The following is a 56,957-nucleotide window of genomic DNA, read 5'->3' on the forward strand; positions in this document are numbered from 1 at the left end:
ACCGCGACCTGGGACGTCAGCGCCGTCCTCTCAACGGTCGCCGACACGGCCGGCGATGACCTGCTGGGCCAGATCCTGCTCCAGCTCCCCACCGGCTACGACCTCCTCTTCGGCCGCCCACAACCCACCTGACCAAGACCTGGGGTGGCGCCACACGCTCCGGGCGCCACCCCATCCCGGCTCCGATGAAAGGCATGCACCGCAGTGATCACCGACGTACGCGCACCGCAAGGGCACCAGCAGCCGTACAGGACGGCGTACGAGCAGATGCTGGAGAAAGTCCGCTACGAGGGCGCCTACCCCACCCGCGAGAAGGCCGACGAAGCCGTCCGCCTCGTCCTGGGAGGGCTCGGGCGTCAGCTGACCGGCGACGAACGCGCCGACCTGGCCGCCTGCCTGCCACTGGAGGCCGCACGCGTCCTCACCACGCAGATCCCCGACACCCAGTCGCTGACCGGCTGGGCCTTCGTCAAGGACCTCGCCGCCCGCTCCGGCGCCTCTCTGGCCACCACCCGCTGGGACACCGGCTCCGTATTCGCCGCCGTCGCAGCCCACGCCGGCCCCGACCTGACCACCCGCATCCTGCACCAGCTTCCCACCGGCTACGCCCTACTGTTCGGCCGCGCCGAACTCACCCCCGCCGCGTAAGCGGCGACGGCGACCCTCGGGGCAGGCGCGACGCCCGCTGCCGCTGCCCGCCCCTGCGCCGGGCGCGCGCTCCTGGCCGGTCGCAAGAACGAAGTGATGACGTATCACGCAGAAAGGACTGGCTGACCGGCAGCATCAGGCCTGCGGGGGGGGCAGCCTGTCAGGAGGTGAACATAACGGAGCACGGTCTGGAGGACTCTTCACCGTTCAACGCCGACGCCCCTGGGCCGGAAGAGCTTGCTCGCAGAATCGGCCAGTTGCAGCGGGAAATCGGCCAGCTTGAGGAAGCCGTGGTCTCACACGCGGTGATCGACCAGGCCATCGGGGTAGTCATATCCCTCGGTGGCCTCCCTCCCGACCAGGGCTTTGGCGTTCTGCGGATGGTCTCCCAGAAGACGAACATCAAACTGCGGGAAGTCGCGGAACAGATTGTCGGCTGGCCCGCCGACAAGAAGCTGTCCGAGGACATCCGGCAAGCCCTGGAGGCCGCTCTGTCCCAGGCAGGCTGCGCCTGAATACGTACACGATCCAGGGTTCGTCGGCGGATCTTCAGGACCAGAGATCTCTCAGGCTGCACCGAGAGTTGCGCCCCGAGCATCACGCAGCCCTGTTCCCGTTCGCCGTAGCCGTATGGGAACAGAGCCAGCCAGGTAGTGCCGTACCTGGGCGGGCCGCGCACCGAGCCGACCGGTCTCAGACTTGAAGAAGGGGCCGAGACGGTGAGAGGACCGGTGAGCGATGGTGGAGGAACCGGGGGCCGCGTTGGCCCTGTTTCTGGAGCGGTCGCACACCGCCTCCCCGCTGCAGGTACCGCAGCTGGTCGACGAGACGGCCCGTCGGCTGGGGATGGTCTCGGCGACCGTGTACCTGGCGGATGTGCAGGAGAATCAGCTGGTGCCCCGCCCGACACCGGGGGCCAGGACAACGCCACCCTGGCGATCGAGGGGACGGTGGCCGGGTGGGCCTACCGCACCATGTCGCTGCGGCTGTCACACCGTCGGCCGCTGACGGTGTGGCTGCCCTTGGTCGACGGCATCGCCCGGATCGGCGTACTGCGCGTCAGCGCCGACCAGATCACGCCCCCGATGCTGGACGGCGCCGTACAGTTGGCGGCGGTGACCGCGCTGACCATCGTGTCCAAGAGCGGGTTCAGCGACCTGTTCAGGCGCACCGCCCGCCAGCGCCCGATGACCACCGCCTCAGAGATGGTCTGGGCGTTCCTGCCGCCCCGCACGCTGGGCACCGACACTGTCACCTCCACCGCCGCGCTGGAACCCGCCTACGAGATCGGCGGGGACGCCTTCGACCACGGCCTGGACGACGGACGCCTGCACCTGACCGTGGTCGACGCCATGGGCCACGACCTGGCAGCCGGGCTGGCCTCTGCCGTCGCGCTGGCCGGCTGCCGGTCCACCCGCCGCGCGGGCGGAACGCTCACCGACATCGCCGGCCGGATCGACGAAGACCTGCACCGCTGGCAGCCTGGCGGCCTGCTGACCGGCGTCTTCGCGCACCTGGACCTCGACACCGGGCAGCTGGACTGGATCAACGCCGGCCATCCGCCGCCGCTGTTGATCCGCGCCCATCACGTCGTGCCGGGGGCCCTGGAGGCGCCGGGCGAGCTGCCACTCGGGCTGGGCCCGGGCTACGAGCACCCCCTGACCGTGCACCACGCCCAGCTGGAGCCCGGCGACCGGGTCCTGATCCACACCGACGGCGTCACCGAAGCCCGTTCCGCAGTCGGTCAGCAGTTCGGCGAGGACAGGCTCGTCGACTTCGTCACCCGCGCCCTCGCCGCGGGCGAACCCTCCCCCGAAGCCCTGCGCCGCCTCATCCACGCCATCCTCGACCACCACCACGGCCAACTGCAGGACGACGCCACCATCGTCCTGGCCGAATGGCACCCCGACAGCGGCGACGCCGGTTCATAACGGTTCACGCAGGTCATGGGCCACCCAAAACTCAAGAACGCCGGTGGAGCCTGTTTGAACGGCCCATCCCCACCGGCGCCCGGCAGGGGCTGGCCACCAGGAACAGAGCGAGGCAGGATCTGCGCTCGAGCACATGGACTCCGAGTGCGGACGCGGGGTGCGTAAGTGCGGCGGACCTGAGGCAGTAGAGAAACACCTGATTCGTCGAGGACCACGATCCAGGCACGTTTCTTCACCGCCCCCTTTGATGCGCGGCCACTCATGCGCAACCCAACGGGCGATCTCCGACTCGTCCCGCTCCCCCGCGCGACGCTCGGGCCGTTGCAGACTCCAGCCGAGTCGGCCGGTCAGCAGGCGCCAGACCGTCGCCCGCGACAACGACACCCCTGTCACCCGCTCCACCACCACGCCGACCCGCTCCAACACGGCCCGCACCTGCTCCACCTGGGCGTCGTCCAACTTCGGCCAGCGACCGGTTGCCGGCTTCCCCGTAGTGTCTGAGTTCCACCGTTCTCCCAAGCACGTCTCCAGCGCCGCACGCTCTCCGCGTGCACCCCCACCATCTGCGCGATCTCGGCATTCGAGCGGTCCTGCCCGAACAACTTGACCGCACAAACACGCCGAGCCTCCGCCAACTGCGGCCGCTCAGCAGTTGTGACCAGGATCAGTGGTTGGCACCAGGCAACGTTCGCAACCTGCTCTGATGCCAACTGGCTTCGGCAACCGGAGGCCCGGAATCAGCGAGATAGTCGGCACTTGGGTACAGCGCAGGCCACAAAGGATGCCGCTGTCTACCCATGAGGCCGGGCGTAGGTACGTCCGCACCGCAGGTGGTCGAGGACGAGCGCACCGGTTCCACCACCGGCCCCGTTCAGTGACCGGCGGTTATCCACTCATCCAGCTGGGGAGCTTCCGCCCGGACGCTCGTATCGCTGCCGTGCCCGGTGCGGACCTGCGTGCCGGGCGGCAGGGTGAGGAGTCGGTCGCGGATCGAGCGGATGATGGTAGGAAAGTCCGAGTACGAGCGTCCGGTTGCTCCGGGGCCGCCCGCGAACAGAGTGTCACCGGTGAATACGGTGCCGAGCGTCGATGCGTACAGGCAGATCGATCCCGGTGTGTGTCCGGGGGTGTGTATCACCCGCAATTCTGTTCCCGCGACGTCGATGCGCTGGTCATGGGATAGGTAGCCCTCAGGGCTGTGTTCGGGATGGGTGTGCTTCCACAGCAGTCGGTCGTCCAGGTGTAGGAGGATGGGAGCTCCGGTGGCTTCGGCGAGCGCCGGGGCCGCGTTGATGTGGTCGTTGTGGGCGTGGGTGCACACGATGGCGGTCAGGCGCCGGTCGCCTACGGCTGCCGCGATGGCATCGGCGTCGTGGGCAGCGTCGATCACGATCGCCTCGTGGTCGTCACCGACGATCCAGACGTTGTTCTCGACGTCCCAGAGGCCGCCGTCCAGGCTGAAGGCGCCTGAGGTTGTGAGGTGTTCGATGCGGACCTCGGTCATCAGAAGATCACCACCGAGCGGAGGACATCGCCCTTGTGCATGCGGGCGAAGGCGTCTTCGACCTCGTCCAAAGTGATCGTCTCGGTGACGAAGGAGTCGAGGTCCAGGCGGCCTTGGAGGTAGAGGTCGGTGAGCATGGGGAAGTCGCGGGACGGCAGGCAGTCGCCGTACCAGGAGGACTTGAGCGCGCCGCCTCGTCCGAAGACGTCCAACAGCGGTAGGTCGAGTTGCATGTCGGGGGTCGGGACGCCCACGAGGACGACGGTGCCGGCCAGGTCACGGGCGTAGAACGCCTGTCGGTAGGTTTCCGGCCGCCCGACGGCTTCGATGACGATGTCGGCGCCGAATCCGTTGGTGAGCCGGCGGATGGCCTCCACCGGATCGGTGTCGCGCGCGTTCACGGTGTCCGTGGCGCCCATCGTCCGAGCTGTCTCGAGCTTGCGCTCGTCGATGTCCACGGCGATGATCTTCGCGGCGCCGGCCAGTCGGGCACCGACGACGGCTGCGTTGCCGACGCCGCCGCAGCCGATGACAGCGACGGTGTCGCCTCGGCCCACTCCTCCTGTGTTGATTGCCGCGCCGATGCCTGCCATGACCCCGCAGCCGAGCAGCCCGGCGGCGGCCGGTGAGACGGCCGGATCGACCTTCGTGCACTGGCCGGCAGCTACAAGGGTCTTTTCGGCGAAAGCACCGATGCCGAGGGCAGGTGACAGTTCGGTGCCGTCGCTGAGGGTCATCCTCTGGCGCGCGTTGTGCGTATCGAAGCAGTACTGCGGGCGTCCGCGTCGGCATGCGCGACAACGGCCGCAGACCGCCCGCCAGTTCAGGACGACGAAGTCGCCCGGCGCCACGTCGGTGACTCCGGTGCCGACCGCCTCCACGATGCCCGCCGCCTCGTGTCCGAGAAGGAACGGGAAGTCATCGTTGATGCCGCCTTCGCGGTAGTGCAGGTCGGTGTGGCAGACGCCGCAGGCCTGCACTCTTACCACCGCCTCGTCCGGCCCTGGATCGGGCACGACGATCGTCTCGACGCGCACCGGCTCGCCTTTGACGCGGGCGACGACGCCGCGTACGTGCTGAGGCATGGATGGATCCTCTCGACTGTCTGTCTGTGTGGGAGGTGATGCTCGGGTTCACGAGGGACGGTGGTCAGCTCACGGGGCGCACGTGTACGGGGAGCGCTGCGAAGGAGCGCAGGGTGTTGTTGAGGTGCCGGCGCGGTTCGCCTGCGAGCTCGATGCGTTCCACCCGTCGAGCCAGGGCCGTGAGGAGTGCTTCGGCTTCCAGGCGTGCTACGTGCTGGCCTACGCATTGGTGGATGCCCATGCCGAAGCCGACGTGTCCGGATGGATCGCGGGTGAGGTCGAAGCGGTCCGGGCCGTTCCAGCGGGCCGGGTCACGGTTCGCCGCGCCGAGGAACATGAGGATCTTGGATCCCTCGGGGATGAGGGATCCCGCGATCTCGACGTCGGTCGTGGCGGTGCGGAAGAAGGTCTGGACGGGTGACTGCCAGCGCACCGCCTCATCGAATGCCACGCGGGCCAGTTCGGGGCGTTCGCGGAAGCGCTGCCATTCGTCAGGGTGGCCGGCGAGGGCGTAGAGGGTGGCGGCCAGGCCGTGCACTGTCGTGTCGACGCCGGCGGTGAGGAGTGAGCGTACGACCAGCGGTGCCTGCTCGTGGGTGAGGTCGCCGCGGTCGGCGGCGGCCCAGATGCGGGCGCCGAATCCGTCATCGGTGAGGGCTCGGCGGGCGCACTGGGCATTGACCCAGGCAGACAGGTCGGCGGCCCTGTGCGCATCTGCCTGCACGAGGGCGTTGGCGGGGCCGAAGGCGTTGAATGCCATGTTGCCGTAGGGCAGGAGGTTGTCGCGGCCGTCGGGTCCCAGCCCCACCGCGTCGGGGAAGACGCGCAGGGGGAAGGCTTTGGCGAGGGATTCGAATGCGTCGAAATCGGTTCCTTGTGTGGCCAGGACGGTGTCGACGAGGTCGTCGGCCATCGGCTGCCAGGCCGCGCGCAGTCGGCGCAGTGCTGGTGGGGCGAGTATCTCGCGCAGGACGCGGCGCGGTGCGTCGTGGTGCGGCGGATCGGCCTCCAGCAGCAGGCTCGGAGGCCGCCAGGGCTTCGAATGGCGGAAGTTGGCCAGTCCCACGCCGGCGGCGGACTGGAACGTCTGCCAGTCGACGAGGGCCGCGTGCACTTCGCGGTATCGGGCGAGCGCGTAGACGTCGTGGCGGGACAGCCGCACGACGGGCCCGGCTTCCCGGAGGGCGTTGTGCAGGGGTTCGGGGGTTGTGAGGTGTTCGGGGGCGAAAGGGTCGACGTCGTTCACCGGCGGTTCGACAACAGCGGCGGGTGCTTCGGTCATGGCGGCTCCAGCGAGGTGCGGCTCGGGAAGGGGCGGGTCGTGGCTCAGAGGTCCAGGACCAGGCGGGCTGAGCGGGAACGCGAGACGCAGGGCAGCATGCAGTCGTTGGCGGCGCGTTCGTGTTCGGTCAGTACCGAGTCCCGGTGGTCCGGGGTCCCTTCCACGACCGGAGTGAGGCAGGTGCCGCAGGTGCCGTGCTCGCAGGAGGACAGCACATCCGCACCTGCCTGCCGTAGGGCTTGGAGGACGGTGGCATCGGGGGTGATGGTCACTGTCCTGCCGCTGCGGCACAGCTCAACCTCGAAGGGCCCGCGGTGCACCGGCTCTGTCAGGGCCTTGGCTGTGAATCGCTCGGTCCGCAGGTTGTACGGGGGCCACCGGGAACACGCTGCCTCAACCGCAGTGAGCAAGGGCCCCGGTCCGCAGCAGTACACCTTGGTTCCCGTGTCCGGTTGGCTCAGCCAGGCTTCCAGGTCGAGCAGGCCGCACTCGTCCTGGGGGCTGATCTGTACGCGGTCGCCGTAGGAAGCTGCGAGTTCGTCGAGGAACGCCATGGAGGCTCGATTGCGGCCCCCGTACAGCAGCTGCCAGTCGGCTCCGGTCACGTCGGCTTGGTGGATCATCGGCAGCAGCGGGGTGATGCCGATGCCGCCCGCGATGAACAGGTACCGCTCGGCAGGCGCCAGGGGAAAGTGGTTGCGCGGCCCTCCGACCTCCACGAGGTTCCCAGGCATGAGCTGATCATGAACGTAGGCGGAGCCGCCCCTGCCGGAGTCTTCGCGGAGGACCGCGATGCGGTAGGTGTACGGGTCCCATCGGTCTCCGCACAAGGAGTACTGGCGGGTCACTCCGCTCGGCAGGATGAGATCGATGTGCGAGCCGGGTGTCCAATCCGGCAGCCGTGTGCCGTCCGGGTGCACGAGGGCGAGTGACACGACACCGTCGGCGACAGGAGTCTTGTCCTGTACCTGCAACGTCACGGTGGAGGGATGCTGCTGCAGCGGAGCAGTGGGCAGCAGGTTGTGTACGACCACGTTGTCGCCTCCCGTCTGTGGAATGCAGGAAGCATGCGCGCGGGCGTCGTCGGGTCGCGACGGCATTCTCATTCAGTGAGAGACCGACTTCGTGGAGATGTCATGCGGCTGTCGCACAGCCGTCACATGCCTACGGAACATCCTGTGCCCCGCGCGCGGCCAATGAACGGGAGATGCCCCGGGCAGCGGTCCGTACGACAGGCACCACAGCCTGGGCACCGACGTCATTGGGGACGATGACCGACAGCGCCGCGATCACCGTGCCGTCCGCGCCGCGCACGGGCGCGGCTACGCCGAGTGCCTCCGCGTGGACGTAGCCGGGGCAGTACGCGTAACCCTGCTGCCGGATCTCGGCCAGGGTCACACGCAGCTGCGCAGGCGTGGCGGGCGTGCTCGGCGTGTACGCGGTCATGGGACCGCTCAGGATCCTTTGCTTGAGATCACTGGGGCCGTGGGCGAGGAGCACCAGGCCGCTGGAGGAGGCGTACAGAGGAAGCCGCCCCGCGATCCGGGTGTAGTTGATCACCGCACGCGGTGCCGAGAGCCGTTCCAGGAAGAGCGCCTCGTCGCCGTCGAGGACACCGAGCTGCACATGGTGGCCCACAACGTCGTGGACGCCCTCCATGAACGGCATAGCGTGATCACGCAGGGAGAGTGTGGGGGAAGCACGCGTGACCAGCTCCCACAGCCGCACGCCGATGCGTACTTTGCGGTCGGCGTCCCGGCTCAGGAAACCGAGAGCCACGAGCTCGGCCACGAGGCGCGAGACCGTGGCCACGTGCAGGCCCGTTCGACGGGCGATCTCGGAGACCGTCAGCGCCGGCTCGTCCTGGCTGAACGCTTCGAGAATGCGGGCTGCCCTGGACAGCACCGATTCCTGATGAGGTGTGTGCATGGCGAACCGTTCTGACGATCTCCCGGCCGGGGGCGGCGTCCGTCTCCGCCTCTACTTGTACGCCCTGTCCATGGCAGCCAGCGCGTGCGCGATGTCCGTGGTGCCCGCGAAGAGGGCACTTATCTGCTTGAAGTGTGCCTGCTGCACCTCTGAGTTGGGCCACCGCTGATCCATGAACGGCACCGTCGTCCCGTCCTTTTGCCGTCGTGCCACCTCCGCGACGGCGGGATCGACGGAGAAGGATTTGTTGGGCAGAGCGGGCAGCGTTGCGCCGGAGCGGTTGTACAGGTTCTGGCCCCGTTCCGACCCGAGGAAGTCCACGAACGTCAGTGCCGCTTTGCGGTGGGGGGCCTTGGCGTTGAGCCCGTACGCGGCGGAGACGGCGCCGGGAATCCGGGTTTCGTTCGGCTGATCGGTGGCCGGCAGGGCTGTCATCCGGAAGTGCATCTCCGGTGCCACGGAACGCAGAGCGGCGAGTGTGCTGGCGACCTGGACGACTCCCACTGCTCGTCCGTCGGCCACTTGGTCGAGTGCGTCCTCGTAGCTGGTCTTGAGCGGGGCGGTGCTGAAGCAACCGCGGTCGCGCATTTCCAGGTACTTGGTCATGGCTTGACGCCATCCGGACCGGGCGAAGGTCTCCCGGCCGGACTCCATCTGTGTGTCGAAGTCGGGGTCGTGGGCGTACACCGTAGTGGCTACCAGTGCGTAGTCGACGAGCTGGGTGACCCACGGGGTCTGGTTGCCCAGTGCGAACAGCACTTTTCCGTGCTGGCGGGCGGTGTCGCACAGGGCGAGGAGGCCGCTGTAGGTGGTGGGCCGGGTTCCTCCGATGGCCTTGAGTGTCTCTGCGGAGTAGATCGCGCCGATGGCGCTGAAGGTGACGGGCACCAGATACGTGCCGATGCCGCCGTCGGTGACCGGGCGCATGCTGTCGGGTATCCGGCCGGCGAAGAAGCGCAGACTGAGTGCTTCCAGGAAGTCGTCCTCCTTCAGGGCCAGGACGGAGGCGGGGTTGCCGTTGCCGGGCCAGACGGTGAAGACGTCCGGTGCCTTGTCCGCCCGGAGCTGCTGCGGAATTTCCTTCTGCAGGGTGTTGGTGTCGGCGTAGCTGACGCTGATGTGGATGTCGGGATGGGCCCGGTGGAAGGCCGCGACGACTGCCTGCATCGAAGCCTTGTCGGTGATGTTTGCTCTGACGGTCACCTCGGTGTCGGAGGTGTCGCCGTCGGCTCCTATGACAGAGCAGCTGGTCAGAAGCGTCATGCTCAGCGTGAGGGATGCGGCGAAGCGAAGGGGTCTGGGTCTGCGGGACATGGGCGGGCTCCATGCAGTAGTGGAGGCGAAGGTTCAACGAGCTGGACAGGAACGGCGGAGGCGCGTCACGCCGCGGCGGGGAGGCGGGTGGCGTGACGCGCCGGTTGGGATTGCGGTCAGCTGATGGGAACAGCGCGCTGCGCGGTCAGATCACGGGAGCTGTGCGCCGTGGCGAAGGTGTACGTGCCGGGGACGAGTGCCCAGGCTCCTGCCTTCCAGATGGTGAGGTCGTCCACGGGAACGGTCACCGTGAGCCGCTGGGAGCCCGCAGGGGCCAGTGTGATTTTGCGGAAGGCGACGAGCCGCTGCGGTTCGGCGGCAGCGGCGCTCGGCAGCGTGGCGTAGACCTGCACGAGTTCGGTGCCCTTGCGCGAGCTGGTGTTGGTGACGGTCACACTCACCGTCACTGTCTTGGCACTCTTGTTGTATGTCGCCTCGAGGGAGCCGTGAGCGAAGGTGGCGTACGACAGGCCGTGGCCGAAGGGGAATCGGGGCTGCTGTCCCTTGCTGTCGTAGTAGCGGTAGCCGATGGAGATGCCCTCGTCGTAGGAGACGGCTCCGTTGCTGCCGGGGTAGGTCGCGGGTGTGGTACCCGGCCCTTGGGTGGCGTCGGCGGGGAAGGTGACGGGCAGTCGGCCGGAGGGGTCGCTGTCTCCGAAGAGGACGGCGGCCAGCGCCGTGCCCATGCCGCGGCCTCCGTACCAGGCTTGGAGCACGGCCTCGACATCGCCGAGCCATGGCATGGCCACGGGACCGTCGGTGTTGAGGACGACGATGGTGCGCGAGTTCACCGCTGACACAGCCGCGATGAGCTGTTCCTGATCGCCGGGCAGACCGAGTGCCAGGTGGTCCATGTCCTCTCCGGCGACCCGGTTGACGAAAACGATCGCGGCATCCGCGGCGCGGGCCGCGTCGACGGCGGCGGGGATCAGGGATTCGGGCTGCCAGCCCAGCGTGAGCCCGCAGGTGCCGGGATCGGTGCCGGCGTTGGTGTAGGTCACCTCGATGGCGACGGCCTTTCCGGCGGTCAGCGCAGCAGTGCCCTGCAGGGGGTAGTCGTAGGGGCCGAGGAAGAATCGACGGCTGTGCCGGGTGCCGGTGGCGATCGTGGTGCCGTTGATCTTCACGGTGGCGGTTCCGGCGGCGAGCAGAGAGAAGCGGTGCAAGCCGGTGGCTGTCGGCACCAGGGTTCCGGTCCATTTCGCCGACCACACGTCGGGCAGGCTGTCCACGGGCGCAGCTGTGAAGTCGATGCCGGCGTCGGTGCGGGTGGCGAGCGGGGTGCCGGAGGCGTCTGCACCGGCGTAGTAACCGGCGGACAGGCCAGGAGCCCCGGCGTCGCTGCGCAGCACGGTGGAGGGAACCGCGGTCAGCGGAAGATCTCCCTTGGTGCCCTGAGCGTGGGTAACGGTGAGGCCGCTGCCGGCGCGAGCACGGATGGCGTCCAGGGGGGTCGTCCATGATCCCGGATCGACGTAGGTGGAGCCGCCCACGCCGGTGAAGACGTCGCTGCCGGCCGGGCCGATGACGGCCAGGGACTTCAGAGTGGTCGGCAGAGGCAGTGCTGCGGAGCGGTTGGCCAGAAGTACCAGGGAGGCGACGGCGGCCTCGTGGGCCAGGTCCTGGTGGGCCTGGGTGCTGACGTCGGCCGCCGGAGTGGGCACAGGGTGGTCGAAGAGACCGTTCGCGTACATCGTGACGAGGATCCGCCGGGCGGCGTCGTCGAGCCGGGAGCTGGGTATCACACCGCCGGTGAGTCCTCCGGCGGGAATCTTGACTGCGTAGGGACCGAGCCCGGCGAGGTCCATGCCGGCCCGCGCGGCCGCGACTTGGTCGTCGCCGGCCCAGAAGTCCGGCACGGTGTAACCCTGCAGTCCGATGGTCTTCTTCACGTCGTCGAAGAGAACCGGGCTCTGCGTCGCGAAGGTCCCGTTGATCTTGGGATAGGCCATCATGACCGACGTGGTCGGGGCGGCTGTGACAACGCGGCGGAACGGTGCTTCGTACAGTTCGTGCAGCGCGCGGTCGGAGACCTTGGTGTCCGTGTAGAAGCGGTTGGTCTCCTGGGTGTAGGCGGCGAAGTGCTTGACCGTGGCCACAACGTTCTGGCTCTGCATGCCGGTCGTGAGGGCCGCGCCCAGTTGGCCGGCGAGCAATGGGTCCTCACCCATACCTTCGGACTGTCGGCCGGAGTGCCAGGTCCGGGTGAGATCGATGGTGGGGCCGAGGAGATTGTTGTAGCCCTTGGCCCGGCCCTCCGCACCGATCGCGCTGCCGATGCGTGTCGCCAGACTCTCGTCGAATGCCGCCGCCTGCGCGACCGGAACCGGGAACGCGGTCACGCCCTGTTCGCCGCGCAGGCCGGCCGAGGCGTCCACCATGGTCAGAGCCGGTATGCCCAGGTGCGCGACGGTCGCGAAGTCGCACCGCACGAGCGCTTCCTTCTCCGCCGCTGTCATGCGAGCGAGCATCGCGTCCGCTTGGTCCTGCGGTGTCACGGACGGTGCGGCGATGGCCGCTTCGGTCATCAGGGGAGCCATGCTCAGGCTCATTGCGGTCAGGGTGGCGAGAGACAGGAACGATCGTCTTTTCACGGCGGCTCTCCGAAGGGGGGTGGATTTACGCGCACGGGACAAGAGGGGCCGGTCGAGGGGTCAGGTCACGGCCGGCCCCGGTTCGGGGGATGGTTTTCCCGGTCTCACCCGCTTGCTGCCGAGTCCCGCGACAGAAGAAGCAGTGAGGGAATTGGGATTTCCGTGCGACGTACGCTTGCTGAACGGACAAACTAGAGGGCCCCGCCTAGAGGGGTCAACCCTTTTGACACTTGCCCAAAAAGAAGCACCTGACCAGCACATTTGATGCACTGATTGAAAAATGGAATGAAATTTCAATTGAAAATTCGGACCGATCAACGGTCGCCATAGACCGCATCGATGGAGGTCATCGACGAGGCGAATTGCCAACCCTAAGAAATGCCAAAAGAAAGCAGTCCGGCGCCATGACTGGCGCCGGACTGCTTGAAATTCATAAATGCCTATTAGGCTGTTTTCTTCACGATCTCCCAGGAATCGAGGTCATGTTCTCCCGGCCCCACCTGGACCGGCGGACACCCCGGGAGCTGCACGACGCCGGAGCAGCCGTCAGGTACGACGGCATGGACGCACATCCGACCGTCGATGGTCGTCTCCCACGACAACTCTGCTGCGCCGTAGGGCGTTTCGTGGCGGGTCCGTGCCCACGTGATGCCGCCGCCAGGCCGCGGTTGGAAGACAAGCCGGCGATAGCCGGGCGTGGACTCGGCGATGCCTCCGACGACGCGGTGCAGCCAGTCGGCGACGGCTCCAAGAGCGTAGTGATTGAAGGAGGTCATACCGCCGGGATTGAGTGTGCCGTCGGGGCGAAGGCTGTCCCACCGCTCCCAGATGGTGGTCGCCCCCTGCGTGACCGGATAGAGCCAGGAAGGGCACTCGGTCTGGGTCAGCAGGCGGTAGGCGACGTCCAGGTGGCCGGTGTCGGTGAGGGCATCACAGATCACCGGAGTCCCGACGAATCCTGTGGCGATACGGGCTTCGTCGGCCAGCACCAACTCGGCCAGCCGGTCACCTGCTGCACGGCGTTGCGGATCGGTGAGGAGATCGAAGGCGATGCCGAGCGCGTAGGCGGTGGGAGCGTCGCTGGTCATGCGGCCATCGGGCAGTACATACCGGTCGCGGAAGGCGGCGGCCACTTCCGCAGCCAGTGCGGCGTACTGGGTGGCGTCCCGCTCCATGCCCAGTTCGGCTGCGGCCAGCGACAGATGACGGGCCGAATACGCGAAATACGCCGTGGCCACCAGGTAGCGGTCGGTGCAGCCCGCTGCCGGATCATCCGGCGGAGCGGCGGGGTCGAGCCAGTCACCCAACTGGAATCCGGTGTCCCAGAGACGATCGGAGCCGGCGAGCCGCTCGACGAGGTCCACCCATGCCTTGGCCATGGCGTAATTGCTGCTCAGGATCTGCAGGTCGCCGAAGCGCCGGTACAGGGTCCAGGGCGTGAGCGTTGCCACGTCTCCCCAGGCTGCGCCGGGCTGGATCGGTGTCCACATCGGCTTGCCGGGAATGACGGGCACGTACCAGGGGACGGTGCCGTCGGGAAGCTGCTCGAGCCGTACGTCGGTGAGCCAGGAGTCCAGCAGGCCGGCGCAGTCGTAGAGGAAGCTCGCCGTCGGGGCGAATACCTGTAGGTCGCCGGTCCAGCCGAGGCGTTCGTCGCGCTGGGGGCAGTCGGTGGGGATGTCGACGAAGTTGCCGCGCATGCTCCAGACGACATTTTCGTGGAGCCGGTTGATCAGCGGGTCGCTGCACTCGAACCAGCCGGTACGGCGCATGTCCGTGTGATAGACACGGGCCGTCACCGACTCCTGTGTCAGCTCCCCCGGCCAGCCGCTGATTTCGGCGTAGCGGAATCCGTGCAGGGTGAACCGGGGCTCCCACGTGTACGGACCACGCCCGGAAAGAATCAAGGTGTCGGTGGAGTACGCCTCGCGCAGGGGTTCGGTGGCCAGTTCTCCGTCCTGGAGCACTTCGGCGTGCCGGATGGTGATGATGGTGCCCACGGGGCCGTCGACGGTGAGACGGAGCCGGCCGACGAGGTTCTGGCCGAAGTCGAGAAGATGACGGCCGTCGCCGGTGGGTGTGATGGCGGTGGGAGCCATCTCCTGGGTGCAGCGCACCGGCGGGCCCTGGGGGGAGACGAGGGTGCGCGGGTCCCGGCTGCCGAGCCGTACGGGGGTCCATTCCGTGTGCTGCTCAGGCGCGCGGGTCGCCCAGCTGGGGTCGTCGAGTCGGGCGTCGAAGCACTCGCCCTCGTAAAGACCGCTGCTGACGATGGGTCCGGCGGCGGCCGTCCAGGTGGCGTCCGTGGCGATGACGACGGTGGTGCCGTCGTCATAGGTCACTTCCAGCTGGGCGATGAGGGCCTGGTCGTTGCCGTAGATGTTGCGGGTGCCGCCGTCGAATCCGTACTTGCCGCGGTACCAGCCGTCGCCGAGCCAGGCGCCGATCACGTTGGCGCCCGTGGCGAGGAGGGCGGTGACGTCATGGGTGCGATAGCGCAGACGGTGCGGGTAGACCGTCCAGCCCGGGGCGAGGACCTCGCTGCCCACCCGAAGTCCGTTGATCTCCACCTCGTACAGGCCGTGAGCGGTGACGTAGAGGCGGGCTCGGGTGATCGGGCGATCCAGGTGGAAGTCTTTGCGTACCCGGGCCGGACGGCGTTCGGCATCCGAATCCTCGGGCCATCCGGCGCCGACCGGTGCCGCGCGCCAGTCGGCCGGGTCGAGCAGCCCGGCTTCCACCGTGCTGGGCTCGCTCCAGGCGGAAGGCGTCACGGCTCCGGCCGTCCAGACGCGGACTCGGACGCTCACGCTCTCGCGTGAGGCCAGCGGTTCACCGGGCCAGGGCACCAGGACCTGGCCGCTTCCTTCGATACGGCCGGTGCTGTGCTGACGGCCGGCCCGTTCGAGCCGGATCTCGTATGCCTGCTGGCTGCCGGATGCAGGGGGAAGTTTCCAGGTCAGACGTGGGGTGGCCGTACCGATGCCGAGGCCGTCCGGGAGGTGTTCGAAGGAGACCGGGGCGGGTTGGGGGGTCGACAAGGGGAACCTTTCTTCACGTGCGGGAGCGGGCGGGCTTGGGAGGTCAGCCCTTGAGCGCTCCGGAAGTGAGTCCCTTCATGACCTTCTGGTTGAGGAAGAGGTAGATCAGGAGGGTGCCGAAAACGTTGAGGCAGATCGCGGCGAACAGGGGGCCGTACTGGGTGGCGCCGAAGTCGCCGGTGAAGTTGAGCAGGCCGACCTGGACGGTGCGCAGATCCTGGCTGTTGGTGAAGGTGAGGGCGATCAGCAGGTCGTTCCAGATGAAGAAGAACTCGACCAGCCCGACCGTCAGGAGTGCGTTGCGGACCATCGGGACGCTGATGGTCCAAAAGGAGCGCAGGATCCCGGCGCCGTCGATCGTGGCCGCTTCGAAGAGTTCACGCGGGACGGACTTGTAGTAGGTGGCCATCATGAAGACGGTCAGCGGCAGGCCCGTGCCGGTGTAGGTGAGGATCAGCGGCCACAGCGTGCCGGACAGCCCGGTCTGGAAGTACACCGTGAACAGAGGAAGCAGGATCATCTGCGGTGGCACCATCATGCCGGCCAGGAAGATCAGCAGGGTGAGGTTGCGGCCCTTCCACACCATGACCTGGAGTGCGAAGCCCGCTGCCGCGCCCAGCAGCAGGATCAGGGCCAGCGCAGGAACGACGGCGAGCAGGCTGTTGCGGACGTAGAGCCCGATGTGGCCCGTGGTCCACGCTTCGGCATAGTTGCCCCACTCCCACGTGGTGGGCAGGCTCCAGGTGGAGTGGTTGAGGTAGTCGCTGTTGGACTTCAGCGAGGTCAGGAACATCCAGACCAGTGGGTAGATCTCGACGACCAGCAGCAGGGTGACAACGATCTTCACCCACAGCTTGCTGAATGGGACGCGTCGCCGGGGCCGGCTGGAAGCAGCAGACGGTCCAGGGCTTGCCTGATGGGCGGTGGCCTTCACAGGGGTGTCGATGGCCATGGCTGTCAGCCTTCCGTGAGGTCGCGCCGTGAGACGCGGAAGACGACCAGGCTCACCAAGAGGCATACGACGGTGAGCAGTACGGCGATGGTGCTGCCGTAGCCGTAGTCGCCGTAGGTGAACGACGTCTGGAACATGTACAGGGTCAAAGGGGTGGTGCTGTTGCCCGGGCCGCCGTTGGTGAGCGCGACGATGGAGTCGAAGGCCTTCAGCGTGCCGTTGATGCTGAAGATCAGGGAGGACATGAGCACGGGCAGGGACAGCGGCAGCACGATGTGGCGCACCAGTCGCAGGCCGGTCGCTCCGTCGAGTCGGGCGGATTCGAGGACTTCCTCAGGGATGTCGACGAGGCCGGCGAAGAGCAGCACGGCGTAGAAGCCCATCGAGCGCCAGATGTCCATGACGATCAGGACCCAGAAGGCGCTCGAAGAGCTTCCAAAGAAGTCGATGGAGTCGATGCCGACCGCGTTCAGGAGCGAGTTGACGGGGCCGGTCTGCGGTGCGACCTGGAAGAACTTCTGGAAGAGCAGGCCGACGGCGACCGTGGGCAGCACGACGGGGAAGAACACGAGGGTCCGCACGAGCGCGGAGGCCCGCTTGAGGAAGAAGACGTAGAGCAGGGCCAGGAGGTAGCCCGCGACCACCTGACCGGCGGTGACGACGACGGCGTACTTGAGGGTGAACCACAGGGCGTGACGGACGGCGGGATCATCCAGCAGGCGGGAGAAGTTGGCGAAGCCGTTGCCGGTGAAGCCGTCGATGGAGTTGCCCTTGGTGAAGGAGTAGCCGAGCGACCACACCATCGGGACGAGCATGATCAGGGAATAGACGAGAAGCGCGGGACCGAGCAGGATCGCGATGGCCCTGCGGTCACCGAGTACGCGGTGCATGAGTGGTATCCACTTCGATGACGATGAGGAGTTGTGCCGAGCAGGCGCCGGGGCGGCGTGCAGAAGATGCGTGTGGCGTCAGGCGCGCCGCCCCGGTCGGCTCACTGAGCGGACAGTGCGTCCTGGACGGTCTGCATGAACTGCTGGGGGCTCATGCTTCCGCTGACCAGGCCCGCGGCGTTGGTCTGGCTGACCGTGGTGGCCTTGGTGCCGAACAGCGCCTCGAACCACAGGACGTTCTGCTTGGAGGCGCTGATCGTGTCGCGCACCTGGGTCGTGACCTTGTTGGCGTCCGTGACCGGGGTGTTGACCTTGAAGCCGGAGATCGAGCCGTGGTCCTTGAGCGCCTTGCTGCCGTAGTTCTTGGCGATGCAGGAGACCCAGGCGCCGGTCTTCTCGTCGAAGGACTTGGCACCCAGGGTGATGCCGAGGCCGACGTTGGACGGGTACTGGTCGATGGAGCCCTTGCCGCCGGCGACAGCCGGGAAGGGCATGAAGCCGACGTTGGTCGCGCCGATCTTGTCCTGCTTGGCGTCCGAGATGTTCGCCAGTGCCCAGCTGCCCATGTAGAGCATGGCGGCCTTGCCGGTGAGGAACTGGTTCATGGCGGTGTCGTAGTCGATGGAGCCGACGCCCTTGCCGAAGTAGCCCTTCTTGCCGAGGGCGGCGATCTCGGTGGCGGCCTTGACGTACTGCGGGTCGGTCAGCTTCGCCTTGCCGTCGGCGACGTCCTTGAGCGCGTCCGGGCCGAGGCTGCGGTAGAGGTAGCCGCTGATGAGACGGGTCAGCGGCCAGCCCTGCTGACCGGAGGCGGAGAACGGCTGGATGCCCTTGGCCTGCAGCTTGGCAGCCGAAGCGACCAGCTCGTCCCAGGTCCCGGGGACCTTCAGGCCGTTGGCCTCGAAGATCTTCTTGTTGTAGAAGACACCCTCGATGTTGTACTCGTACGGCAGGACCTCCAGCTTGCCGCCGTACAGCGCCTTGATCGTCGACACGGCGGCCGGCTCCAGCTGGTCGTCGACCCCCAGCTCCTTCAGCTTGGCTTCCAGGTCGGCGATCTTCCCCGACTTCGCGAGCTTCTGGGTGAGCGCGGGGGCATTGCCCGCGGCGAACTGCACGGGCAGGGCGCCCTGCCCGGCGAGCAGCTGCAGCTTCTGGTCGAGGCTCGCCTGGGGAACGGTTTCGACCTTCAGCGGCAGCGCGTCGTTCGCGGACTTGCACGAGCCCTCGGACAGGCTGGTCAGTGCGGTCTTGACGGTGGTGTTCTCGGTGACGCTGAGGTAGCTGAAGTTCTTCGGCGCAGCCGCGGTACCACTCCCGCTGCCGCCGCATGCGGTGGCGAGCAGGGCCATGGAGGCCGCGCCGGCCGTGAACAGGCTCAGACGTGCGCGCCGAGCGCGGGACGTGCGAAGGGACACGGGTGACTCCCAGAGGTCGGAGAAGAAGCGAGATGTGAGGCGAAGGCGCAAGGACGGCGCCGAGAGCGACAGGCGGCCGCGCCGCAGGAGTTCGTAAAACGTTCTCCATGTCGAGTGGGCAACACCCTGCACCTGTCACTCGACTCCGTCAAGACACGGAGCTGTAACACCGGGGATTTCCACAAGAGACTTGACGCCCGGCGTGTGACATCCTGTAAACCGTTACACCAATGACTACGAGAACCGGAGTGCGGGCGATGGACGGGGCTGCGGAACCCAGGCAGAACAAGCGCGTGACGATCACCGACGTCGCCCGGCACGCAGGCGTGTCCACCGCGGCCGTGTCCAAGGTGCTCAACAACGCCTACGGAGTGAGCCCGGCCATGCACGAGAAGGTGCAGGCCGCGATCACCGCCCTCAACTACCGCCCCCACGCCGCCGCACGTGGCATGCGCGGGCGGACCTACACGATCGGTGTCCTGCTGGACAACGTCCGCAACGCCTTCTTCGCCGACATCCTGGACGGCATCCGGGACGAGCTGCGCAGCTCCGACTACACCGTGCTGATCGGAGCGGCCGGATTCGACGCGCAGGACCAGGCGCGCACCATTCGTTCCATGGTGGACCGCCAGATGGACGGCCTGATCCTCATCGCACCGAGCACTCCGCGCCCGGAGGTCCTCACCACCGCCGCAGCGACACCCACGGTGGTGATCGGCCATGACGACGCTGCGGACAGCCACGATTCCGTCGTCGACGCCGACGACATCGGCGCCGGTCTGGTGGTGGACCACCTGGTCTCCCTCGGCCACCGCGACATCGCCCTCGTCTCGGCACCGGGCGGCAAGACGGGCCAGTGGAAGAGGACACCCGAGATCGTGCTCGCCTCCGGCTACATGGAGGCCATGCAACGGCACGGTCTCGCCGGCCACACCCAGGTGCACCATGCCGCGTACTCCGACGACGGCGGTTTCAAAGCAGGCATGACGTTGTTGACCGCGGAACGCCCCCCTACCGCCATCATGACCGGCGCCGACGTCGCGGCCCTGGGCATCTATCGCGCCGCCCACGAGCTCGGCCTGCGCATCCCCGACGATCTCTCCCTCGTCGGCTACAACAACACGGCCCTCGCCGCTCTGGCCCCTGTCCAGCTGACCAGCGTCGACCAGGCCGGACACACCATGGGCTCGACGGCCGCACGCCTGCTCATCGAGAGGGTCGAAGGCCGCCGGGACCGGGCGATCCGCACCACCATGACGCCGCGCCTGGTCGTGCGGAAGAGCACGGCAGCGCCAGGAGGCCGGTAGACCGTGGAACGAACGATGCCCACCATGCCCGCAGCCCAGCGCGAACCACCGCGCCACCGCCCAGCAGCAACCCGGGAAGCCAGAGCCCGGCGCCGAGTGGGCATCAAGGACGTGGCACGGGAGGCCGGCGTCTCGCTCGGCACGGTCTCCAACGTCCTCAACCGCCCCGACATCGTGGCCGCGCCGACCCGGCAGCGGGTCCTGGACGTCATCGACACCCTCGGGTACGTACGCTCGGACGGCGCGCGCCAGTTGCACGGCTTCACTTCCCGACTCGTGGCCGTCCTGGTCCTCGACCTGGCCAACCCCTTCTTCACCGCGCTGGCCGCCGGTGTGGAACAGGCCGCGCTCGAAGCCGACCTCGGTGTCATGGTGTGCACGGCCGGCCGAGGACCGGCCGACGAGGCCCGTCACCTTTCGCTGATCACCTCGCACCAGGTCCGCGGCGCCGTCCTGGCCTCCGGAGACGACACAGGGCGCAGGGTGGCAGGCTTCCGTCGTAACGGGGTGCCGTACGTCATCGCGGACCAGAACGCCCCTCAACAGGGGGCCTGTTCGGTCGGCATCGACGACGTCGCCGGAGGACAGGCCGCCGTGCGCCACCTGATCCAGCAGGGGCACCGGTCGATCGGCTACGTCAGCGGACCGGACAGTCTCCAGCAGGTCCGAGACCGGCGCCGGGGGGCCGCCATCGCGGTCAGCATGGCCGGCCTTCCGGCGGAGTCTCTTCGGGACCTGCCGTGCCCGGCGCTCACAGTGAGCGCCGGCAAAGACGCCGGATACAGGATCCTCGGCCTCAGGAAACGCCCCACTGCCGTCTTCTGTGCCAATGACCTGCTTGCTCTCGGGGTGATGCAGGCACTGTACGAGGCTGGTCTGCGGGTTCCGGAAGACATCGGAGTGGTGGGATACGACGACATCGAGTTCGCCGCGTCCGCCGTCGTTCCGCTCACTTCGGTGCGACGGCCGGCTCTCACGTTGGGCCGGGAAGCAGGCAGGCTGCTCCTCGAGGACACGGCGGAACCCGCCACGCACGAACACACCCACGTCGTGCTGCAGCCGGAACTGGTCGTGCGCCGGTCGACCATGAGGACGTCGGTGCGGTGACCCGTCAGAGTCAGATGCTTTCGGGAACATGCTGGGGCAGCGTCTTCGGCGATCGGCGGGTCAGGGGAAGCAGCGCGGCCGAGACCAGCATCGTGAGCAGGCCGAGGAGGACGACGGCCGAGGCCAGCGTGCCCAGCATGCCCTTGGCGGCCAGCAGCGCGAGCGGACACGCGAATTCACCGAGGAAGAAGGCCGCCGTCCACAGGCCGGTGCCGCGTCCGCGGTCGGCGAAATCGAGCCGGGACAGCGCCAGCGTCAGCAGAGAGGGCAGAAGCAGCCCGGTACCGACGCAGTTGACGACGGCGCCGACGACGAGGAGGGCGACATGGTCCGTCGCCCCCATCAGCAGAAAGCCCACGGCACACAGGAGAAAGAGGACCGGCATACGGCGGCGGGGCCGATCGGTGAGCCGGGTGAAGAGCACCGAGCCCACGACCGTGGCCGCGCTGGCCAGCGCCGTGACCGCGCCCACCACTCCGGTGGAGTGCACGCCCAGGTCGTCCATCAGGTACGACATCTCCACGGGCACGGTGTAGAAGACCGCCGCGCCGAAGACGGTCAGCAGGCAGATCCCCGCCATGCGCCGCAGGGGGAAGGGGTGCTGGCCGACCGATGTCGGCTCAGTGACGGTCGGATGTGGAGCCGGGAGGACCCGGGCCATCACCGGAGCGAGCAGCAGGCCGACGGCGTACAGCCAAAAGGGCGCTCTCCAGCCGATCGAGCCGAGAGCCCCGCCCAGGACGAAGAAGAGTGTGGCGGACGCCGATGCGCACATGGTCTGCAGCGCGAGGTACCGGTCACGGGTCCGTCCGCTGTAGTAGTCGCCGATCATGGTGGTGCAGCACGTCATGATGGCCGCTTCGGCGACGCCCACCAGGACGCGGCTGAGCACGATGCCGTAGAGGGAGCCCAGCCACAGTGGGGCGGTGCCGAACAGGGCGTACAGCACGGTGGCTGCGACCAGCAGGCGCTTGCGGCCGAGCCGGTCGACGAGGACGCCGGCGAACGGGGCGAGCGCGGCCAGGGAGAGGGCGGGGACGGTGAGCACGAGCGGGACGAGAGCCTCGCTGCCGGCGATGTGGGAGAAGTGGTCCTGCATGCGTGGCAGGACGGGTGCGATGAGGACGGCTCCCAGGATCGGCAGGCAGCTTCCGGCCATCAGCAGCACGGCGGGCAGCCTGCCCCTGACGGCCGGGTCCCCCGTGTGTTCGTGAGATGGCAGGGCGGCGGAAGTGGGCATGGCGACACTCCGTGGGACGTGAGGGAGAAGCGCCGTGCAGCGGACCGGGCCGGATCTGCTGTGCAGGCGGCTCCGCAGTCGGCCGACCGGCGCGGGCGGTGTCCCCCGACTATGCGTTCCGGTTCTCGGCCTGCCCACCCCTCACGTCATTCGAGTTGCCGATGCCCTCGATCCAGCGCGCGGATAGTGATGTCGTCTGCTGCCCCGGGCCTCAGCGGCTTCCCGTCCGGCAGGCATCTCTGGCTGGAATGTCGAAAACGCCGCTCAGTCCTGGTGGCCCAGACGGGCCCCGACGCGGGCGGCGGTCTCGCGCAGCCAGATGTGTGCCGCGTCGTGCGTGTGCACCGGGTGCCACCACAGCGCTTCCCTCAGCGGCACGGCTTCGTAGGGCGGCTCTACCACCCGCACGGCTGCGATGGGTTCCATCATCCGGGCCATGCGCTCCTGGATCAGCGCGATGCGTCGGGTCCCCGCGACCAGCAGGGGCAGCGACTGGAAGCTGTCGACGGAGACCTCGACCCGCGGTTCGACGCCGAGCATGCCGAGCTGGCGCACCGCCGGGGCGTCGTACGTCCGCTGGTACGTCACCCAGGGAAGGCGGGCGAGGTCCTTGCGGGTGAGCCGGTCGTCGACGCTCGGGTGGTCCCGCGCGACGAGGAAGACCCAGCGGTCGTCGTAGAGGTCGGTGGCGGGGAAGTCGCTGATGACCCCGTGCGGCATGAACAGACCGTCGCTGGCGCTCAGCAGCGTGGCGGTGTCGTCCACCACGGTGGTCGGGGTCTGGGAGAAGCGCAGCCGGATCCCGGGCGCCTCCTCGTGGATCACCCGGGCCAGCTCGGTGCCGAAGATCGCCACGGCGTAGTCGGACGCCACCAGCTTGAATTCCCGGTTCTCCTTGGCCGGGTCGAAGTCCGCCTGGCTGGCGAAGAGGCGTTCCAGCACGTCATAGGCGGTCGAAGTGCGGTCCAGAAGCACCTGTCCCAGCGCGGTCAGCTCGTAGTGGCCGCCGACGCGGGCGAGCAGGTCGTCGTCGAAGTGCCGGCGCAGCCGGGAGAGAGCGGCGCTCATCGCGGGCTGGCTGAGCCCGACGCGCTGTCCGGCACGAGTGACGTTGCGCTCCTCCAGTAGGGCGCGCAAAGCGACGACGAGGTTGAGATCCAAGCGGGCCAGGTTCATCAAAAGTCCCTCTACAGAGCGATATCAACCACAGGCCATCCATGAAGTGGATGGCAATCATCCATACAATCAATTTCCCTGATCAGTGGTGCGGGGTCCAGATTAGTCGCACTGCAATCAGGAGGACATGTCCGTGAAACCTGGATCCGCGTCCGCACTCTTCGCCGGACCTTTCGCCCTCGCGACTCTCTCGGCCCCCGACGGGCCCCGCTTTCCTGCTCTCATTACGCCTGATGGCAACGCTCTCGACCTTCGGACCGCACTGGGCGACGACCAGCTGACCGTGCTGAGCCTGCTGGATCGCTGGGACACGTCCCTGCCGCACCTGCGCGCCCTGGCTGCCGACACCGGTGTCAGCCGTACGCCGATTGCGGACCTTCAGGTGCACGCCCCGGTCGAGCCGCGTCAGATCTTCCAGTCGGGTGCGAATTACCGGCAGCACGTGATCGACCTGCATGTCGCCCACCGTGCCCCCGGCGACGACCGGCCGGAGGCGGAACGGCGGGCGGAGGCGGCCGAGATCATGGACCGGCGGGCGGCCGAGGACCTGCCGTACGTGTTCATCGGTCTGCCCAGCGCGATCACGGGCCCCTACGACGACGTCGTGCTGCCCGCCTGGGCTGAGAAGCCGGACTGGGAGCTGGAGCTGGCGGTCGTGATCGGCCGGCCCGCGTACCGGGTGTCCGTCGACGAGGCGGCCGCGCACATCGCGGGTTACACGATCGCCAACGATCTGACCGATCGGTCGACCGTCTTCCGCAGGGACATGCCGCAGATCGGCACCGACTGGCTGCGCAGCAAGAACGCGCCCGGTTTCACGCCGCTCGGCCCATGGATCGTGCCCGCGCAGTCCATCGCCAACCCCGACGACCTGCGCGTGGTGCTGAAGCTCAACGGCGAGACCATGCAGGACGAGTCGACCAAGGACATGATCTTCAAGGTCGCGCGGATGGTGTCGTACGCCTCGCAGACGGCGCACCTCCTCCCGGGTGATCTCGTGCTCACGGGCAGCCCGGCCGGCAACGGCATGCACTGGGGGCGTCTGCTGCGCGACGGCGACGTGATGGAGGGCTCGGTCACCGGGCTCGGCGTCCAGCGCACCCGATGCGTGGCGGAGGCGACGGCATGACGGCCATGGATCCCCGTGACCCGGAAGCCGCGATTGCGCGGGCGGCCAAGGCGTACTCCAACTGGGGGCGCTGGGGTGAAGACGACCGGCTCGGCACCCTGAACTTCCTGGACGAGGCGAAGCGCCGCGAGGCCGCTGGTCTCGTCCGGCGCGGGGTCAGCTTCTCGCTGTCGCAGTCCTTCGACATGAACGGCCCGCAGAAGGGCTGGCGGCGGCGCACCAACCCGGTGCACACCATGCTGGACACCGGCACCGATGCCGCACTTGGCCACCAGGGCTTCCCGCACGGCATCGGCGGCGCCGACGACGTGATCGCGATGCCGCTCCAGTGCTCCACGCAGTGGGACGGGCTGGGGCACATCTTCGACCACGGCAAGGCGTGGAACGGCCGTGCGGCCGAGAAGGTCGTCACCTCGGACGGCGACCTGATCACCGGCATCGAGCACATGGCCCCCCACGTCGCAGGACGCGGTGTGCTCCTGGACGTGGGGCAGGTCGTGGGCGCAGCGGGCGAGCTGCCCGACGGGTTCGCCGTCACAGAGGAGCACCTGGCCGCCACCGCCACGGCCCATGGGGTGAGCGTGGGCCGCGGCGACATTGTGCTGGTGCGCACCGGCCAGCTCGCGCGCGTCCGCCGGGACGGATGGGGTGACTACGCCGGAGGCCCCGCACCGGGGCTTTCCTTCACCACGGCCGGCTGGCTCCACGGCACCGAGATCGCAGCGATCGCCACCGACACCTGGGGCTTCGAGGTCCGCCCCAACGAGTTCGAGAACGCCTTCCAGCCCCTGCACCAGGTCGCGATACCCAACATCGGACTCCTCATCGGCGAGATGTGGGACCTGGAAGCCCTGGCCGAGGACTGCGCGGAAGACGGCGTGTACGAGTTCTGGCTCACCGCCGCCCCTTTGCGCATCACCGGCGCCGTCGGTTCCCCCGTCAACCCGGTCGCGGTCAAGTGACGCGCCCAGCAACGGAGTTCTCCATGAACACAGCCCGCACGGTCCTGGTGATCGGTGGCGGCGCCGCCGGAAACGCCATGACCATCCTGCTGCGCCGGGCCGGTCTCGCCGTCGACCTCATCGAGGCGAAGGACGACTGGAACGCCACCGCCGGTTCAGGTATCACCCTGCAGGGCAACGCCCTGCGGGTCCTGCGCGAACTGGGCGTGTGGAAGGAGGTCAGTGCTTCCGGCTTCGGTTTCGGATCCGTCGGCATCACCGCCCCCGACGGCACGGTCCTGCACGTCGCCGAGGACCTTCGCACCGGAGGCGACGACCTGCCCGCCACCGTCGGCATGCAGCGCCCCCAACTGCAACGCATCCTGATCGACGCCGTCCGCGCCAGCGACGCGTCGGTGCGCCTCGGCACCCGGGTCGAGCACCTGGAACAGGACGACACCGGCGTGAGCGTGCGCTTCACCGACGGCACCGAGGGCCACTACGACCTGGTGGTCGCCGCCGACGGCATGGGTTCCACCACCCGCGCCGCCATCGGCATCACGGCGAAGCCGGAACCCACCGGCATGGCCATCTGGCGCGTCGCGGTCCCCCGGCCGGCCGATGTGACCCGCACGGATCTCGCCTACGGCGGTCCCGCCTACATCGCCGGCTACTGCCCGACGAGCGACACCACTATGTACGCCTACGTGGTCGAGGCCAACCGCGACCGGGCATCGATCCCCCCGGAGTCCTACGCCGACGAGATGCGCAGCCTCACCGCAGCCTACGGAGGATTCTGGCCGGAGATCACCGAGCACATCACCGATCCCACGAAGGTCAACTACACCTGGTTCGACCAGATGCTGGTCGAGGGTTCCTGGCACCGGGGCCGCGTGGTCCTCGTCGGCGACGCCGCCCACTGCTGCCCGCCCACCCTCGCCCAGGGCGCCGCCCTGTCACTGGAGGACGCCTGGGTGCTCGCGCATCTGCTCATCAGCGCCGAACACTGGGACGACGCGCTCTTCCAGGCGTACTACGACCGGCGGATCGCCCGCGTCCGTCCGGTGGTCGAGGCGTCCGTGCAGATCGGACAGTGGCAGCTCGACGGCGTACGCGACGCGGACGTGCCCGGCCTGATGGGCCGCACGATGACGATGCTCAGGGAGCTGCCGTGACCTCGCCGACCGTCGACGTCCACGCGCACGTGCTGCTGCCCGAAGTCGACTCACTCCTCGACGGCCTGCCCGGACTCACGGCCGCGAGAGCCCTGGATGCGCGGCGCAACGGCCCCGCAGCCCTCGCAATCAGCGGCCCCATGGTGCGCGACCGCATACCCCAGCTCACCGACCCGGCCGCACGACTGGCCGCGATGGACGCGCAGGGCGTGGACGTCCAGCTCGTCAGCCCCTCCCCCTCGCACTACCACTACTGGACGGACGAGGAGACAGCCGAAAAGCTGTACCGGCTGGCCAACGAGGCGACAGCCAAACACTGTTCAGCCGCTCCGCACCGGCTGCGCGGCCTCGGGCTCGCGCCGCTCCAGCACCCGGACCACACGGTGCGCGCACTGGATCACGCACTGGAACAGGGTCTGGCCGGAGTGGAGATCTCCAGCCACGCCCCGGGCCGGGAACTGTCCGACCCGGCCTACGAACCGTTCTGGTCGCGAGCGCAGGAGACGGGCGCCGTCATCTTCCTGCACCCCTTCGGATGCACCCTGGACGAGCGTCTGGACCAGTGGTACCTGTCCAACACCGTGGGACAGCCCACCGAGAACGCCGTGGCACTGTCGCACCTGATCTTCTCGGGAGTGCTCGACCGCCACCCGGAGCTGAAAGTGATCGCCGCCCACGGCGGCGGCTACCTGCCCACCCACATCGGCCGCTCCGACCATGCCTGGTCCGCCCGCCCCGACGCCGCCGCCGGCTGCGCCCATCCGCCCAGCAGCTATCTGAAGCGCCTGTACTTCGACTCGCTCGTGCACGACCCGTCCGTCCTACGCGAGCTGATCCGGACCGCCGGCCCCGACCGCGTCCTGCTCGGCTCCGACTTCCCCTTCGACATGGGCACGAAGGACCCTGTCGGCGCGCTGCGCGCCGCACGTCTCCCCGAGGCCGACTTCGAGGCCATCCGGGGCGGCACCGCCTCCGCCCTGCTCAACCTGACCCAGTCCTGAGGAGGAACGCTCATGAGCGCACGACTGCTCACCCATCTGCGGCACGTCGACCTGGCCGTGCCCGACTACGACAAGCAGCTCGACTTCTACGCGGGCGTCTGGGGCCTGACCAAGGTCGCCGAGGACTCCGGGATCTCCTTCCTCGCCGCAGAGGGCTCCCCGGAACAGTACGTCGTCAGGCTGCGCAAAGCCGAGGAGAAGCGCCTCGACCTCGTCTCCTACGGCGCCGCCACACCCGCCGACGTCGACACCCTGGCCGAACAGCTCCTCTCCGGCGGCGTGCAGCTGATCACGCAGCCCGGCCAGGTGGACACCCCCGGCGGCGGTTACGGCTTCCGCTTCTTCGACGTGGACGGCCGCACCATCGAGGTCTCGGCCGACGTCGCGGTGCGACAGCACCGCAAGATCGAGGAGAAGGAGTCGATCCCGGTCAAGCTGTCCCACGTCGTGCTCAACTCCCCGGATCTGGAACGAACGAGGCAGTGGTACGAGCAGCACCTCGGCTTCCGGCTCTCCGATTCACTCAGCTCGCCGCACATGGGCGAGGTCATGCACTTCATGCGGATCTCCAACCAGCACCACTCGATGGCGCTGGCGAAGGGCCCCCACGCTTCCCTGCACCACGTGTCGTTCGAGATGCGCGGCATCGACGAGTACATGCGCGGCTCCGGTCGTGTGATCCGCGCCGGTTTCCAGAAGATCTGGGGCCCCGGCCGTCACATGGCCGGTGACAACACCTTCACGTACTTCCTCGACCCGCACGGCAACACCGTCGAGTACACCACCGAGCTGGAATGCCTGGACGAGGACACCTGGCACCCGCACGTCTACGACTTCTCCCAGCCCGAGGTCACCGACCAGTGGGGCACCGCCAATCCGATGAACGAGCTCGTCGCCAAGGAGTCCTTCAACGACCCCGACCGCGGCTGCTTCGTCGCCCCGCCGGTCTGATCCCCTTCCGAACTCCCGGGGCGCGGCCGTGTCACCTGCCCTGACACACGACGCCGCGCCCCGGGCCCCAGCCAGGAGCTGCTCATGCGCTTCGCCGCCTACGAACACCAGCACCGGCCCCGCGTCGCCGTCGTCGACGACGACGACGACGGCGTCCTGTATCCCGTCCCCGGCGTCCGATCGCTGACCGAGGTCATCCGCGCCGGAGACGGCCTCCCGGCACTCCTCGAACTCGGTGCCACCACCCTCGACGTCCCACCAGGCCCGCACGTCTCCGAAGTGCGCCTGCTGCCGCCGCTCCGGCCCGCCTCCGTACGGGACTTCGTCACCTTCGAGGAGCACGTCGAGGGCGTTCGCCGTTCCGTGGAGGGCACCGGCGGGGTGCCCGAGCAGTGGTACGCCGCGCCCACCTTCTACTTCACCAACCCGCACGCGATCTACGCGACCGGCGACGACATCCCGATGCCGCCGGGTTCCACCGTCCTGGACTTCGAGCTGGAGGTCGCCGCCGTCATCGGCCGCGAGGGCCGCGACCTGACTCCCGACCGGGCGCGCGAGCACATCATCGGCTACACGGTCTTCAACGACTGGTCCGCACGGGACCTGCAGTCCGCCGAGATGAAGGTGGGACTGGGCCCGTGCAAGGGCAAGGACACCGCCACCACCCTCGGCCCGTACCTGGTCACCGCCGATGAACTCGAACCGTACCGGGACGAGGACGGCTTCCTGAGACTGGCGCTCACCGCCGAGGTCAACGGCGAGGTCGTCGGCCGGGATCTGCTGTCCAACATGAGCTGGACGTTCGAGGAGATGGCCGCCTACGCCTCCCGCGGCACCCGGGTCGTCCCGGGCGACGTGCTCGGCTCCGGCACCTGCGGCAACGGCGGCTGCCTCGCCGAACTGTGGGGCGTACGCGGGGAGCAGACCCCGCCGCCGCTCAAGCCCGGCGACACCGTCACGCTCACCGTCGAGGGCATCGGCACCGTGACCAACACCGTCGCCCCCGGCACCGAGCCCATAGCCCTCCCCGCCGGCCGGCGCCGCTCACGGGAGAGGCCGTGAACGACCTGCACCCCAAGAGGCTGCTCGGCAAGGTCATCGTGGTCACCGGAGCCGCCCGCGGCCAGGGCGCCGCCGAGGCCGAGGCGCTGGTGCGGGAGGGAGCCCGCGTCATCGCCACCGACGTCGCACCCGCCGAAGGCTGTCGCCGCCTCGACGTCACCAGCGAGAAGGACTGGGCCGAACTGGCCACCGAACTCCAGGAGACGTACAGGCAGGTGCACGGCCTGGTGAACAACGCCGGCATTACCTGGCGCGCCCGCATCGGTGACGTGCGCCCAGACGACCTGGCACGGGTCCACGCGGTCAACGTGGCCGGACCGCTGCTCGGCATCCAGCACCTCGCCCCGCTGATGCCGCCCGGTGCGTCCATCGTGAACGTCGGCTCCTCGGCGGCCCTCACCGCTCACTACCCGGTCGCCTACACGACCAGCAAATGGGCGCTGCGCGGTCTGTCGAAGACCGCGGCCACGGAACTCGGCCCGCGCGGCATCCGCGTCAACACGATCCACCCCGGCTACATCGAGACCGAGATGACCGCCTCCGCCGCGCCGGCCTTCCGCGACGCCAACGTCCGTGAGACCCCGCTCGGACGCACGGGCACCGTCGCCGAGGTGGCCCCGCTGGTCGTCTTCCTCCTGTCGGACGAATCCTCTTTCATCACCGGCGCGGAGATCGCCGTGGACGGCGGCCTGACCGCGCACGGCGGCGTGAAGTCCGTGTCGGACGCGCTCCTCGGGGAGACCGGCGCATGAAGCGGCTCGACGGCAAGGTTGCCCTCATCTCCGGGACCGCCCGCGGCCAGGGCCGGGCCGCAGCACTGCGTTTCGCGGCCGAGGGCGCGCTCGTCGTGGGCGGCGACCTCCTGCACGAGCAGGCCATCGAGACGCAGCACCTCATCGCCCGCGAAGGCGGAACCGCGCTGACCCCCGGCCCCCTGGACGTCACCGACGAGCAGTCCGTGTCCTCCTGGGTCGAGGAAGCCGTGGACGCCTTCGGCGGCATCGACATCGTCTACGCCAACGCGGGCGCCGTCCGCTTCGGACCGGTCGACAGCCGGCCCTACCAGGACTTCGCCTTCACCATGCGGGCCGAACTGGACTCGGTGTGGCTGACCGTCCGCTCCGCCTGGCCGCATCTGCGGCGCAGCCACGGCTGCATTCTCACCGTCGGCTCCACCGCGGGACTCACCGGCTCACTCACCAACCGGCGAACCGCGCACTCCGCCTCCAAGGGTGCCGTCATCGCGCTGACCCGCCAACTCGCCGCCGAAGGCGCCCCGCACGGCATCCGCGCCAACTGCATCAGCCCCGGCCTGATCGACACCGCCGGCTCCCGCACCAACCTCCTCTCCGACGACCACCCGATGCGCGCCATCGCCCGTCACATTCCGCTCGGCCGGGTCGGAGGTCCCGACGACGTCGTCAACGCCGCCGTCTTCCTCGCCTCCGACGAAGCCGCCTACATCACGGGGGCCAACCTCGTCGTCGACGGCGGCTGGTCCGCCGTCCTGCCCGGCACGAGCCCCTGAAAGGACGCTCTCCACATGAACAAGGTCAGGGCGAGCGCCGCGGAAGCGGTCGCCGACATTCCCGACGGCGCCTCGCTGGCCGTCGGCGGCTTCGGCCTCAGTGGCGTGCCCGAAACCCTCATCCGCGCCCTGTACGCACACGGCGCCGACGGCCTGCAGGTCGTCTCGAACAACTGCGGCGTCGACGGCCGCGGCCTCGGCGTGCTCCTCGCCGCGCACCGCATCAGCCGGGTCACCGGCTCCTACGTCGGCGAGAACAAGGAGTTCGCCCGGCAGTACCTCTCCGGAGAACTCGAGGTCGAACTGGTGCCCCAGGGCACGCTGGCCGAACGCCTGCGGGCCGGCGGCGCCGGTATTCCGGCCTTCTACACCCCGGCAGGCGTCGGCACGCAGGTCGCCCGGGGCGGACTGCCCTGGCGGCACGGTCCCGACGGCTCGGTCGCCGTGGCCTCCCCGCCCAAGGAGACCCGCGACTTCGGAGGCCGCACGCACGTCCTGGAGCGCGGCATCACCGCCGACTTCGCCCTCGTACGCGCCTGGCGCGGCGACCGCCACGGCAACCTGGTCTTCCGGAAGGCCGCCGCCAACTTCAACCCCCTAGCAGCCATGGCCGGCCGCATCACCATCGCCGAGGTGGAGGAACTCGCCGAGCCAGGGGAACTGCGCCCCGACGAGATCCACCTGCCCGGCATCTACGTCCAGCGGATCGTGGCGCTCACCGCCGACGAAGCCTCCGACAAGAAGATCGAGAAGAGGACGGTACGTTCCTGATGGCCTGGACCCGCGACCAGATGGCCGCCCGCGCCGCCGCCGAGCTCACCGACGGCTCCTACGTCAACCTGGGCATCGGCCTGCCGACGCTGATCCCCGGACACCTGCCCACCGGCGTGCACGTCGTACTGCACTCCGAGAACGGCATCCTCGGCACGGGCCCCTACCCCACCGAGACAGAGGTCGACCCCGACCTCATCAACGCGGGCAAGGAGACCGTCACCGTCCTGCCGGGCGCGTCCTTCTTCGACTCGGCCCTGTCCTTCGGCATGATCCGCGGCGGCCACATCGACACGGCCGTCCTGGGTGCCATGCAGGTCTCAGAACGGGGTGACCTCGCCAACTGGATGATCCCCGGCAAAATGGTCAAGGGCATGGGCGGAGCCATGGACCTCGTCCACGGCGCCTGGCGGGTCATCGTCCTCATGAAACACACCGCCAAGGACGGCAGCCCCAAGCTCCTCAAGGAGTGCACCCTCCCGCTCACGGGCGAACAATGCGTGCACCGCATCATCACCGACCTCGGTGTCCTCGACATCACCCCGGAAGGCTTCGCCCTCGTCGAAACCGCCCCCGGCGTCACGGTCGAAGACATAGCCGGCTGCACGAACGCGCCGCTCCGCCTGGACGCCACCACCGCTGTCTGCTGAGCTCTATACGGGAACACCGATCGGCGGGGCACCGCTGGAATCTGTTTCCTGCCTACAGACCAGATGCCGCATCCAGGAGATGGCATCGACTTCGTACGGGAAGATCGCAGCAGGGCGAAGGCCAGCCCGCCCGAGCTGTTGTGCGCGTGCGGACGCCGAAAAGCTGTCGCGTACACCGCAGCCGATGAGTTCGTGCTACAACGCCAAGACCAGAAGGCGGCCTCTCCTATTCGTCGGTGACCAGGACCACGTGCAGAGTGCGAGGACCGTGCACCCCCTCGACACGGTCGAGTTCGATGTCGCTGGTTGCTGACGGGCCGGAGATCCAGGTTTGCGGTCGTGTCGGATCGAGGTGCGGCAGTGATTGCGGTACAGAAGCGACAACCTGGTCCGCAGCTCTGACAACGCAGATATGAATGTCGGGTACGAGTGTCAGAGCGCGACGTCCCTGTCCCGGACCGGCGTCGAGAACAATCGTTCCGGTCTCGGCGATTGCCACCGCGCATCCGGTGACGACCGCATCTGTAGTGTCGAGCTCGTACGGCGTCAGCGGTTCACCCGCCGGCCGGTCTGAGCCCGACGGGGCCAGCGATGAGACACCGTCGCCCTCCAGTCCGGCGGTCACGTCGTGACGCTGTTGGATCTTCGCTCCCGAAAGCCAGGCGGCGGGCAGCCCCGCAGGTACCGCGACCGACGCCGCGTCGTGCTGTTCCAGCAGCCGGGCAATGACGGTGGGCAGTTCGCTCTCCGCGGTTCGGTGCACGATCGCCCTGTAGTCGGCCAGGTTTTCGTGCAGGAGATCGAGGATCGCCGCCGGATCATCGGGGGTGTGCGACGCGAAGTAGTCCCGCGAGGGCAGCGGCGCCGCAGGGCCGTCGGCGAGCGCCGTGCGGACCCGCGCCAGGATCTGAGCGCGCGAGGAGGACGTCGTGGACGATGTCATGTGCGGTTCTTCTTCCACCAGTCGCGAAACGGTTCGGCCGGCATCTCGGGCAGGTCCCTGCTGTTCGTCCACTGGCTCGCGCCCGGACCAGGTATCTTCCGCGGGTGCAGCTTGCGGGTCTTGGCGGCGACACGCTCGCCCACCGCGAGGACGGCGGGGTTGTCCAGGACCCAGGTGGCCGCCTTGATGGCGACCTTCTCCAGGCGGTGCCCCTTGCCGCCTTGGTCTGCGACCTGTTCGCGCAGGTGGACGAGGACTTCGGGGATGTCGATGGCCACCGGGCAGACGTCGTAGCAGGCTCCGCAGAGCGAGGACGCGTACGGCAGCGACGCATCGACCTCGCTCTGGGTTCCCCGTAGTTGTGGGGTGAGGATCGCGCCGATGGGACCGGGATAGACGGATCCGTAGGCGTGCCCGCCGGCCCGTTCGTAGACGGGGCAGACGTTCAGGCAGGCCGAGCAGCGGATGCAGCGCAGGGCCTGCCGGCCGACCTCGTCGGCCAGGGTGGCGGTGCGGCCGTTGTCGAGCAGCACGAGGTGGAAGGTCTTTGGGCCGTCCGCTTCGGTCGTGCCCGTCCACATGGACGTGTACGGGTTCATCCGCTCGGCCGTCGAGGAGCGTGGCAGGGTCTGCAGGAACACCTCCAGGTCCTGCCAGGTCGGTACGACCTTCTCGATGCCGACGACCGAGATCAGGGTCTCGGGCAGGGTCAGGCACATACGGCCGTTGCCCTCGGACTCGACCACGACGAGCGTTCCGGTCTCGGCGACCATGAAGTTCGCCCCCGAGATGCCGACCTTCGCCCGCAGGAACTTCTCCCGCAGGTGAAGCCGCGCGGCTTCGGCGAGCTCGGCCGGGCTGTCGGTGAGGTTGTCCGGTGCCGGGCGTCCCCAAGCGCTCATCTCGGAGCGGAAGATGTCACGGATCTCCTCGCGGTTGCGGTGGATCGCGGGAACGAGGATGTGCGAGGGCCGGTCTTTGCCCAACTGCACGATCAGCTCGGCCAGATCGGTCTCGTAGGCGGCGATGCCCTCGGCCTCCAGCGCCTCGTTGAGCCCGATCTCCTGCGTGGCCATCGACTTGACCTTGACGACCTCGCTCTCACCGGTCGCCTTCACCAGATCGGCGACGATCCGGTTCGCCTCATCGGCGTCGGCCGCCCAGTGCACCGTCCCGCCCGCCGCGGTGACCGACTCCTCCAACTGGACGAGATAGTGGTCCAGCCGGCTCAGCGTGTGGTCCTTGATCTGCTTCCCGGCCTCGCGGAGCTGATCCCAGTCGTCGAGCTCCGCCACCGCCACCGCACGCTTGTCGCGGATGGTGTGCGTGGCGTGCCGCAAATTCCGGCGCAGCGTGACGTTCTGCACCGCCTCGTGGGCGGCCTTCGGGAAGGCCGGCATACCGACGAACGTGCCGCTCATGCCGCAGGCTCCTCTTCCGTGCTCGCGAGAATCTCGGCGATGTGCAGCGCCCGCTGCGGGGCGTCCTGGCGGTGCAGGATGCCGCCGATGTGCATCAGGCAGGAGTTGTCGGCACCGCACAGCACCTCGGCGCCGGTGGACAGGGCGTTGCGGACCTTGTCGTTACCCATCGCCGTCGACACGTCGGCGTTCTTCACCGCGAACGTGCCACCGAACCCGCAGCACTCCTCCGCTCCGGGCAGTTCCACCAACTCCAGCCCCTTCACGGCCTCAAGCAGTCGGCGTGGCCGATCGCCCAGCCCCAGCATCCGTAGGCCGTGGCAGGAGGGGTGGTAGGTGACCGTGTGCGGGAAGTACGCCCCGACATCGGTGACACCGAGCACGTCTACCACGAACTCCGTCAGTTCGTACGTCCGGGGGACGAGCGACGTCGCGGCGTCCTTCAGTCTGGTGCCGCGTCCTTCGGCGCGGGCCTTGTCCCCGATGCGGGGGTAGTTGTCGCGGACCATCGCGACACAGGACCCGGAGGGGGTGACCACATAGTCGTAGCCCTCGAAGGCCCTGGTCATGCGTTCAACCAGCGGCTCGGTCTCCCTGCGGTAGCCGGTGTTGAACTGCGGCTGCCCGCAGCACGTCTGCGCCGCGGGGAAGTCCACGGTGACGCCCAGGCGTTCCAGCAGCTTCACGGTCGCGATGGCCGTGGACGGATAGACCGCGTCGTTGACACAGGTTGCGAACAGAGCGACGCGCATCACGAAGTCCTCGAGGCGGAAGCGATCCGGGCGGCGGCCGCGTCCCACGCGGCACCGTCCCCCCGGGGGGTGTAGTGCCGTAGGTGCTGGGTGGAGGCGATGAGCTTGCGCATCGCGGCGAGGTCACCCACCAGGCCGGCGGCCCGGGCCTGAACGAGAATGTTGCCCAGGGCAGTCGCCTCGGTGGGGCCGGCGATGACGGGCAGCCCGGTTGCGTCGGCCGTCAGTTGGCACAGCAGGTCGTTGCGCGACCCCCCACCGACCAGGTGGACGTGGGTGACATCGCAGTCGGCCAGCTCAGCGGCCTGGCGCAGAGCGCGCCGGTGGGCCAGGGCCAGACTCTCCAGAATGCAGCGGACCACCGCGCCCTGGCTTCCCGGAACCCGCTGCCCGGTCCTGGCGCAGTAGTCCCGGATACGGGCCGGCATGTCGCCGGGGGCGAGGAACTCCGGCGCGTCCGGGTCGACAACCGAGTCGAAGGCCTTGGCCCGGGCTGCATCGGCCAGAAGAGCCGGGATGTGCGTGGGCAGTCCCTGCCGCTCCCATGTGCGCCGACATTCCTCCAGCAGCCACATGCCCATGATGTTGCGCAGATAGCGGATCGTGCCGTCGATGCCACGCTCGTTGGTGAAGTTGGCGGCCCTCGACTCCTCGCTCAAGACCGGAGCCTCCAGCTCCAGACCGGCCAGCGACCAGGTACCGCACGAAATGTAGGCGAAGCAGGGCTCCGTTGCTGGCACAGCCACCACCGCGGATGCTGTGTCGTGCGAGGCGACCGTCGTCACCGAAGTCTTCGGGTCAAGCCCGGTGTACGCGGCGACATGGGGGAGCAATGTGCCCGCCGGGTCACCAGGAGCGCGCAGCGCGGGAAGCAGCTCCGGGTCGATGTCGAGCCGGTCCAGCAGGTCCTTCGACCACGTGCCCGTGCGGGCATCGAGCAGGCCGGTGGTCGAGGCGTTGGTCTCCTCGGCGCCGACCGAGCCGGTCAGCCAGTGGACCAGCAGATCGGGCATGAGCAGCAGACGCCGGGCAGCACCCAGCTGGACACTGCCCGCCGCAGCTGCCAGCTGGAAGACCGTGTTGAAGGGCAGGTGCTGCAGCCCCGTGATCGCGTACAGCTCCTCGCGGCCGACCTTGGCCCACACCCGCTCGGCCGCACCGTCGCTGCGCGTGTCGCGGTAGTGGAAGGGGTGCCCGAGCAGGGCGCCGTCCGCGTCCAGGAGCCCGTAGTCCACCGCCCAGGTGTCCACGCCGACGGACGCGACCCCGCCGGAGCGGGCTGCCTCGCGCAGCCCGTCGAGGATGCCCTGGAAGAGGGCCAGTACATCCCAGTGCAGTCCGCCGGGCAGCCGGACGGGTGTGTTGGGGAAGCGATGCGCCTCGGTGAGGTCGAGGTTGTCCGGGCCGACCCGGCCCAGGATCACGCGTCCGCTGGTGGCGCCGAGATCGACCGCGGCGAACGCGGAAGCGAAAGCGGAGGACGGTGGGGTGGTGGTCACGCGGGGGTACCTCCGCTGTGCATGTGACTCGTCGAACAGAAGAACGAGAACGCTTGGGAAAAGACGCGGGCCGGCGGCTTCCTGACAGTGCTGGGTCAGGCAACAGCTGCCATGGCGTACCGCCACCGGCCCGCAGAGGGTGCACCTGGGGCCGGAGGGTTGGTTCCACCGGCCCCAGGGCGATCGGAGGGGCGTCTGTCAGCGCAGGAACGCCGCTGCCACGCCCGCGTCGACCGGGATGTGCAGGCCGGTCGTGTGGGTCAGGTCGCCGCCGGTCAGGGCAAAGACAGCGTTCGCGACGTGCTCGGGCAGAACCTCACGCTTGAGGAGCGTGCGCTGGGCGTAGAACTCGCCGAGCTTCTCCTCCTCGATGCCGTAGGTGGCCGCACGCTGTGCCCCCCAGCCCGCGGCGAAGATGCCCGAGCCCCGCACGACACCGTCGGGGTTGACCCCGTTGACGCGGATGCCGTGCTCACCGAGCTCGGCTGCCAGCAGCCTCACCTGGTGGGCCTGGTCGGCCTTGGTGGCGGAGTAGGCGATGTTGTTCGGGCCGGCGAAGACCGCGTTCTTGGAGGCGATGTACACGATGTCGCCGCCGAGGCCCTGCTCAGCCATGATCCGCGCAGCTTCCCGGGAAACCAGGAACGAACCGCGGGCCATGATGTCGTGCTGCAGGTCCCAGTCACGGACCGTGGTCTCCAGCAGCGGCTTGGAGACGGAGATACCGGCGTTGTTCACGATCAGGTCCACGCCGCCGAAGGCGAGCAGGGCAGCACGGAACGCGTCGCCGATCTGCTTCTCCGAGGTCACGTCCACCGTCACCGGGACGGCCTTGTCGGGCCCGCCCAGCTCCTCGGCGACCGCTGCCGCGTTCTCCCCGTTCAGGTCGGCGACCACCACGCACGCGCCCTCGGCGACCAGCCGGTGGGCGATCGCCTTGCCGATGCCGCTGCCCGCGCCCGTCACCAGTGCCACACGCGTGGCGAGAGGCTTCGCTTTCGGCATCCGCCGCAGCTTGGCCTCCTCCAGCTCCCAGTACTCGATGCGGAACTTCTCCGACTCCTCGATCGGGGAGTACGCGGAGACCGCCTCGGCACCCCGCATCACGTTGATCGCGTTGACGTAGAACTCGCCCGCAACCCGCGCGGTCTGCTTGTCCTTGCCGAAGGAGAACATCCCCACACCCGGCACCAGGATGATCGCCGGGTCCGCACCGCGCATCGCGGGCGAGTCCGCGGTGGCGTGCCGCGCATAGTAGGCGGCGTACTCCTCACGGTAGGCGGCGTGCAGCTCCTTCAGCCTGGCCACCGCCTCACCGAGCTCCGCCGTGGCCGGCAGGTCCAGAACCAGCGGACGGACCTTCGTACGCAGGAAGTGATCCGGGCACGAGGTACCCAGAGCCGCCAGACGCGGGTGCTCAGCACGCGCCAGGAAGTCCAGCACCACATCGGAGTCGGTGAAGTGGCCGACCTGCGGCCGGTCCTGCGAAGCCAGCGCACGGATCACCGGCGCCAACGCGGCAGCCCGCTCACGACGCTGCTCCTCCGCCAGCGCCCCGAATCCCTCCAGTGGCGCACCGAACGGCTGCTCCTTGCCGCGGTCGGTGAGGAACTGCTCCGCCGTCCGGATCATCCACAGCGCGTTGGCCTCGCACTCCTGGGCCGAGGCACCCCAGGCGGTGATTCCGTGGCCGCCCAGGACGACGCCGACCGCTTGCGGGTTGGCCTCCTTGATCGCGGCGATGTCCAGACCCAGCTGGAAGCCCGGCCGCCGCCACGGCACCCAGGCCACCTTCTCGCCGTAGCACTCCTTCGTCAGCGCCTCACCATCTGCCGCGCAGGCCAGTGCGATTCCGGAGTCCGGATGCAGATGGTCCACGTGCGCGGCGTCCACCAGACCGTGCATGGCAGTGTCGATCGACGGCGCCGCACCGCCCTTGCCGTGAAGGCAATAGTCGAACGCGGCGACCATCTCGTCCTCGCGCTCCACGCCCGGATAGACGTCGACCAGGCCGCGCAGCCGATCCAGCCGCAGGACCGCGAGACCGTTCTCGGTCAGGGTTCCCAGGTCACCGCCCGAGCCCTTGACCCACATCAGCTCGACATCGCTGCCGGTCACCGGGTCGATGACGGAGCCCTTGGCGGAGGCGTTGCCGCCGGCGTAGTTGGTGTTGCGCGGGTCGGAACCCAGTCGGTGCGCCCGCTCCAGCAGAGCGGCGACTTCGGGGTGGGCGGAGGACATGAGCTTCTTCCTTCGGAGAATGAGGGGAATGGCAGAGGATCAGGAACGACGACGGGGCCTACGCGCCCCAACCGGCCTGCTCGCCACCGACACGCTCGGCGGTGATCCGCTCCTGCCAGCCAGAGCCGGCGTACGCGGCGACAGGGTCGGGAGCCAGGCCGGTCTCCTCCCGGATTTCGCGCAGCAGGGGACGGACGTCGGTGTTGTACGCGTCCATCAGCACCGCGTTCGCGGCCAGCACGTCACCGGACTGCTGCGCCTCGGCCAGAGCGTCGACGTCGACGAGGAGCGCCTTGGCGGTGGCCTCCTGGACGTTCATCACGGAGCGGATGACCGCAGGAATCTTCGCCTCGATGTTGTGGCACTGGTCGAGCATGAAGGCCACGTTCGTCTCCGGCGCCAGGCCACCGTTCTTGGCGACCTCGTGCATGATCCGGAACAACTGGAAGGGGTCCGCGGAGCCGACCATCAGGTCGTCGTCCGCATAGAAACGCGAGTTGAAGTCGAACCCGCCGAGCTTCCCCTCCCGCAGCAGGAACGCGACGATGAACTCGATGTTCGTACCCGGAGCGTGGTGCCCGGTGTCCACGACCACCTGCGCCTTGGAGCCCAGCTTGAGGCAGTGGGCGTAGGAGGTGCCCCAGTCCGGTACGTCCGTCGTGTAGAAGGCGGGCTCGAAGAACTTGTACTCCAGGAGCAGGCGCTGGTCGTCACCGAGCCGCGCGTACACCTCGGCAAGAGCCTCGGCCAGCCGGTCCTGGCGGTCGACGATGTCGTCCTGGCCGGGGTAGTTCGTGCCGTCCGCGAACCACAGCTTCAGATCCGAGGACCCGGTCGCGTCCATGATGTCCACGCACTCGAGGAGGTGGTCGACCGCCTTGCGGCGGACCTTCGCATCCGGGTGGCAGACACTGCCGAGCTTGTAGCTGTCGTCCTGGAACGTATTGGAGTTGATCGCGCCCAGCTCGAGGCCGCGGTCCTTGGCATAGGCCGCCAGCGCCGCGTAGTCCTCGACCCGGTCCCACGGAATGTGCAGGGACACCTTGGGGGCGACGCCGGTGAACGCGTGCACCTGCGCGGCGTCGTCCAGCTTCTCGAACGGCGTGCGCGGCACACCGCTCTGCGCGAACACCTTGAAGCGGGTGCCCGAGTTGCCGTACCCCCACGACGGCGTCTCGATCCGCTGGCCGGAGAGTGCGGCCTTCACGGCTGCGATGTCAGGCATGTCCACCTCAGGAAACACGGGGACAGCCCGATGGGTGGGCTGCCGAACTAGCGAAACGGTGAAACGATCTGAATCGATTCAACGCGTGAAGCTAATACTGCCGGGGGCGCGCCCGTCAAGGGGAGGTATGGCCGAGCTGAAGCAGGACTAGCAACCCTATGCCGCCAGCGCAAGCCATCATCTACGAATTGAAACCATTCAAATCTGCATTGATCCGTGATGACCTGCAGTCCACGAGTGCCCTCTGATGGCAAGCAGCCCCGTTACCCGTGGCAATCGCAGACCACGGTGCAGGTGGCGCCCGCTGGCCCCTGCCAGCGAGGGACACCACACAGTGCGACTGTCGTTGGTCGGGCCTGTCAAACGAGTGTTGTAACTGGGGGTAGTTGAGGGTTACTGACGGACTGCGGGGGGGGGCGGCCGTCGAAGGTAACGCCGAAGGCGCTCAGTGCCGTCTTCCAGCGCATGGTCCAGCGGGCCCGAGCTTGCCGGTGGGATCGAGCGACATGATCGCCATGTGGATGCACTTCAGGGTGGCCTGCTCGTTGGGGAAGGTCCTGCACGCTTTGGGCCGGGTCGAGATCCTCAAAAGGGTGGGTCATCATGGGCAGGGTTCCTGCTGGAAGAGTGCGGAACGCCGGGGCTGGCAGGGCGGCGCGGCTCAGCGGGCGCGGGCGCCGCTTCGGGTGATCGGCACGGCGGGAGTCGTGTGCACGGTCCGGCCTGCGGTGCGGCTGGTCGCGGTCCAGGCGCCGGGGAACCAGACGGTGGTGTACTGCTCGATGGCGTCGCGCAAGCGGGTGGTGACGGCCCCCTCCCATGGTGGCCGCCCGGGACGGTGGTACGTGTCGAAGGTGCCGTACTGCTTGGTGTTCGGCCGGGTGTTGGTCGCTTCGTCGCGCCTGTGAAAAGTGCCGTGATCCAGGAAACTGAGCGCCACCGCGTCGATCTCCCCGCGGTCCGGATGGACAACCGCCAAGCGCAGGCCGCCGTAGGTGTCCGCGTAGATGGTGCGGCTGAAGTCGATCCGCAGCCGCAGGGACGTGCCCGGGACCGGGGCGGCGTAGTAGGTGTTGCCCACGACGGTGCTGTCGCGGAAGGGAAGGCACAGCTCGGCGAAGAACTCCGGGGCCTGCAGGGACAAGAGGGGTCTCCGGGAGGGGTCGAGCTGGTCCTATCGGCGTGGACCGGGCAGAGCCGGTCGGCTGGTGGTGCTCCAGCGCGGGATGCTGGCCGCGGGGAGCGGGGCCAGGCGGCGAGATGCGACGGCCCGCTGTACATCGAGCGGGGTGGGAGTCTGCGGCCTGGACGGAAGGATCGGGGTGAGCTGGGCCATGCCCTCGATGTAGCTGAAGGTGTCCTCGCGCCATCGGGGCAGCGGAGCCGGGTCGGCGACGCACTCGGTGAGAGCGGCGAGCAGGGCGACGGGGGTATCGGTGCTGGCCGTGGCGTACCAGAGAGGCCGGTTGACGGACTTGCCCGCCCACAGCTGCCAGCGAGCGTCCCGCGTCGTCAGCTCGGCCTCCGGATCGATGTCGCCGGTGGTGAACTCCAGGCCGGCGAGGCCGTCCGGGGCTTGGACAGCGAAGACGCCCCAGCGCGGGCGTTCGATCTCCCAGCCCTGTTTCAGCAGAGGCACGACGGCGAGGAAGGGATCGTGCTCGTCAGTCCCGGTGACCGGCCGGGCGAGGTAGGCGTCCGGCCCCTGCTCGTACGCCGTGGCGAGAACAGTAGTGAACGCGGTCACGAACTCAGTGGGAACGCGGTCGTTGAAGCACACGCCCCAGGTCGGCGGTCCGAACGGATCGCGGTAGGCGTTGATGCGCCAGAGCCCGTCGTCCTCGCCTTCAGGGAGGTAGCCCAGGCGGACCTTGCGGTCGGGGGCGTTGACGTAGGCGTTGCCGAGGTCGTCGTTATGGAGGTCCTAGCCGAGGCCAATGAGTGGGGCGAGGGCTGGGTCGCCGATCCCGGTGGTGGAGGCGAGGTGGCGTGGAGAGACGAAGACGTCTCCGTCAATTACACGTGGTTCGTCGTGAGGGGTCACAGGTTCCTGAGCGGTGAAGACGGACGGGTCAGGCAGCGGGCCTCAGGGCTTCTTGGAGGGCGTCGCTGGAGCCGGTGTAGTGCAGTGTCCGCAGGCCCAGGCGGGCTGCGGCCTGGCAGTTGTCGGCGCGGTCGTCAACGAACAGGACGCGTCGTGGATCGCGAACTCCGGTGGCTCGCAGGGCGTAGTGGTAGGCGGCCGGGTCGGGCTTGCACACCTCAAGTTGGGCTGAGTACAGCGCCTGGGTCATCAGACGGCGCCAGTCGTGGGTATCGAGCACGGTACTGAGGTGGGCCGGTGCGTTGGACAGCAGCACCATCGGCAGTCCGGTGCCGTGGGCGAGGCGGAGCACGGACAGAACTCTCTCGTCGGTCGCGGTCCACATGACCGTGTCCGCGGCGAGGAGCTCGCGCAGCAGGCGGGATCCGGGGTGGGCGCCGAGGACGCGAGCCCAATACGCCAGGTCGCTGAGCTGGCCGGCGTCGTAGAGGTCGCGGGCGTTCCAGAAGGCTCGCTGGAAGCCTACGAGATCGTCTTCGGGCCAGGAGGCGGTGCGGGCCAGTCGGAGCCAGTGGGCGCGCGTGGGCTGCAGTCCGATGACGCCGTTGTAGTCGAGGATGACGGCGTCGAGGCTGGTGGGGCGGGTCAAGGGGTGGTGTTCTCCAGAGCGCGAGGGGTGAGGGCGGCGAGGGCGGTTGCGAGGAGGGCGGGCAGCAGCAGTGCTGTGGGCAGGGTGGTGACGCTGGCCAGGGCGCCGATGAGGGCGGGGCCAGCGAGCAGGCCGAGGTAGCCGGTGACGGAAACCGTGGCAACGGCCCTCGGTCCATGGTTTCCAGCGGCGGTGATCAGGGAGGGGACGGTGCCGGACAGACCGAGCCCGAAGAGCGCCCAGCCGGCCAGCGCCGCAGCCACGCTGTCGGCCAGGACACCAGTGGCCAGTCCGGCTGCGGCAAGCAGCGCGCCGGTGCGAACTACGGCAGGGGCGCCAAAGCGGGTCGTGAGCCGGTCGCCGGTCAGTCGGCCGATCGCCATGCCGGTGCTGTAGAGGGCGAAGGAACTCGCGGCGGCAGCCGTACCGGCGTGCAGCGTGTGTACGTGCACGGCGGCCCAGTCAGCTGCCACGCCCTCCCCCAGCAGACTGGCAGCCGCCAGCGCACCCAGCAGCCATACCTTCCCCGTCGCCCGGTCCTGATCGGCCCCTTGGGGGCTGGAGGTCTTGGGGTCGGCGCCGCTCAACATGAGGGTGCGCGGCCCGGCCACGAGCACGCTCGCCATCAGCGCGGCGCCGACCGTCAGGAACAGAGCGCTGTGGGTTGTGCCGGCGGTGACCACGGCCAGAGCTGCGCCGCCTAGCGCGCCGATCGAGTACGCGGCGTGCAGGGACGACATGATGGGCTTGCCGTAAGCGTTCTGGCAGCGGACCGCCCCCGTGTTGACTGCGACGTCCAGGACACCGTGCGCGGCGCCGAAGGCCAGCGCCGCTGCGAGCAGCGAGGCCAGCGTCTGGCATTGCCCCAGCAGGGCGAGGGCTGCTGACAGTGCGACAGCTCCGCCGATCAGGAGCGCAGAGAGCCGTTCGGGCCGGATGAGTCGGCCGCCGGCCTGCAGTCCGGCGACCATGCCGAGGGCGGCGGCAAGCAGGACGAGGGACAGGCTGCTGGTCGTGAGGTGGGCGGCATGCTGGACGGTCGGCATTCGGGCGCCCCAGACAGCCATCACCACGCCCAGACCGAGGAAGTAGCCGGTCAGCAAGACCCGGCTGCGCCGTAGGGAAACGTCGGGGCGGCTCATGCGGGGCGCCCACCGGCAACAGGCTCATCGACCGGGCGGGGCTCGACGTGGATCTGGATGCGTCGGGCAGCTTGCTCGGCGCGGGCCTGGGCGAGATCCGCGGTGGGCGCTGTGGTGATCAGGTAGCCGATCCGTGCGGTCCACATGTTGCCGCCGTCGGCCGGGAGAAGCAGTCGGTCGCCGACCTGGTGCTGGAAGTGCACGCGGTCCAGCCAGAGCGGGTTGACGCCCTCGAAGCCGAGACGGTGCAGAGTGCCGGAGGTGTCCGGGTAGAGCAGCTGGATCGCGGCGGCCGAGGACTTGGTCGGGGTGAGGTCGGGGGCCCGGCCGCAGGCGATGTCGGCGGCGGCGCGCGGCAGGTCGATGCCGGTGACGAATCGGACGAGGTGGCCGATCATGTCGCCAGCGATCCGGCCATTGACCTCGACCAGTCGCGGTCGGCCGTCGACCAGCCGCATCTCGACATGGCAGACGCTGTCGGTGATCCCCAGAGCCCGGATCGCGGCCCGTGCCACGGGAGTCACCACGTCGAGCAGAGGGTCGGTGGCGTCCACGCGGTGGGCCAGTTCCTCGAAGAAGGGCGGAGCGCTGACCGTCTTGCGGGTGAGCGCGACCACCGCGGTCTCGCCGCGGTAGGTGACGCACTCGACCGACACCTCGGGTCCGTCGAGATACTCCTCCACCAGCACGCTGGTGGACTCCCGCCCGAACCCGGCCGCCTGGTCGGCGAACGCGAAGGCGGCGGTGAGCTGTTCGGGAGTGTCGGCGCGGATCACTCCGATACTGGCCGCGTGCGCGGCTGGCTTCAGCACGAGCGGGTAGCCGATCTGCCGGGCCGCCGCCTCGGCCTCGGCCAGGGTGCGCACGCTCACCGAGGCAGCCGACGGTACCCCGTGCCGTGCGAACAGCGCACGGGACGTGGCCTTGTTGCGGCACGCCTGCATGGCTTCCGGGGTGGTGGTGGGCAGGCCGAGCTGGCGTGCGAGGCGGGCGACCGGGACGAGGTACCACTCGGTCCAGGTGAACACCCCGGCCAGGTCGTAGCGTTCGGCCAGAGTCCGGCCGGCGGCGGACAGCTCCGCCTGGTCGGTCGGATCGGACACGACCACGCAGTCCCGCAGGTACGGCACCTCCCACGAGGGCTCTTGGCTGGTGATCAGGACAACGTCATAGGCGGCGGCCACGGACTGGAGGCAGTAACCGCGGTACGCCTCGGCCTCCATGTCGGCTGCGGCAACGACCAGGACGACAGGACGGTCGGACAAGAGCAAGCTCCTTGGAACGGAGGGTGGAAATGCGGAGGGCATGAGGCGGCGGACTGCAGCGGCAAAGAGCGGCTGCTCGACGCGCGGCCAGCGGCGTGGTGAGCCCTTCGGTCGAGGCTGCTCACGCAGCCTCGAAGGCTGCACGTGTCTGACGAGGGCCTGCTCGGCGGCCCGACAGGCGGCCTTCATCTGGCCGAGGCACTCGCGCGGCTCGTCCCGAGGACAGCGGCGGGCATGAGGTTCTCCCCAGGCCAGGGCGCAGCAGAGTCAGATACGCAGAGCGGGATCCGTGCGCAGTCGGGCGAAGGCGAGGAACAGGCCGAGGGCCTGCAGGACGGCGCAGGTCGTGATGATGTGGCCCATCGCGTCAGGCGGGGTGAGCGCGGTCAGTACGCCAGCGACGGGGAACGGCAGCAGCAGGATGAGGATAGTCACCGACAGGGTGCTGCCGAACTTCTCCGCTGGGATCAGGCGGGAGCGCAGGGTGCGCAGGACCACCGTCATGCCGCCGTCTGCCGCCATGAGGACCGCGACCAGAACCAGGTAGGACAGGTAGTCGGGGGCTTGGGAGACGGCGAGACAGGCGAGTGATGCGAGGGCACCGCAGGTGGCGCCGACCGGCCACAGGCCCAGACGGTCCAGCGCGAACCGGCAGAGCGTGACGCTGAGGAGTGTTGCGCCGGCGGCTACGGACCAGACCAGGCCGACGGCAGTGGTGGACTGCCCGAAGTGCTCGACGACGATCACCGGACCGGCCGCTTGGAGCAGCCCGGTGGCCAGGTTGGACAGGGTCAGCCCGGTCACGAGCCAGCCGAGCACGGGCAGCGAGCGGATGGTGCGCCACCCGGTGAGGAGTCCGGCGCCGGGCCGCCCCTTCGGAGCGCGGGCCGGGACGGCGGGCGAGGAGGGTGTGCGCAGGGCGAGCAGCGCGGCCAGTAGCGAGAGAACGGTGATCACGGCGAGCATCGGCGGCGGCCCGGCGAGCAGCAGCAGTGCGGCGAGCGCCGGGCCGGCCAGCGTCGCGGTCTGGTCGATGCCCAGCAGGACGGCCTGGACGCGGTGGGCTCGTGCACCTGCCCGGCGGCCGACGGCGGCGCCCGTTGTCTCGGCCGCGATGTAACTGAACTCGCTGAGCACTCCGGTGGCCGCCGCGAGCACCATGACGGTCACGCTCGCCATGGTGCCGACAGGGTGGAGGTGGAGGAGCACCGCGCCGGAGGCGAGTACCAGCGCGCGTCCGAGGGAGGCGAGGTGGAAGACCACGGATGCCCCGCGCCGGTCGACGATCGATCCGGCCCACCCGAACGCCGCCAGGCGCGGGATCCATTCCAGGACGAACGCGGTGCCCGTCAGAGCGGCAGAGCGCGTGGTTGCCAGGACCAGCAGCGGGATGCCGTAGGTGGACATCGCCAACGCGAGGGCGTCCGCCGTACGCGGCAGGTAGATGCCGCGCACCAGCCCGGCGGTGTGGCACGCCTGTCGCGGTGTAGCCGTCGTGCTCATGCGACCGGCTCGGGGACGGACAGGCGGGTGACCTGCGGATTGCCGGTCAGCCACCGGATCAAGAGGGTACGGGGACGGGCGAGGCCCTCCTCAGCCTCGGCGCTGGGCAGGCGCGCGGCGGACAGTCGTACGAGGCTGTCGGCGCTCTCGGCCGCGAGCGAGGACGTCAGCAGGTCGAGAACGTGGCGGACGCGATTGCTGAACTCGCAGACCCGTGACGGGTAGGCGTGGCGTCGGGACCAACGCGCAGCCGCGTCGTACAGGTCGGCCAACTCCGAGCCGGAATCTGTGAGGACCAGGCCCATGCCGGGCGCGGTCCGGACGAGACCGTGGGTGCGGGCTGTTTCGGTCGCACGGCGCAGTTCGTGCGAGGCAAGGTCGGGGAGGGTAGCCGCCAGCCGTCGTGGCGGTATCGCCCCGTTGTCGTCGATCTCGGTGACCAGGCGGATCAAGGAGCGAGAGGCCAGCAACTCGACGGCGTTGCGTACTTCGGCTGTGGTGAACAGGGTGGTCATCGGCGCGGTCCTCCTACCGGAACGGCCGCCTTCGGGCGAGCGGTCGTGGCGTGGGAGAAGAGATCGCGGTTGTGCCAGACCGGAACGGCCCCAGCCGTCCGGACCGGAGGAAGCACCGCAGGGGGCAGGCGGGACTGGCTGCTGGTCCATGGCCTCGGCGAGGGCTTCGCCTGCGGGTGCCCCCAGACCGGGTGGTGGGCCGCCCGGTCGAGGGGCTGCCCGGCGGACCACACGGACAGGGCGCCGAGAACGGGGCCCAGGCCGTCGCCCGCCGCCGACAGCCGGTAGGGCTGGCCGATGCCCTCGGTGTCGACCAGTCCGTCGGCCGCGAGTTGCCGCAGCGGCGGGTAGATGTTGGTCCAGTCGCTGCTGGGCATCACGATCCGGGCAAGGGCACGCCCGCTGGCCTCCTGGCGGGACTTCAGCACCCACAGGATGGCGGCGGAGTACCGCCGGGTGAGCAGGGTGAGGCTGTCTTCGATCTGCTCGATCGCGGGCAGTGGATTGTCCGCGGTCTCCAGATGTTGCTCGGCCCAGGTGACGATCATCGGCAGGACCGGCAGCAGGGCGGCACCACGCTCGGTGTGGCCGTAGGTCACATGGCGTGCGGTGTGTTCGGTGCGCTCGACGAGCCCGGCGTCGCACAGCGACTTGAGCTTGGGGTGGAGCTGGCCGTTCTGCAGCCAGGAAACCTTGGCCGCCAGCTCGGTGTACCGCAGCGGCGGGCCGGAGAGTGCCAGCAGGATTCTCACGTTCCAGCGCGGGGTGATCATGGCGAGGGCCTCGGTGACCCGGGCGATGTCGACGTCGGTGTCGGGAGGCAGAGCGGTGATGGCCAAGGAAGGAACTCCGGGGTGAATGAGGGGGATCGCCTGCGGGTCAGCGGTTGCGCGCCGCGGTCCGGGCCGAAAGGGGCGGAGCCGGTAGCGGCGGCGAAGGAATCGGCGGGGACGGCGTTGGGGCCGGGACGCGGGCGAGGCTCTGCAGAACAGCGGCAACCGACTTGGCCTGGACATCACGCACGGCGACGGCTTCAGCGAGCCGACGGGAACCGTCGAGGAGGTGAGAGACCTCATGCCGGCCGATCTGCCGTTCGGGGTGGACGAGCCGGGCGAGGTGGTCGCGGTGGACATTGATGCTGCGCTCGGCGATGGCGAGGTCGTCGTGCATGCCGAGCAGGGCGGAGAGCATGCCGGGCGGCTGGTCCTGGGCGTGGGTTTCGAGGTCGGCGAGCGGCACGCCGTACAGGTCCTCGATCCGTCCGGCTATGTCGGTGGACGTGAGGTGGGGCAAGCGGGGCTTTCAGGGACGGCGGGCCCGGGACGCCCCGGCACGTGGTGGTGCCGGGGCTGCGGACGGAGACAGGGTGACGGTGGCCTTGAGCTGCGTCATACGGACGGGCCGGGCCTGCTGGTCGGACGAGGGCACGGTGCGCAGAAGTTCGCCGAGAGCTGCGCGGTAACCGTCGCGGGCATCGAGCGCGGCCTCGAGCCACCGAGCGTCGAAGCGGAGCCTGTCCGCCGACAGTTCGCTCATGTCGCGGTCCGGGTCCATGTCCGCGTGCACGCGGTCGCGGACGCGGGCGACCTGCTCCTCGATCAGAGCCAGGAACGAGCGCAGTTCCAGGGCACGGGCGAGGGCGGGAGAGGCATCGTGGTCGGCAGTCGCCTCGTGCAGCTCGGGGACCGGGCTGCCGAAGATCTTCTGCAGGTCGGCGTCCATGCTGCTGGGCTTGTCCCGGATCATCGGGTGGGCCTTCCCGCCCGCCCCGCCGACGTCGGCGCGGGTGCACCCGCGGGTCGGTGGGGAGGGCTGGTCTGCACCGCCGGACCGGTTCGGGGGCGAAGGCGGGCGAGCCGTTCGGCAGCGAGGTCCTTCTTGCCCGGGGCGTCGGGATCGAGAAGCCATCGCACGACCAGGGCCCGGCCGTCGCGGGCGGTGACGGCTGCGTTCACGCGGTGGGCGAGGCCCATCGTCGGGTCGTCGACCTCGCCGGGCTGGGTTTCCAGCGCGGCAAGGAGGTCGTCCTCCGCGCAGTCGAGCACGGACTGAGCCTCGACGAGGAGGCCGTACCACCTGACGGCATCGGTAGCGTCAGGATTCACGGTCGGAGCTGCGGCTACTGCGGCCTTCAACTGGTCGATGTCCATGGCGAAGCGCGCTTCGATCCGTTCGGTGAGCACGCCCACGACATCCTCAGCGTCATCGGATATGCCTTCGGACAAAAGGAAAGCTCCTGTTCTGAGAAGTGTGCCGATGCCTTGGGGAAGATGAGAAAGCGGCCGTGCCTGGCGGCTCAGCCACTTACGACAGCGGGCGCCGCGCTGGCGGTGATGGCGAAGAACACCGGCAGGGCGAGCGCTCCGACCATCGCCGCGGATATGGCAATTCGGGTGGAGCACACACAAAAACCTCCGTGAATGCATAGGGATTGCGGGAAGGGTGCCGCGACAGTTGTTCCGGCGGCTGTACAAGAGTCCGGAGAATCGCCGGTTTGGCCAACCGGCGATCGTCGGCTACGTTTCGCCGCCCGCGTTGGTCCTGGCGCTCAGCGCGAGCGGCCGGGCGGACGCGGAGGAGCCTTCGCAACACCGGTCGGGCGGCTCACTCCGGCTGCCGGACGAACCGGCGGGAGAGCGCCGGCTTCGCCGGTGAGCCGATCGTCGCACCACTGCAAGGCGTCTTCGACCGTGGCGAAGCCGCCCTCGCGCAGGGTGCGGGTCCACGCGCTGGGGTCGACCTCTTCGACGACGACGCGGTACGGCGAGAGGGCTCGCTCGCCCAAGGCGCGCAGTGCCACGACGGTGACCATGTCGTCAGGGTCATCGCAGGTGTAGGAGTAGCCCATGGCGTAGTGGTCGCCCTCGCCCGCAAGGCGTTGCTCCAGCGCCCGCGTTGCCTCGTCCGCCGACGGCGGGCCCAGCTCGGGGTTGAGGCCGATCGCGCCGGGAGGACAGCCTCGGTGGATGAGCCAGGACTGCGCCATCGCGGGCAGCGGCATCGGGGCCTGCTCGTAGCTGAACGTCCGCTTCTCTTGGTCCCGTTGAAGGTATACGGCGATCAGGTGCGGCATACCGGGGTGCCCCCAGGTGGCGGTGCGGTCGAACAGGACGTAGTAGCTGTTCACCCCGTCGGGAGTGTGGTGTTCGGCGAGAGGGACGAGCATGTCCTCGGGGACACCGACCTTGCGATAGAAGTCGAGGTAGACCTCTTCATCGGCATCGAAGTCATCCAGCTCGAAGTCGACTTGAGGGATGACCTTCCGAGGCGGTGCCGGTTCGGTGGGAGACAACAAGGGCCTTTCGGTGGAGTTCAGCGCCGCTGCGCCGGGGGGATGGCGACTCGTCAGGGCCCGCCGGGAGCTTGAGTTCCTGGGCCGTAGGCGTTCGGCAGGCGGCAAACAGCGCGGCACGTCCGGCGTCGGTGAGAGCGACCGACTGGCCGACGTGCACGAGGTGGCCGGTGTCCCGGACGACCGGGCCGACGGCTTCCAGCCGCTGCAGCTCGGTGTGAGGGATGCGGGTGCCGGCAGCGGTCACGGACATACGGCCGGTCAGCAGGTGTTCGTAGAGTTCGGCGCCGGCGGCGACGCTCCGCGGGTTTAGCGGGTGTGGTGGTGCGCGGGGTTGTGTGGGGGATGGGGCAGATCCGGCAGTGCGGTGGGCGGCGGACCGGGCCGGGTCGCGGTAGTGCGGGTGGCCAACTGCGGGGAGCGCGATCGTGCCGCGTGGGTGCGGGCGCTCAGTGGCCGTCGGGGCATTCCCAGGCGGCGGCCGACCTCGTCATAGACGTCGTTGCCCGCACGCGGCCGGACCGCGACGACGTGGATCTCCCTCGGGTGCGCGGACTCCGCGGGCGCCGGACGGACGCCGTAGACGACGCGCCAGTCCTTACGCGAATCCACGAACAGCTTTCGGTAACCCTCCAGATCACCGTCGAGGCGTAGCCCGAAGCGCTGCGCGTTCACGACTTCCTGCAGGTAGGCGAGAGTGAGGTCGCGGATGTCGCTGGGGGCCTGGAGGAGATCGGTCAGCGCGCGAGGGTCGAAGCTCAGACCGAAGGCGGGCTGTCCCTGGCCCGCGTTCATGACGTCGACTCGTCCGGCTCGGCGGCGCCGACGGCTTCCGTCGTGGCCGCCGTCTCCGTACGTACGGACGGCGGCGGGCCGGGCAGAAGACGGTGCGCGGGCCGGTCGGGAGAGGTCATGCAGGCCGACAGCGGCCCACCCGGCGCGCGGATCGCCGTAACGGCATGAGCAAGGAAGTCCCGGTGCCACACGAACAGGCCGGAGAGCCCGGATTCAGGGTCCTTGTGCTGCTGGTAGGCGAGCCACAGGGCATGGAGCCAGGCCACGACGTCGTCGTGCTCCTGCCACTGCAGGCACCAGGGCGCCGCGGTGGTGACCTCCGCCCCGTAGACCGGAAGGAAGAAGTCGTCGACCCAGTCCGACAGGGCGTCGAGTTCGTCCTCGCGTTCCTCTCCGTCCAGTTCCAGGATCGGGCGAGGCTCCGGCGGAGCCGCAGGAGCCGGCCGGCCGAGCCCCTGCATGCCGAAGGCCGCGAACGGCGATCCGCCCGGCGCCGGAGCGGACGCGAGATGATCGAGTTGCTGGGCCTGCTGCGCCGACTGCTCCATGAGCCGTCGGACGCTTGCCTCGATCCCCTCCAATTGCGGGTCCGGAACGCGAACCGGCTCCCGTTTCCCGCTGTCTGCGGGCTCTATGGATTCAGGCATGAAAAGTACGGTCTCCTACGAGATGTGAGATGACAGATGAGCGGGATCCACGGCACATAACCCGCCGGAGGGTTGCACTACTGAACTTGAACGGGCGATGTCTGGTCGGTTGGCCTGATGGGGGCTGGCTGCCTCGCCGCGCTGGCCTTGCCATCCACGAGTAACGAACCCGAGGAACGGCTGGCCTGCCACGTGGCCCTACGATCACGGCACCCCGCCGAACGCTTGTGCCCGACGAATTGAGTGAGCCCATGAGCGACGACGTCCTGTCGAGCATTCCGACCGATCCCCAGTGGCAGCCCGACCGGCCGGCGGCCGAGCGGACCGCTGCGCTCGCCGCGGACCTGGCTCCTGGCCTGTCCGATGGAGTGGATGTCGAGATCGACGTCACCTGGCACGACGCCCTCACCCCCGTCGACTGCGGCGAGAACCTGGAACGGATCGGCTGCCCGCACTGCGGTGCCTCGATCGACCTCGAGTGGTACGCCGACCTGGTGGAAAGCCACTGCGAGGACGGCTTCGCCACCCTGGCCGTAGAAGTGCCGTGCTGCGGTGCCGCCACGTCGCTGGACGTATTGGACTACGCGTGGCCGTGCGGCTTCGCCCGCTTCGAGATCGCCATCTGGAACCCCGAACGTGACTGGTTCGACGACGAGGAACTGGCCACTATCGGCGACACACTCGGGCACCCGGTGAAGCAGATCAGAGCCCACATCTGACTCAGGTCTCAACAGGAACCGAGTGCGGCCGTCCAGCCCGACATCACCCGTTCAAGTTCAGCAGACGCTGCAAGAGGCCTCGGTCGGATCGCTGAAAACGGAAGTCTGCTCGGATCCGGGGGCAGCTGCGTTGTCGGTACCACCGTCTACGGTGCGCTCATGTCGTTTGCCCTGCCCGATGGTCTGCCACGCGGCCAGTTCCTGCCTTCCGAGCTCCCGCGCGTGTGGGTCTCCGACGAGTTTCCTCGGAACGTCGAGGAGTTGTGGCCTCGCCTGCTGAGCGAGCAGAGTGCATACGGCCTGGTTCCGCTGCTCTGCCAGCCCGATGCCATGGGAACACCGCTCAGCTTGGAGCAGGTCGACGCCGTCAGCCTGGAGGAGGAACTGGCTGCGGACTTCGCCGAATACCGGCGCAGACGGCTGCCCTGGTGGACGGACCCGACACCGGTCCTGGCACCTGAAGGAATCGAGCCGTGGCCCCATGACCCCGGACCGCCCTTCGAACAATGGCCGGGCCTGGCACCGTCCATGCCGACTACACCCGCAAGCCCGTCGCCCGAGGAGGCAGCGTCGAACCTGTTGGCGTGGCTGGTCAAAAGGGGCCTGCTGTACGAGTGTCGTCTGGCGCTCGTTCCCGCCCGTCGCGGCAGCGATGCTCTGGCCTTGATCGGCTGGTCCGGAGGGGGATACCTGCCTCTGCTGTGTGCGCTCACACGGAGCTGGGAGGACCGCTTTGGCGCACAGGTCGTGGCGGTGTTCGGCAGCGAGGTGTACGTCTCGGCCGCGAGACCTCCCGTTGAAGCAGAGCACGCAAATCTGCTCGCTCTGGAGCACGTGCTGTCGACCGCGGACAACATCGTCGATGACCCGCCCACGCCGTTCCCCGAGTACGCGATGGACCTCCCGGGACGGACCTTCTGGTCGTTCTGGTGGGACTAGCCCCGGCAAACCAGCACGCAGGACAGCTCGCAGCCACGGCCGATGCAGCCCACAACGCGCTGAGCCTCCCCGTCAGCGCCGAGCTCACAACCGCGGGCGGCGGCGCCAAGCATGTCATTGTGCTAGCCGCTTTCAGACGGCGAGAACCACGTCGTCCTGGGTGAGTGTTTCGCGGATCGTCTCGGTGAGCCGGTCGGCCGCGATCGACGCGTAGTGCTCGGTCTTCTCCACACCGATGAAGTCGCGGCCTTCCAGCAGGGCGGCGACGCCCGTGGAGCCGGAGCCGGCACAGAAATCGAGCACCGTGCCACCATCAGGGCTGATCTTGACCAGCTCGCGCATTACCTCGACCGGCTTCTGCGTGATGTGCTGACGCTTCGCCCCCGAGGGCTGCGAGGCGCTGTAGAGACCGGGCAGGTAGACGGGGTTACAGGAGCCGTCGATCGCTCCCTTCGACGCCCAGACGATGAATTCACAGTTCTGGGTGAACCGGCCCTTCTGTGGCCTGGCCTGCGGCTTGTGCCAGGCCAGCACCCCACGCCACAGCCATCCAGCCGCCTGGATCGCGTCCGTCGTGGTGGGGAGCTGACGCCAGTCGGTGAACAGCAACGCGGTGCCGCCAGCCTTCGTGAGGCGGTGGGCTTCGGTCATGATCTGCGTCAGCCAAAACCCGTACGACCTTTGGTCCATGTTCTCGCCGGTGAAGTCCGGCAGCGCGTGCTGGGCGTCGGCGGAGGTGTACTTCTGCTTCGCGGAGCGGGTGGTGCGCTCCTTCGCGGTCCGGCCCCCGCTGTTGTACGGCGGGTCGGTGATGACGGAGTCGACGCAGCCGTCCGGGAGGCCGGTGAGAACACTGAGGGCGTCGCCCTGATGCAGGGAAAAAGGCAAAGAGGAACCCCTATTCGGGTGCGGAATCGCGGAGGGAACTACCCGTCTCGTACAGGAGTCCTCGCGGGACGGAAGTGGGAATACGAAAGCCCAGAGCCCAGACCAAGGAGGGCGAGGGGAGTCCAAAAAACTGTAGAGGCGAATCCGTCGACGACCAAGAAGTGCCCTGCTGGGGTGCCGGATTCCGGCACGTCACGCCGACTTTTTGGTCAACCGCCGATCCGTACCTAATGTTTTTGAACCGCCCGACACATACCGCCGCTGGATACCCCCGCCACACCTCACAGAGGTACCCCCTGTCCTGGCACACCTGGCTCACGGTCCGGCCTCTCGGAGCGAGTGGCAACTCGCCCGCGCCGGTCCACCCCGATCTCCCACCCCGGCCACCGCGCCCTTCCAACACGCCTCGCGCACCCGGCCCGCCGGACACCGCACGCCGAAGGACACGTTCATGACGTCTCGCTACCCACCCTCACCCAAAATCGCTGACTGGCGAGCGGTCCGCTCCGGTTGAAGGCGCTCACCGCCGGCATCGGCGTCGTCTTCCTCTCCCCCGTCCTGATCGCCAGCACCGGCATGATGCTCGCTTCCTCCGCCGACGCCGTGCAGAGCAGCAGCTCCTTCAGCGACTGTCTGAGCGACATCGACACGGACAAGATCGCCGAACAGGTCACCAAGATCCTCGACGGCGCGTCCGGCAAAGACGTCCATGTCGAGGGCCTGGACCTGCCCGCCGAGCAGGTCCCCAACGCGCAGACGATCGTGGCCGCGGGCCTCTCGCTCGACGTTCCCAAGAAGGGGCAGATCATCGCGCTCGCCACGGCGATGCAGGAGAGCCGGCTGCGCAACCTCAACTACGGCGACCGCGACTCCCTCGGCCTGTTCCAGCAGCGTCCCTCCCAGGGCTGGGGCAGTGCCCAGCAGATCCGCGATCCGGTCTACGCCTCCGAGCAGTTCTACAAGCACTTGCTCAAGGTGGACGGCTGGCAGCAGATGACCGTCACCCAGGCCGCCCAAGCCGTGCAGAAGTCTGGGCTGCCGGACGCGTACGCGCAGTGGGAGAACCTGGCCACCGCGCTGCAGGAAGCCATCGCCAAGACCTTCCCGGGCGGCGGCAAGGGTGCGGACCAGGGCAAGCAGCCGTCGACCGACGCGAGCGGCTGCACTCCGGGCCAGGACGGTTCCGGCTTCGGCCACATCCCCGAGGGGAGCATCCCCAAGGGGTACAAGATCCCCGAGAACGCCGATCCAAAAGCGCGCAAGGCCATCGAGTGGGCGATGCAGCAGCTCGGCACGCTCTACCAGTGGGGCGGGTCCTGCACCAACGCGCACGGTCCCGACCCCATGGGCCGCTGCGACTGCTCCAGCCTGATGCAGCAGGCGTACGCCCACGCCGGCGTCACACTCACCCGCACCACGTACACGCAGGTCAACGAGGGCAAGACAGTATCGCCCGCCCAGCTCAAGCCCGGTGACCTGATCTTCACCCGCGGCACCGCGGCCCGGCCCGAGCACGTCGGCATGTACATGGGCGAGGGCCTCGTGATCGAGGCGCCCCGCACCACCAAGCCGGTCCGGATCACCCCGATCAAGGACTGGACGATCCTCGCCGCCCGCCGCGTCCTGTGACTCCGCCCCCGCCCGGACACCTCTTCGGGCAGGGCCAGCGCCGCGGCCTCTTCCGCACCCCTCGCGTACCTCCCCCTCCCTTCCCCCTTCCTGTCGGCCCTCGCCTGGCCCGCGTATGCAAGGAGCCCCGCCACACCTATGTCCGTCCCTCTCGCAGACCGTGTCATCCGGCTCGCCTACGACCCAGGAATCTCGCCCAAGGGTGGTGGCCTGCCCGGCCTGA

General features: G+C 68.7%; 54 protein-coding genes and 3 pseudogenes (1 of these 57 running past the window's edge). 20 read left to right on the forward strand and 37 right to left on the reverse strand.

Features of this window, described 5'->3' with window-relative positions; translation table 11 throughout:
* The 4 genes and pseudogenes from CW362_RS44445 to CW362_RS14290 all read left to right on the forward strand — a co-directional run.
* Nucleotides 1-132 (forward strand): annotated as a pseudogene (locus tag CW362_RS44445) (DUF2267 domain-containing protein); the annotation flags it as partial.
* 72 nt (nt 133-204) lie between these two features.
* Nucleotides 205-648, forward strand: a complete 444-nt coding sequence (locus CW362_RS14280) for a DUF2267 domain-containing protein (protein WP_103549815.1) — start codon at nt 205-207, stop codon at nt 646-648.
* Between the two features lie 167 nt (nt 649-815).
* On the forward strand, nt 816-1,163 hold the full coding sequence (locus tag CW362_RS14285) for an ANTAR domain-containing protein (protein WP_240657788.1): 348 nt from the start codon (nt 816-818) through the stop codon (nt 1,161-1,163).
* A gap of 435 nt (nt 1,164-1,598) precedes the next feature.
* Entirely contained in the window at nt 1,599-2,579 is a 981-nt protein-coding gene (locus CW362_RS14290; protein ID WP_103549816.1) for a PP2C family protein-serine/threonine phosphatase, read from the forward strand.
* Here the strand turns inward: CW362_RS14290 and CW362_RS45620 are convergent.
* The 13 genes from CW362_RS45620 to CW362_RS14355 form a co-directional block, all read right to left on the reverse strand.
* On the reverse strand, nt 2,574-3,023 hold the full coding sequence (locus CW362_RS45620) for a helix-turn-helix domain-containing protein (RefSeq protein ID WP_420856871.1): 450 nt from the start codon (nt 3,021-3,023) through the stop codon (nt 2,574-2,576). The genes CW362_RS14290 and CW362_RS45620 overlap by 6 nt on opposite strands.
* On the reverse strand, nt 2,969-3,289 hold the full coding sequence (locus CW362_RS45625; RefSeq protein WP_103549817.1) for a helix-turn-helix domain-containing protein: 321 nt from the start codon (nt 3,287-3,289) through the stop codon (nt 2,969-2,971). The genes CW362_RS45620 and CW362_RS45625 overlap by 55 nt, the downstream gene beginning before the upstream one ends.
* Before the next feature lie 161 nt (nt 3,290-3,450).
* Entirely contained in the window at nt 3,451-4,083 is a 633-nt protein-coding gene (locus CW362_RS14305; protein WP_103549818.1) for an MBL fold metallo-hydrolase, read from the reverse strand.
* Nucleotides 4,083-5,168, reverse strand: a complete 1,086-nt coding sequence (locus tag CW362_RS14310; RefSeq protein ID WP_103549819.1) for an S-(hydroxymethyl)mycothiol dehydrogenase — start codon at nt 5,166-5,168, stop codon at nt 4,083-4,085. Before CW362_RS14310 ends, CW362_RS14305 begins: the two co-directional genes overlap by 1 nt.
* A 64-nt stretch (nt 5,169-5,232) precedes the next feature.
* Nucleotides 5,233-6,450: a cytochrome P450 gene (locus CW362_RS14315; protein WP_103549820.1), complete on the reverse strand. Its 1,218-nt coding sequence runs from the start codon at nt 6,448-6,450 to the stop codon at nt 5,233-5,235.
* 44 nt (nt 6,451-6,494) lie between these two features.
* Complete coding sequence (locus CW362_RS14320; RefSeq protein WP_420856870.1) at nt 6,495-7,484, reverse strand: PDR/VanB family oxidoreductase; 990 nt, start codon at nt 7,482-7,484, stop codon at nt 6,495-6,497.
* A gap of 130 nt (nt 7,485-7,614) precedes the next feature.
* Nucleotides 7,615-8,379, reverse strand: a complete 765-nt coding sequence (locus tag CW362_RS14325) for an IclR family transcriptional regulator (RefSeq protein WP_103549822.1) — start codon at nt 8,377-8,379, stop codon at nt 7,615-7,617.
* A 51-nt stretch (nt 8,380-8,430) separates the two neighbouring features.
* Nucleotides 8,431-9,693, reverse strand: a complete 1,263-nt coding sequence (locus tag CW362_RS14330) for an ABC transporter substrate-binding protein (protein ID WP_103549823.1) — start codon at nt 9,691-9,693, stop codon at nt 8,431-8,433.
* 116 nt (nt 9,694-9,809) lie between these two features.
* Nucleotides 9,810-12,245, reverse strand: coding sequence for a beta-glucosidase H (locus CW362_RS14335; RefSeq protein ID WP_240657789.1), 2,436 nt, complete (start codon nt 12,243-12,245; stop codon nt 9,810-9,812).
* A 485-nt stretch (nt 12,246-12,730) separates the two neighbouring features.
* Complete coding sequence (locus CW362_RS14340) at nt 12,731-15,328, reverse strand: alpha-L-rhamnosidase (RefSeq protein ID WP_103549825.1); 2,598 nt, start codon at nt 15,326-15,328, stop codon at nt 12,731-12,733.
* Nucleotides 15,329-15,371: 43 nt separating this feature from the next.
* A complete protein-coding gene (locus CW362_RS14345; RefSeq protein WP_240657790.1) occupies nt 15,372-16,175 on the reverse strand; it encodes a carbohydrate ABC transporter permease in 804 nt (267 codons plus the stop codon).
* 110 nt (nt 16,176-16,285) lie between these two features.
* The gene (locus CW362_RS14350; RefSeq protein ID WP_103549827.1) at nt 16,286-17,170 is read right to left on the reverse strand and encodes a carbohydrate ABC transporter permease; all 885 of its coding nucleotides are present in this window, start codon (nt 17,168-17,170) and stop codon (nt 16,286-16,288) included.
* Nucleotides 17,171-17,271: 101 nt separating this feature from the next.
* Nucleotides 17,272-18,588, reverse strand: coding sequence for an ABC transporter substrate-binding protein (locus CW362_RS14355; protein ID WP_103549828.1), 1,317 nt, complete (start codon nt 18,586-18,588; stop codon nt 17,272-17,274).
* Nucleotides 18,589-18,818: 230 nt separating this feature from the next.
* Between CW362_RS14355 and CW362_RS14360 the strand changes: the two genes are divergently transcribed.
* Entirely contained in the window at nt 18,819-19,895 is a 1,077-nt protein-coding gene (locus CW362_RS14360; protein ID WP_240657791.1) for a LacI family DNA-binding transcriptional regulator, read from the forward strand.
* Between the two features lie 24 nt (nt 19,896-19,919).
* Nucleotides 19,920-21,002, forward strand: a complete 1,083-nt coding sequence (locus CW362_RS14365; protein ID WP_103549891.1) for a LacI family DNA-binding transcriptional regulator — start codon at nt 19,920-19,922, stop codon at nt 21,000-21,002.
* Between the two features lie 10 nt (nt 21,003-21,012).
* Here CW362_RS14365 and CW362_RS14370 read toward each other — a convergent pair whose 3' ends face one another.
* A complete protein-coding gene (locus CW362_RS14370) occupies nt 21,013-22,242 on the reverse strand; it encodes an MFS transporter (protein ID WP_103549830.1) in 1,230 nt (409 codons plus the stop codon).
* 264 nt (nt 22,243-22,506) lie between these two features.
* Nucleotides 22,507-23,418 carry a LysR family transcriptional regulator gene (locus CW362_RS14375; RefSeq protein ID WP_103549831.1) on the reverse strand — a complete coding sequence of 304 codons (912 nt, stop codon included), beginning with the start codon at nt 23,416-23,418 and terminating at the stop codon, nt 22,507-22,509.
* A gap of 127 nt (nt 23,419-23,545) precedes the next feature.
* Here CW362_RS14375 and CW362_RS14380 point away from each other — a divergent pair, with 127 nt between their 5' ends.
* The 10 genes from CW362_RS14380 (at nt 23,546) to CW362_RS14425 (ending at nt 32,626) form a co-directional block, all read left to right on the forward strand.
* Nucleotides 23,546-24,547: a fumarylacetoacetate hydrolase family protein gene (locus CW362_RS14380; RefSeq protein WP_103549832.1), complete on the forward strand. Its 1,002-nt coding sequence runs from the start codon at nt 23,546-23,548 to the stop codon at nt 24,545-24,547.
* A 5-nt stretch (nt 24,548-24,552) separates the two neighbouring features.
* The gene (locus tag CW362_RS14385; RefSeq protein WP_103549892.1) at nt 24,553-25,509 is read left to right on the forward strand and encodes a cyclase family protein; all 957 of its coding nucleotides are present in this window, start codon (nt 24,553-24,555) and stop codon (nt 25,507-25,509) included.
* Nucleotides 25,510-25,532: 23 nt separating this feature from the next.
* Nucleotides 25,533-26,663, forward strand: a complete 1,131-nt coding sequence (locus tag CW362_RS14390; protein WP_103549833.1) for an FAD-dependent oxidoreductase — start codon at nt 25,533-25,535, stop codon at nt 26,661-26,663.
* Entirely contained in the window at nt 26,660-27,664 is a 1,005-nt protein-coding gene (locus CW362_RS14395) for an amidohydrolase family protein (RefSeq protein ID WP_162684073.1), read from the forward strand. The genes CW362_RS14390 and CW362_RS14395 overlap by 4 nt, the downstream gene beginning before the upstream one ends.
* A 12-nt stretch (nt 27,665-27,676) precedes the next feature.
* A complete protein-coding gene (locus CW362_RS14400; protein WP_103549835.1) occupies nt 27,677-28,615 on the forward strand; it encodes a VOC family protein in 939 nt (312 codons plus the stop codon).
* Between the two features lie 84 nt (nt 28,616-28,699).
* On the forward strand, nt 28,700-29,677 hold the full coding sequence (locus CW362_RS14405; protein WP_103549836.1) for a fumarylacetoacetate hydrolase family protein: 978 nt from the start codon (nt 28,700-28,702) through the stop codon (nt 29,675-29,677).
* Nucleotides 29,674-30,429 carry an SDR family NAD(P)-dependent oxidoreductase gene (locus tag CW362_RS14410; protein ID WP_103549837.1) on the forward strand — a complete coding sequence of 252 codons (756 nt, stop codon included), beginning with the start codon at nt 29,674-29,676 and terminating at the stop codon, nt 30,427-30,429. The genes CW362_RS14405 and CW362_RS14410 overlap by 4 nt, the downstream gene beginning before the upstream one ends.
* Nucleotides 30,426-31,205, forward strand: a complete 780-nt coding sequence (locus CW362_RS14415; protein WP_103549838.1) for an SDR family NAD(P)-dependent oxidoreductase — start codon at nt 30,426-30,428, stop codon at nt 31,203-31,205. Before CW362_RS14410 ends, CW362_RS14415 begins: the two co-directional genes overlap by 4 nt.
* Nucleotides 31,206-31,220: 15 nt before the next feature.
* The gene (locus tag CW362_RS14420) at nt 31,221-31,976 is read left to right on the forward strand and encodes a CoA transferase subunit A (protein ID WP_103549839.1); all 756 of its coding nucleotides are present in this window, start codon (nt 31,221-31,223) and stop codon (nt 31,974-31,976) included.
* Nucleotides 31,976-32,626, forward strand: a complete 651-nt coding sequence (locus CW362_RS14425; RefSeq protein ID WP_103549840.1) for a CoA transferase subunit B — start codon at nt 31,976-31,978, stop codon at nt 32,624-32,626. Before CW362_RS14420 ends, CW362_RS14425 begins: the two co-directional genes overlap by 1 nt.
* A 226-nt stretch (nt 32,627-32,852) precedes the next feature.
* Here CW362_RS14425 and CW362_RS14430 read toward each other — a convergent pair whose 3' ends face one another.
* From CW362_RS14430 to CW362_RS14540, 21 genes and pseudogenes are all read right to left on the reverse strand, one after another.
* Nucleotides 32,853-33,569: a LutC/YkgG family protein gene (locus CW362_RS14430; protein WP_103549841.1), complete on the reverse strand. Its 717-nt coding sequence runs from the start codon at nt 33,567-33,569 to the stop codon at nt 32,853-32,855.
* Nucleotides 33,566-34,990 carry a LutB/LldF family L-lactate oxidation iron-sulfur protein gene (locus CW362_RS14435; protein ID WP_103549842.1) on the reverse strand — a complete coding sequence of 475 codons (1,425 nt, stop codon included), beginning with the start codon at nt 34,988-34,990 and terminating at the stop codon, nt 33,566-33,568. The genes CW362_RS14430 and CW362_RS14435 overlap by 4 nt, the downstream gene beginning before the upstream one ends.
* Complete coding sequence (locus CW362_RS14440) at nt 34,987-35,742, reverse strand: (Fe-S)-binding protein (protein WP_103549893.1); 756 nt, start codon at nt 35,740-35,742, stop codon at nt 34,987-34,989. Before CW362_RS14440 ends, CW362_RS14435 begins: the two co-directional genes overlap by 4 nt.
* A complete protein-coding gene (locus CW362_RS14445) occupies nt 35,742-37,241 on the reverse strand; it encodes a rhamnulokinase (RefSeq protein WP_103549843.1) in 1,500 nt (499 codons plus the stop codon). The genes CW362_RS14440 and CW362_RS14445 overlap by 1 nt, the downstream gene beginning before the upstream one ends.
* Before the next feature lie 198 nt (nt 37,242-37,439).
* Nucleotides 37,440-39,482 (reverse strand): bifunctional aldolase/short-chain dehydrogenase, encoded by a 2,043-nt coding sequence (locus CW362_RS14450; RefSeq protein WP_103549844.1) that lies wholly within the window; start codon nt 39,480-39,482, stop codon nt 37,440-37,442.
* Between the two features lie 58 nt (nt 39,483-39,540).
* Nucleotides 39,541-40,707 (reverse strand): L-rhamnose isomerase, encoded by a 1,167-nt coding sequence (rhaI, locus tag CW362_RS14455; protein ID WP_103549845.1) that lies wholly within the window; start codon nt 40,705-40,707, stop codon nt 39,541-39,543.
* Between the two features lie 359 nt (nt 40,708-41,066).
* Nucleotides 41,067-41,266 (reverse strand): annotated as a pseudogene (locus CW362_RS44450) (hypothetical protein); the annotation flags it as partial.
* A 102-nt stretch (nt 41,267-41,368) separates the two neighbouring features.
* On the reverse strand, nt 41,369-41,851 hold the full coding sequence (locus CW362_RS14465; RefSeq protein ID WP_103549846.1) for a hypothetical protein: 483 nt from the start codon (nt 41,849-41,851) through the stop codon (nt 41,369-41,371).
* Nucleotides 41,852-41,881: 30 nt separating this feature from the next.
* Nucleotides 41,882-42,751: pseudogene (locus CW362_RS14470) on the reverse strand (SPDY domain-containing protein).
* A gap of 28 nt (nt 42,752-42,779) precedes the next feature.
* Entirely contained in the window at nt 42,780-43,400 is a 621-nt protein-coding gene (locus tag CW362_RS14475) for an HAD family hydrolase (RefSeq protein ID WP_103549847.1), read from the reverse strand.
* Entirely contained in the window at nt 43,397-44,542 is a 1,146-nt protein-coding gene (locus CW362_RS14480; RefSeq protein ID WP_103549848.1) for an MFS transporter, read from the reverse strand. Before CW362_RS14480 ends, CW362_RS14475 begins: the two co-directional genes overlap by 4 nt.
* Entirely contained in the window at nt 44,539-45,765 is a 1,227-nt protein-coding gene (locus tag CW362_RS14485) for an ATP-grasp domain-containing protein (RefSeq protein ID WP_103549894.1), read from the reverse strand. The genes CW362_RS14480 and CW362_RS14485 overlap by 4 nt, the downstream gene beginning before the upstream one ends.
* A gap of 309 nt (nt 45,766-46,074) precedes the next feature.
* Nucleotides 46,075-47,310: an MFS transporter gene (locus CW362_RS14490; RefSeq protein WP_103549849.1), complete on the reverse strand. Its 1,236-nt coding sequence runs from the start codon at nt 47,308-47,310 to the stop codon at nt 46,075-46,077.
* Nucleotides 47,307-47,825 (reverse strand): regulator, encoded by a 519-nt coding sequence (locus CW362_RS14495; protein ID WP_103549850.1) that lies wholly within the window; start codon nt 47,823-47,825, stop codon nt 47,307-47,309. The genes CW362_RS14490 and CW362_RS14495 overlap by 4 nt, the downstream gene beginning before the upstream one ends.
* The gene (locus CW362_RS14500; protein ID WP_103549851.1) at nt 47,822-48,664 is read right to left on the reverse strand and encodes a winged helix-turn-helix transcriptional regulator; all 843 of its coding nucleotides are present in this window, start codon (nt 48,662-48,664) and stop codon (nt 47,822-47,824) included. Before CW362_RS14500 ends, CW362_RS14495 begins: the two co-directional genes overlap by 4 nt.
* Nucleotides 48,665-48,704: 40 nt before the next feature.
* On the reverse strand, nt 48,705-49,118 hold the full coding sequence (locus CW362_RS14505) for a hypothetical protein (RefSeq protein ID WP_162684074.1): 414 nt from the start codon (nt 49,116-49,118) through the stop codon (nt 48,705-48,707).
* Nucleotides 49,119-49,127: 9 nt separating this feature from the next.
* Nucleotides 49,128-49,571: a hypothetical protein gene (locus CW362_RS14510; protein WP_103549852.1), complete on the reverse strand. Its 444-nt coding sequence runs from the start codon at nt 49,569-49,571 to the stop codon at nt 49,128-49,130.
* Nucleotides 49,568-50,050, reverse strand: a complete 483-nt coding sequence (locus CW362_RS14515; protein WP_103549853.1) for a hypothetical protein — start codon at nt 50,048-50,050, stop codon at nt 49,568-49,570. Before CW362_RS14515 ends, CW362_RS14510 begins: the two co-directional genes overlap by 4 nt.
* Nucleotides 50,051-50,373: 323 nt before the next feature.
* Nucleotides 50,374-51,120 carry a hypothetical protein gene (locus tag CW362_RS14525; RefSeq protein ID WP_103549854.1) on the reverse strand — a complete coding sequence of 249 codons (747 nt, stop codon included), beginning with the start codon at nt 51,118-51,120 and terminating at the stop codon, nt 50,374-50,376.
* 306 nt (nt 51,121-51,426) lie between these two features.
* On the reverse strand, nt 51,427-51,912 hold the full coding sequence (locus tag CW362_RS14535; protein ID WP_103549855.1) for a hypothetical protein: 486 nt from the start codon (nt 51,910-51,912) through the stop codon (nt 51,427-51,429).
* Nucleotides 51,909-52,460 (reverse strand): DUF4913 domain-containing protein, encoded by a 552-nt coding sequence (locus tag CW362_RS14540; protein WP_162684075.1) that lies wholly within the window; start codon nt 52,458-52,460, stop codon nt 51,909-51,911. Before CW362_RS14540 ends, CW362_RS14535 begins: the two co-directional genes overlap by 4 nt.
* A 350-nt stretch (nt 52,461-52,810) precedes the next feature.
* Between CW362_RS14540 and CW362_RS14545 the strand changes: the two genes are divergently transcribed.
* Complete coding sequence (locus tag CW362_RS14545) at nt 52,811-53,278, forward strand: hypothetical protein (RefSeq protein WP_103549857.1); 468 nt, start codon at nt 52,811-52,813, stop codon at nt 53,276-53,278.
* 159 nt (nt 53,279-53,437) lie between these two features.
* Nucleotides 53,438-54,217, forward strand: a complete 780-nt coding sequence (locus CW362_RS14550) for a DUF4253 domain-containing protein (protein WP_103549858.1) — start codon at nt 53,438-53,440, stop codon at nt 54,215-54,217.
* A 132-nt stretch (nt 54,218-54,349) separates the two neighbouring features.
* Here CW362_RS14550 and CW362_RS14555 read toward each other — a convergent pair whose 3' ends face one another.
* Nucleotides 54,350-55,105, reverse strand: coding sequence for a DNA-methyltransferase (locus CW362_RS14555; RefSeq protein ID WP_103549859.1), 756 nt, complete (start codon nt 55,103-55,105; stop codon nt 54,350-54,352).
* 510 nt (nt 55,106-55,615) lie between these two features.
* Between CW362_RS14555 and CW362_RS14560 the strand changes: the two genes are divergently transcribed.
* Together CW362_RS14560 and CW362_RS14565 are read left to right on the forward strand one after the other, a co-directional pair.
* Nucleotides 55,616-56,734 (forward strand): C40 family peptidase, encoded by a 1,119-nt coding sequence (locus CW362_RS14560; RefSeq protein ID WP_103549860.1) that lies wholly within the window; start codon nt 55,616-55,618, stop codon nt 56,732-56,734.
* A gap of 138 nt (nt 56,735-56,872) precedes the next feature.
* Nucleotides 56,873-56,957 carry the 5' end (the start) of a DUF6112 family protein gene (locus CW362_RS14565; RefSeq protein ID WP_103549861.1) on the forward strand. It continues 230 nt past the right edge of the window, so the window shows 85 of its 315 coding nt (coding positions 1-85); the start codon lies at nt 56,873-56,875; the stop codon falls past the right edge of the window.

The organism is Streptomyces populi (genome assembly GCF_002911015.1).
GTDB lineage: Bacteria > Actinomycetota > Actinomycetes > Streptomycetales > Streptomycetaceae > Streptomyces > Streptomyces populi.

Coding starts and splice junctions, on each gene's coding strand:
- CW362_RS14535 (WP_103549855.1), bottom strand. CDS start 51,912: ATGAACGCGGGCCAGGGACAGCCCGCCTTCGGTCTGAGCTTCGACCCT.
- CW362_RS14435 (WP_103549842.1), bottom strand. CDS start 34,990: ATGAGCGGCACGTTCGTCGGTATGCCGGCCTTCCCGAAGGCCGCCCAC.
- rhaI (WP_103549845.1), bottom strand. CDS start 40,707: ATGCCTGACATCGCAGCCGTGAAGGCCGCACTCTCCGGCCAGCGGATC.
- CW362_RS14545 (WP_103549857.1), top strand. CDS start 52,811: ATGAGCGACGACGTCCTGTCGAGCATTCCGACCGATCCCCAGTGGCAG.
- CW362_RS14360 (WP_240657791.1), top strand. CDS start 18,819: ATGACTACGAGAACCGGAGTGCGGGCGATGGACGGGGCTGCGGAACCC.
- CW362_RS14495 (WP_103549850.1), bottom strand. CDS start 47,825: ATGACCACCCTGTTCACCACAGCCGAAGTACGCAACGCCGTCGAGTTG.
- CW362_RS14420 (WP_103549839.1), top strand. CDS start 31,221: ATGAACAAGGTCAGGGCGAGCGCCGCGGAAGCGGTCGCCGACATTCCC.
- CW362_RS14550 (WP_103549858.1), top strand. CDS start 53,438: ATGTCGTTTGCCCTGCCCGATGGTCTGCCACGCGGCCAGTTCCTGCCT.
- CW362_RS14485 (WP_103549894.1), bottom strand. CDS start 45,765: ATGGAGGCCGAGGCGTACCGCGGTTACTGCCTCCAGTCCGTGGCCGCC.
- CW362_RS14425 (WP_103549840.1), top strand. CDS start 31,976: ATGGCCTGGACCCGCGACCAGATGGCCGCCCGCGCCGCCGCCGAGCTC.
- CW362_RS14315 (WP_103549820.1), bottom strand. CDS start 6,450: ATGACCGAAGCACCCGCCGCTGTTGTCGAACCGCCGGTGAACGACGTC.
- CW362_RS14440 (WP_103549893.1), bottom strand. CDS start 35,742: ATGCGCGTCGCTCTGTTCGCAACCTGTGTCAACGACGCGGTCTATCCG.
- CW362_RS14380 (WP_103549832.1), top strand. CDS start 23,546: ATGTCCGTGAAACCTGGATCCGCGTCCGCACTCTTCGCCGGACCTTTC.
- CW362_RS14430 (WP_103549841.1), bottom strand. CDS start 33,569: ATGACATCGTCCACGACGTCCTCCTCGCGCGCTCAGATCCTGGCGCGG.
- CW362_RS14330 (WP_103549823.1), bottom strand. CDS start 9,693: ATGTCCCGCAGACCCAGACCCCTTCGCTTCGCCGCATCCCTCACGCTG.
- CW362_RS14350 (WP_103549827.1), bottom strand. CDS start 17,170: ATGCACCGCGTACTCGGTGACCGCAGGGCCATCGCGATCCTGCTCGGT.
- CW362_RS14415 (WP_103549838.1), top strand. CDS start 30,426: ATGAAGCGGCTCGACGGCAAGGTTGCCCTCATCTCCGGGACCGCCCGC.
- CW362_RS14370 (WP_103549830.1), bottom strand. CDS start 22,242: ATGCCCACTTCCGCCGCCCTGCCATCTCACGAACACACGGGGGACCCG.
- CW362_RS14490 (WP_103549849.1), bottom strand. CDS start 47,310: ATGAGCACGACGGCTACACCGCGACAGGCGTGCCACACCGCCGGGCTG.
- CW362_RS14405 (WP_103549836.1), top strand. CDS start 28,700: ATGCGCTTCGCCGCCTACGAACACCAGCACCGGCCCCGCGTCGCCGTC.
- CW362_RS14390 (WP_103549833.1), top strand. CDS start 25,533: ATGAACACAGCCCGCACGGTCCTGGTGATCGGTGGCGGCGCCGCCGGA.
- CW362_RS14310 (WP_103549819.1), bottom strand. CDS start 5,168: ATGCCTCAGCACGTACGCGGCGTCGTCGCCCGCGTCAAAGGCGAGCCG.
- CW362_RS14480 (WP_103549848.1), bottom strand. CDS start 44,542: ATGAGCCGCCCCGACGTTTCCCTACGGCGCAGCCGGGTCTTGCTGACC.
- CW362_RS14540 (WP_162684075.1), bottom strand. CDS start 52,460: ATGGAGCAGTCGGCGCAGCAGGCCCAGCAACTCGATCATCTCGCGTCC.
- CW362_RS14450 (WP_103549844.1), bottom strand. CDS start 39,482: ATGTCCTCCGCCCACCCCGAAGTCGCCGCTCTGCTGGAGCGGGCGCAC.
- CW362_RS14400 (WP_103549835.1), top strand. CDS start 27,677: ATGAGCGCACGACTGCTCACCCATCTGCGGCACGTCGACCTGGCCGTG.
- CW362_RS14305 (WP_103549818.1), bottom strand. CDS start 4,083: ATGACCGAGGTCCGCATCGAACACCTCACAACCTCAGGCGCCTTCAGC.
- CW362_RS14335 (WP_240657789.1), bottom strand. CDS start 12,245: ATGAGCCTGAGCATGGCTCCCCTGATGACCGAAGCGGCCATCGCCGCA.
- CW362_RS14375 (WP_103549831.1), bottom strand. CDS start 23,418: ATGAACCTGGCCCGCTTGGATCTCAACCTCGTCGTCGCTTTGCGCGCC.
- CW362_RS14365 (WP_103549891.1), top strand. CDS start 19,920: ATGCCCGCAGCCCAGCGCGAACCACCGCGCCACCGCCCAGCAGCAACC.
- CW362_RS14385 (WP_103549892.1), top strand. CDS start 24,553: ATGGATCCCCGTGACCCGGAAGCCGCGATTGCGCGGGCGGCCAAGGCG.
- CW362_RS14510 (WP_103549852.1), bottom strand. CDS start 49,571: ATGATCCGGGACAAGCCCAGCAGCATGGACGCCGACCTGCAGAAGATC.
- CW362_RS14325 (WP_103549822.1), bottom strand. CDS start 8,379: ATGCACACACCTCATCAGGAATCGGTGCTGTCCAGGGCAGCCCGCATT.